Annotated in this window: 47 protein-coding genes and 2 tRNA genes (1 of these 49 running past the window's edge); 33 read left to right on the top strand and 16 right to left on the bottom strand. The window is 65.3% G+C overall.

Annotation, left to right across the window (positions count from 1 at the left end; all coding sequences use genetic code 11):
• Nucleotides 1-36: 36 nt before the first annotated feature.
• Nucleotides 37-231, top strand: a complete 195-nt coding sequence (locus ACVWY3_RS11580) for a hypothetical protein (RefSeq protein ID WP_092216342.1) — start codon at nt 37-39, stop codon at nt 229-231.
• Nucleotides 232-273: 42 nt separating this feature from the next.
• Here the strand turns inward: ACVWY3_RS11580 and ACVWY3_RS11575 are convergent, their stop codons facing one another.
• On the bottom strand, nt 274-1,455 hold the full coding sequence (locus ACVWY3_RS11575; RefSeq protein ID WP_456838554.1) for an OpgC domain-containing protein: 1,182 nt from the start codon (nt 1,453-1,455) through the stop codon (nt 274-276).
• A 257-nt stretch (nt 1,456-1,712) separates the two neighbouring features.
• Here ACVWY3_RS11575 and ACVWY3_RS11570 point away from each other — a divergent pair, with 257 nt between their 5' ends.
• From ACVWY3_RS11570 to ACVWY3_RS11560, 3 genes are all read left to right on the top strand, one after another.
• Nucleotides 1,713-2,018, top strand: coding sequence for an ETC complex I subunit (locus tag ACVWY3_RS11570; protein ID WP_456838553.1), 306 nt, complete (start codon nt 1,713-1,715; stop codon nt 2,016-2,018).
• 260 nt (nt 2,019-2,278) lie between these two features.
• The gene (locus ACVWY3_RS11565) at nt 2,279-2,770 is read left to right on the top strand and encodes an Lrp/AsnC family transcriptional regulator (RefSeq protein WP_456838552.1); all 492 of its coding nucleotides are present in this window, start codon (nt 2,279-2,281) and stop codon (nt 2,768-2,770) included.
• A 238-nt stretch (nt 2,771-3,008) separates the two neighbouring features.
• The gene (locus ACVWY3_RS11560) at nt 3,009-3,308 is read left to right on the top strand and encodes a DUF3551 domain-containing protein (protein ID WP_456838551.1); all 300 of its coding nucleotides are present in this window, start codon (nt 3,009-3,011) and stop codon (nt 3,306-3,308) included.
• 99 nt (nt 3,309-3,407) lie between these two features.
• On the opposite strand, the gene ACVWY3_RS11555 is transcribed toward ACVWY3_RS11560, so the two are convergent.
• The gene (locus ACVWY3_RS11555; protein ID WP_456838550.1) at nt 3,408-4,436 is read right to left on the bottom strand and encodes an AraC family transcriptional regulator; all 1,029 of its coding nucleotides are present in this window, start codon (nt 4,434-4,436) and stop codon (nt 3,408-3,410) included.
• A gap of 158 nt (nt 4,437-4,594) precedes the next feature.
• Between ACVWY3_RS11555 and ACVWY3_RS11550 the strand changes: the two genes are divergently transcribed.
• From ACVWY3_RS11550 to ACVWY3_RS11535, 4 genes are all read left to right on the top strand, one after another.
• Nucleotides 4,595-5,722: an isovaleryl-CoA dehydrogenase gene (locus tag ACVWY3_RS11550; protein ID WP_456843341.1), complete on the top strand. Its 1,128-nt coding sequence runs from the start codon at nt 4,595-4,597 to the stop codon at nt 5,720-5,722.
• A gap of 73 nt (nt 5,723-5,795) precedes the next feature.
• Complete coding sequence (locus ACVWY3_RS11545; protein ID WP_456838549.1) at nt 5,796-7,400, top strand: carboxyl transferase domain-containing protein; 1,605 nt, start codon at nt 5,796-5,798, stop codon at nt 7,398-7,400.
• Nucleotides 7,401-7,404: 4 nt separating this feature from the next.
• Complete coding sequence (locus tag ACVWY3_RS11540; RefSeq protein ID WP_456838548.1) at nt 7,405-9,420, top strand: acetyl/propionyl/methylcrotonyl-CoA carboxylase subunit alpha; 2,016 nt, start codon at nt 7,405-7,407, stop codon at nt 9,418-9,420.
• A 1-nt stretch (nt 9,421) separates the two neighbouring features.
• Complete coding sequence (locus ACVWY3_RS11535; RefSeq protein WP_456838547.1) at nt 9,422-10,333, top strand: hydroxymethylglutaryl-CoA lyase; 912 nt, start codon at nt 9,422-9,424, stop codon at nt 10,331-10,333.
• 122 nt (nt 10,334-10,455) lie between these two features.
• On the opposite strand, the gene ACVWY3_RS11530 is transcribed toward ACVWY3_RS11535, so the two are convergent.
• The 4 genes from ACVWY3_RS11530 to ACVWY3_RS11515 all read right to left on the bottom strand — a co-directional run bounded on the left by ACVWY3_RS11530 (nt 10,456) and on the right by ACVWY3_RS11515 (nt 14,364).
• On the bottom strand, nt 10,456-11,382 hold the full coding sequence (locus tag ACVWY3_RS11530) for a dihydrodipicolinate synthase family protein (protein ID WP_456838546.1): 927 nt from the start codon (nt 11,380-11,382) through the stop codon (nt 10,456-10,458).
• 85 nt (nt 11,383-11,467) lie between these two features.
• Nucleotides 11,468-12,451, bottom strand: coding sequence for a TRAP transporter substrate-binding protein (locus ACVWY3_RS11525; protein ID WP_456838545.1), 984 nt, complete (start codon nt 12,449-12,451; stop codon nt 11,468-11,470).
• Between the two features lie 24 nt (nt 12,452-12,475).
• Nucleotides 12,476-13,741 (bottom strand): TRAP transporter large permease, encoded by a 1,266-nt coding sequence (locus ACVWY3_RS11520; protein ID WP_456838544.1) that lies wholly within the window; start codon nt 13,739-13,741, stop codon nt 12,476-12,478.
• The gene (locus tag ACVWY3_RS11515) at nt 13,741-14,364 is read right to left on the bottom strand and encodes a TRAP transporter small permease (protein WP_456838543.1); all 624 of its coding nucleotides are present in this window, start codon (nt 14,362-14,364) and stop codon (nt 13,741-13,743) included. Before ACVWY3_RS11515 ends, ACVWY3_RS11520 begins: the two co-directional genes overlap by 1 nt.
• Nucleotides 14,365-14,559: 195 nt before the next feature.
• Here ACVWY3_RS11515 and ACVWY3_RS11510 point away from each other — a divergent pair, with 195 nt between their 5' ends.
• Complete coding sequence (locus tag ACVWY3_RS11510; protein WP_456838542.1) at nt 14,560-15,243, top strand: GntR family transcriptional regulator; 684 nt, start codon at nt 14,560-14,562, stop codon at nt 15,241-15,243.
• A gap of 103 nt (nt 15,244-15,346) precedes the next feature.
• On the opposite strand, the gene ACVWY3_RS11505 is transcribed toward ACVWY3_RS11510, so the two are convergent.
• The 3 genes from ACVWY3_RS11505 to ACVWY3_RS11495 are packed head-to-tail and all read right to left on the bottom strand — an operon-like array spanning nt 15,347 to nt 18,275.
• Nucleotides 15,347-16,705, bottom strand: coding sequence for a TRAP transporter large permease (locus ACVWY3_RS11505; protein WP_456838541.1), 1,359 nt, complete (start codon nt 16,703-16,705; stop codon nt 15,347-15,349).
• Nucleotides 16,702-17,256 (bottom strand): TRAP transporter small permease, encoded by a 555-nt coding sequence (locus tag ACVWY3_RS11500; protein WP_456838540.1) that lies wholly within the window; start codon nt 17,254-17,256, stop codon nt 16,702-16,704. Before ACVWY3_RS11500 ends, ACVWY3_RS11505 begins: the two co-directional genes overlap by 4 nt.
• On the bottom strand, nt 17,253-18,275 hold the full coding sequence (locus ACVWY3_RS11495; RefSeq protein WP_456838539.1) for a TRAP transporter substrate-binding protein: 1,023 nt from the start codon (nt 18,273-18,275) through the stop codon (nt 17,253-17,255). Before ACVWY3_RS11495 ends, ACVWY3_RS11500 begins: the two co-directional genes overlap by 4 nt.
• 340 nt (nt 18,276-18,615) lie before the next feature.
• Here ACVWY3_RS11495 and ACVWY3_RS11490 point away from each other — a divergent pair, with 340 nt between their 5' ends.
• Entirely contained in the window at nt 18,616-18,858 is a 243-nt protein-coding gene (locus ACVWY3_RS11490; protein ID WP_456838538.1) for a pentapeptide MXKDX repeat protein, read from the top strand.
• 125 nt (nt 18,859-18,983) lie between these two features.
• Here ACVWY3_RS11490 and ACVWY3_RS11485 read toward each other — a convergent pair whose 3' ends face one another.
• Entirely contained in the window at nt 18,984-19,331 is a 348-nt protein-coding gene (locus ACVWY3_RS11485; RefSeq protein ID WP_456838537.1) for a DUF6481 family protein, read from the bottom strand.
• A gap of 267 nt (nt 19,332-19,598) precedes the next feature.
• Here ACVWY3_RS11485 and ACVWY3_RS11480 point away from each other — a divergent pair, with 267 nt between their 5' ends.
• The 6 genes from ACVWY3_RS11480 to ACVWY3_RS11455 all read left to right on the top strand — a co-directional run bounded on the left by ACVWY3_RS11480 (nt 19,599) and on the right by ACVWY3_RS11455 (nt 22,381).
• Nucleotides 19,599-19,826 carry a hypothetical protein gene (locus ACVWY3_RS11480; protein WP_456838536.1) on the top strand — a complete coding sequence of 76 codons (228 nt, stop codon included), beginning with the start codon at nt 19,599-19,601 and terminating at the stop codon, nt 19,824-19,826.
• A gap of 78 nt (nt 19,827-19,904) precedes the next feature.
• The gene (locus ACVWY3_RS11475; protein ID WP_456838535.1) at nt 19,905-20,117 is read left to right on the top strand and encodes a hypothetical protein; all 213 of its coding nucleotides are present in this window, start codon (nt 19,905-19,907) and stop codon (nt 20,115-20,117) included.
• A gap of 171 nt (nt 20,118-20,288) precedes the next feature.
• Entirely contained in the window at nt 20,289-21,047 is a 759-nt protein-coding gene (locus tag ACVWY3_RS11470; protein WP_456838534.1) for a hypothetical protein, read from the top strand.
• Nucleotides 21,048-21,243: 196 nt separating this feature from the next.
• Nucleotides 21,244-21,420: a hypothetical protein gene (locus tag ACVWY3_RS11465; RefSeq protein ID WP_456838533.1), complete on the top strand. Its 177-nt coding sequence runs from the start codon at nt 21,244-21,246 to the stop codon at nt 21,418-21,420.
• Nucleotides 21,421-21,741: 321 nt separating this feature from the next.
• Nucleotides 21,742-21,891 (top strand): hypothetical protein, encoded by a 150-nt coding sequence (locus tag ACVWY3_RS11460; RefSeq protein ID WP_456838532.1) that lies wholly within the window; start codon nt 21,742-21,744, stop codon nt 21,889-21,891.
• A 271-nt stretch (nt 21,892-22,162) separates the two neighbouring features.
• Nucleotides 22,163-22,381 carry a hypothetical protein gene (locus ACVWY3_RS11455; RefSeq protein WP_456838531.1) on the top strand — a complete coding sequence of 73 codons (219 nt, stop codon included), beginning with the start codon at nt 22,163-22,165 and terminating at the stop codon, nt 22,379-22,381.
• Between the two features lie 122 nt (nt 22,382-22,503).
• Here ACVWY3_RS11455 and ACVWY3_RS11450 read toward each other — a convergent pair whose 3' ends face one another.
• The gene (locus ACVWY3_RS11450; RefSeq protein ID WP_456838530.1) at nt 22,504-22,731 is read right to left on the bottom strand and encodes a DUF2171 domain-containing protein; all 228 of its coding nucleotides are present in this window, start codon (nt 22,729-22,731) and stop codon (nt 22,504-22,506) included.
• A 136-nt stretch (nt 22,732-22,867) separates the two neighbouring features.
• Here ACVWY3_RS11450 and ACVWY3_RS11445 point away from each other — a divergent pair, with 136 nt between their 5' ends.
• The gene (locus ACVWY3_RS11445; RefSeq protein ID WP_456838529.1) at nt 22,868-24,148 is read left to right on the top strand and encodes a hypothetical protein; all 1,281 of its coding nucleotides are present in this window, start codon (nt 22,868-22,870) and stop codon (nt 24,146-24,148) included.
• Between the two features lie 50 nt (nt 24,149-24,198).
• Here the strand turns inward: ACVWY3_RS11445 and ACVWY3_RS11440 are convergent.
• Nucleotides 24,199-24,275, bottom strand: a tRNA-Arg gene (locus ACVWY3_RS11440).
• 405 nt (nt 24,276-24,680) lie between these two features.
• On the opposite strand from ACVWY3_RS11440, the gene ACVWY3_RS11435 reads away from it, so the two are divergent.
• From ACVWY3_RS11435 to ACVWY3_RS11410, 6 genes are all read left to right on the top strand, one after another.
• Nucleotides 24,681-29,885 carry an alpha-2-macroglobulin family protein gene (locus ACVWY3_RS11435; RefSeq protein WP_456838528.1) on the top strand — a complete coding sequence of 1,735 codons (5,205 nt, stop codon included), beginning with the start codon at nt 24,681-24,683 and terminating at the stop codon, nt 29,883-29,885.
• A gap of 8 nt (nt 29,886-29,893) precedes the next feature.
• Complete coding sequence (pbpC, locus tag ACVWY3_RS11430; RefSeq protein WP_456838527.1) at nt 29,894-32,083, top strand: penicillin-binding protein 1C; 2,190 nt, start codon at nt 29,894-29,896, stop codon at nt 32,081-32,083.
• Between the two features lie 50 nt (nt 32,084-32,133).
• A complete protein-coding gene (locus tag ACVWY3_RS11425; protein WP_456838526.1) occupies nt 32,134-33,876 on the top strand; it encodes an ArnT family glycosyltransferase in 1,743 nt (580 codons plus the stop codon).
• A 1-nt stretch (nt 33,877) separates the two neighbouring features.
• Nucleotides 33,878-34,723 carry a phosphatase PAP2 family protein gene (locus tag ACVWY3_RS11420; RefSeq protein WP_456838525.1) on the top strand — a complete coding sequence of 282 codons (846 nt, stop codon included), beginning with the start codon at nt 33,878-33,880 and terminating at the stop codon, nt 34,721-34,723.
• Nucleotides 34,724-34,787: 64 nt separating this feature from the next.
• A complete protein-coding gene (locus ACVWY3_RS11415) occupies nt 34,788-35,522 on the top strand; it encodes a glycosyltransferase family 2 protein (protein WP_456838524.1) in 735 nt (244 codons plus the stop codon).
• Nucleotides 35,519-35,857 carry a lipid-A-disaccharide synthase N-terminal domain-containing protein gene (locus ACVWY3_RS11410; RefSeq protein ID WP_456838523.1) on the top strand — a complete coding sequence of 113 codons (339 nt, stop codon included), beginning with the start codon at nt 35,519-35,521 and terminating at the stop codon, nt 35,855-35,857. Before ACVWY3_RS11415 ends, ACVWY3_RS11410 begins: the two co-directional genes overlap by 4 nt.
• 92 nt (nt 35,858-35,949) lie before the next feature.
• Here the strand turns inward: ACVWY3_RS11410 and ACVWY3_RS11405 are convergent, their stop codons facing one another.
• Together ACVWY3_RS11405 and metC are read right to left on the bottom strand one after the other, a co-directional pair.
• The gene (locus ACVWY3_RS11405) at nt 35,950-37,641 is read right to left on the bottom strand and encodes a Na/Pi cotransporter family protein (RefSeq protein WP_456838522.1); all 1,692 of its coding nucleotides are present in this window, start codon (nt 37,639-37,641) and stop codon (nt 35,950-35,952) included.
• A 133-nt stretch (nt 37,642-37,774) separates the two neighbouring features.
• Nucleotides 37,775-38,959 carry a cystathionine beta-lyase gene (gene metC, locus ACVWY3_RS11400; protein ID WP_456838521.1) on the bottom strand — a complete coding sequence of 395 codons (1,185 nt, stop codon included), beginning with the start codon at nt 38,957-38,959 and terminating at the stop codon, nt 37,775-37,777.
• Between the two features lie 389 nt (nt 38,960-39,348).
• Here metC and ACVWY3_RS11395 point away from each other — a divergent pair, with 389 nt between their 5' ends.
• From ACVWY3_RS11395 to ACVWY3_RS11380, 4 genes are read left to right on the top strand one after another with little or no spacing between them, the layout of a single operon-like run.
• A complete protein-coding gene (locus tag ACVWY3_RS11395; RefSeq protein WP_456838520.1) occupies nt 39,349-40,365 on the top strand; it encodes an amino acid ABC transporter substrate-binding protein in 1,017 nt (338 codons plus the stop codon).
• 19 nt (nt 40,366-40,384) lie between these two features.
• Entirely contained in the window at nt 40,385-41,590 is a 1,206-nt protein-coding gene (locus tag ACVWY3_RS11390; protein WP_456838519.1) for an amino acid ABC transporter permease, read from the top strand.
• Nucleotides 41,587-43,107: an amino acid ABC transporter permease gene (locus ACVWY3_RS11385; RefSeq protein ID WP_456838518.1), complete on the top strand. Its 1,521-nt coding sequence runs from the start codon at nt 41,587-41,589 to the stop codon at nt 43,105-43,107. The genes ACVWY3_RS11390 and ACVWY3_RS11385 overlap by 4 nt, the downstream gene beginning before the upstream one ends.
• Nucleotides 43,108-43,118: 11 nt before the next feature.
• Nucleotides 43,119-43,856: an amino acid ABC transporter ATP-binding protein gene (locus ACVWY3_RS11380; RefSeq protein ID WP_283079308.1), complete on the top strand. Its 738-nt coding sequence runs from the start codon at nt 43,119-43,121 to the stop codon at nt 43,854-43,856.
• A gap of 146 nt (nt 43,857-44,002) precedes the next feature.
• On the opposite strand, the gene ACVWY3_RS11375 is transcribed toward ACVWY3_RS11380, so the two are convergent.
• Complete coding sequence (locus ACVWY3_RS11375) at nt 44,003-45,037, bottom strand: cysteine synthase A (RefSeq protein WP_456838517.1); 1,035 nt, start codon at nt 45,035-45,037, stop codon at nt 44,003-44,005.
• Between the two features lie 634 nt (nt 45,038-45,671).
• On the opposite strand from ACVWY3_RS11375, the gene ACVWY3_RS11370 reads away from it, so the two are divergent.
• The 6 genes from ACVWY3_RS11370 (at nt 45,672) to ACVWY3_RS11345 (ending at nt 55,922) form a co-directional block, all read left to right on the top strand.
• Nucleotides 45,672-47,189, top strand: a complete 1,518-nt coding sequence (locus tag ACVWY3_RS11370) for an efflux transporter outer membrane subunit (RefSeq protein ID WP_456838516.1) — start codon at nt 45,672-45,674, stop codon at nt 47,187-47,189.
• The gene (locus ACVWY3_RS11365) at nt 47,179-48,591 is read left to right on the top strand and encodes an efflux RND transporter periplasmic adaptor subunit (RefSeq protein WP_456838515.1); all 1,413 of its coding nucleotides are present in this window, start codon (nt 47,179-47,181) and stop codon (nt 48,589-48,591) included. Before ACVWY3_RS11370 ends, ACVWY3_RS11365 begins: the two co-directional genes overlap by 11 nt.
• A gap of 37 nt (nt 48,592-48,628) precedes the next feature.
• Entirely contained in the window at nt 48,629-51,778 is a 3,150-nt protein-coding gene (locus tag ACVWY3_RS11360) for an efflux RND transporter permease subunit (RefSeq protein ID WP_456838514.1), read from the top strand.
• Nucleotides 51,778-54,885, top strand: coding sequence for an efflux RND transporter permease subunit (locus tag ACVWY3_RS11355; protein ID WP_456838513.1), 3,108 nt, complete (start codon nt 51,778-51,780; stop codon nt 54,883-54,885). Before ACVWY3_RS11360 ends, ACVWY3_RS11355 begins: the two co-directional genes overlap by 1 nt.
• Nucleotides 54,886-54,922: 37 nt before the next feature.
• On the top strand, nt 54,923-55,657 hold the full coding sequence (locus tag ACVWY3_RS11350) for a tRNA-uridine aminocarboxypropyltransferase (RefSeq protein WP_456838512.1): 735 nt from the start codon (nt 54,923-54,925) through the stop codon (nt 55,655-55,657).
• Between the two features lie 191 nt (nt 55,658-55,848).
• Nucleotides 55,849-55,922, top strand: a tRNA-Cys gene (locus ACVWY3_RS11345).
• A 29-nt stretch (nt 55,923-55,951) separates the two neighbouring features.
• Here ACVWY3_RS11345 and ACVWY3_RS11340 read toward each other — a convergent pair.
• Nucleotides 55,952-56,824, bottom strand: partial view of a tyrosine-type recombinase/integrase gene (locus ACVWY3_RS11340; protein ID WP_456838511.1) — the 3' portion only. It continues 348 nt past the right edge of the window; the window shows 873 of its 1,221 coding nt (coding positions 349-1,221); its start codon lies beyond the right edge, outside the window; it ends in the stop codon at nt 55,952-55,954.

Genomic DNA, 56,824 nt, shown 5'->3' with positions numbered 1-56,824 from the left:
TTCGTCGCATCGCTCGTATCGCGTGAGTTCTACGTCATGTCTTTCGATCGCAATGTCCGAACCGTCGGTTCGCAGTCGAACTGGACGGAGATCTGGCACCTCTGGACCGTCATCGTGCCGCGCCGCTCGATCAACGGGCAGCTCGTGTACGGCAAGGTGTGGCGCCGCCACGACGGCCGCGACTGGATCTACAAGAAGTTCACCGAGTTCGACGGCGAAGAGGCGGCCTGAGGCAGCATCGCCGCCATCAGGCGCAGTATCGCTGCTGCGGGCTCAGGCGGCCTTCGCCGGCGAAGCGGCCGCAGGCTTGGCCGGCGGCGGCGGCTTCAGTGGCTTGTCCTGCTTCTTCGACCAGGAAATGTAGTAGGCCACCGTCGTCATGATCGCGATGCCGGCGATGCTGACGAAGAGCTGTGCGAACAGTGAGCCCGAGCTCATCGACAGCTCGAAATGACCGACGAAAGACAGGAACACGCCGACGCAGAACACGGCGAGCGACTGCTGGCCGCAGACGATGACCGGATCGAAGATCTTCCATTCGAGGCCCGGCCAGTCCTTCGGCACGAACCGGATCACCAGGATCACGATCACGACGAAGTGGATGAAGCGATAGGGCGCGAGGTTGGTCTTGTCGTTCGGGTTGAAGGCCGAGAACAGCCATTCCGGAAACATGCCGCCGAAGCTCGGGAAGCGGCCGGCCATGGTCATGACCAGCGCGAAGGCGAGATAGGCGAGGCAGAGCCACAGCGTGATCTGCGAATTGATCAGCGCGCCCGAGCGCCGTGCGCCGCCCATGGCGCACCAGGCGCCGAACACGAACAGCACCTGCCAGCAATAGGGGTTGAAGTACCACTGGCCGGCCGGATAGGCGGTCAGATTCCAGCCGAAGTGACGCGCGGCCAGCCACAGGACGATGGAGAGCGACATCGTCAGGTCGGGCTTGCGCAGCATGAACCACAGCACCGGCGGAAACAGCCCCATCAGCACGATGTAGAGCGGCAGCACGTCGAGATTGAGCGGCTTGAAGCGCAGGAACAGGCCCTGCCGCAGCGTCTCGGTGGCGTTGTCGACGAGGCCGGCGACGTTGAACTCGTTGATCATCTCGGAATCGCCGAAGCGCAGCGCGAGATAGCTGATCGAGGCGATGTAGATCACGAACAGGATGATGTGGGCGACGTAGAGCTGCCAGACCCGCTTGGTCAGGCGCGTGGCGCCGACGATGAAGCCGCGCTCCAGCATCATCCGCGCATAGACGAAGGAGGCGGTGTAGCCGGAGATGAAGACGAACAGGTCGGCGGCGTCGGAAAAGCCGTAATTGCGGGTCGTGATCCAGTTCACGACATTGTCGGGGATGTGGTCGAGGAAGATCGCCCAGTTCGCGACGCCGCGAAACAGGTCGAGCCTGAGGTCGCGGCCTTTATCGGGGAGCGTTGCGCTGACGTTCAGGAAGGCCATGCGACGGGAGCTTTCGTGGGGGGCGGACACGCTGAGGTCGGCGAGGCGGGGGCACCGGGCGGGATCCCGGGGCGGAGGGCGGGTACGCAATTGTCACGGTGCAGCATAATGACTATACCCCTCGATGAAGGGCACCCAAGGGACTGGAATCACCGAACAGTTCCCAAAAGGTGTCTCTATACTATGCCCGCGGTTTCCACCAACTGCTACCGTGACGCATCGAAATCGAACGAAAAGACCGAGAGGCCCGACCGACCATGACCGCACGCATTTTCAAGCCTGCCAAGAACGCGATGCAATCCGGCCGGTCCAAGACCAAGGAGTGGCAGCTGGACTACGAGCCGGAGCAGCCGCGCTCGGTCGAGCCGCTGATGGGCTGGACCTCGTCCAGCGACATGAAGCAGCAGATCACGCTGCGCTTCCACACCAAGGAAGAGGCGGTGGCCTATTGCGAGCGCAAGGGCATCGCCTACCAGGTGATCGAGCCCCAGGACTCCATCCGCCGCCCGGTCGCCTATGCCGACAATTTCTCGTTCCGCCGCGGCGAGCCCTGGACGCATTAGAGAGCCATGGTCGTCTGAGATGCCGTCATGCCCGGGCTCGTCCCGGGCATCCACGTTTTGGAAGCTCGGCGAGAGAACGTGGATGGCCGGGACATAGGCGAGCGGACGCGACGCCTTCCTTCGGACGGCTTTGCCCGGCCATGACGGCCTGAGAGGCATTCCGCTCGTACGCAATCGCGCCGTGCATGGGGTGCCCCTTGGCACCAATTCCGCCGCGTGCTTCGCTGCCTCGCATGACACGACCATGACGAGGGTAGGGTATGGCCGGGCGTGACCAGCTCGACGGCGTCGATCTGAAAATACTCTCCGAGCTACAGCAGGACGGACGGGTGCGCAACAACGAGCTGGCGCTGCGCGTCGGCGTCTCCGCGCCGAATTGCCTGCGGCGGCTGAAATCGCTGTTCAGCCGGGGTGTGATCCGGGCGGTGCGCGCCGTCATCGACGAGCGGCTCCTCGGCTATGAGGTGGTCTCGTTCGTCTCGATCCAGCTCGGCAGCCAGGCCCAGCCGGTGCTGGAGGCGTTCGAGAGCTCGATCGCCGCGATCCCCCGGATCCAGCAGTGCTGGCGGATTTCGGGCGACACCGACTATCTGCTCAAATGCGTCGCGCCGAGCGTCGAGAGCATGCGCCAGCAGCTCCTTCACTTTGCCGCGATGCCCGACGTGAAGAACGTCCGCAGCTTTCCGGTGCTGGGCGTCGCCAAGGACGTGCCGCTGCCGGTGCAGGAGGTCGTGGCTGCGACGGCAGGGTAGGGCCGCTCCGCCCATCGCAAATCCCGAATTGGGCAGGCCGCCCAGCCGTTATCTGATTCGGAAAATGTCACAAAACATTAGTAACTCACCTAACTGTGACATGTGATTTGGGAAGTCCTGCAATGCGCGGGGCCGCGATTGCGGGACGCCGCAAGGGGCTTAGATGCGCGGGGCGAACCTCGGCGCGCATGGGCGCACCGGGGACTCTTTTGTGGGACCCTGAGCTAGGAAAAGACATATGACCTCTATCTCGAAGACGTTCGTCGCTTCCGCTGCGACGCTGTTTGCGTCCGCATTTCTGGTGATGGCGGCACCCGCCGCGCAGGCCGAAGAGTACTGCATCATCAACGGCGCCCAGGCTGCTCATGGCTGCGGCTATCCGACGATGGAAGCCTGCCGTCAGGCGGCCGGCGGCATTGGCGGCATGTGCTCGCAAAGCGGCGGCTCCAAGACCTCGAACGATGCGCTGGCCTTCCAGCCGAAGCAGACGCAGTCGCGCGGCAAGCTTCGTCCCGGCGCGCAGACCAATTCGAACTAACGCGAAGCGTCAGGATCGGTTCGACTTTGCGGCCTCCGAGATGATCTTGGGGGCCGTAAATTTATGACAGCGATGCGACATCGCGCGCTGGTGCGCGCTTCAGCGATAGCGGCTGCGAAACTCGCGCGGCGAGGTGCCGGTCCAGGTGCGGAAGGCGCGGGAAAAACTCTTTTCGTTGCGGAAGCCCGCGATCTCCGCGATCCGCTTGATCGGGGTGCGGCCGCGCATCAGTTCCTGTTTTGCCAGTTCGAATTTGGCTTCCTCCTTGAGATCGCGCAGCGAGGTTGCTTCCTCACGCAGGCGCCGATGCATGGTGCGCGTTGAAAGCGCGAGCTCGCTGGCAACATCCTCGGCGCCGAGGCTACGGCCACGCGCATGGCGCAGCACGCGGCGGACGCGCTCGACCAGCAGCCGGTCGCGCCGGTAGGGCAGCACGGTCAGCCGCAGCGCGCCCTTGAGCATGCTGTCGAGATCCGCGGCGCTGCGCGTCAGCGGCAGCGACAGATAGTGCTTGTCGAAGACGATGCGGGCCCCATCCGCATCGAAGCTCAAGGTCCGGCAGAATATGGTCGGATAGACCGAGACGTGACCGGGCTCGGCGTAAGGAAACTCGGCAGCGCGTAGCGCAATCGCGGAATCGATCGCCCAGCAGGAGAAGCCGAGCACATAGCGGAGCAGGGTGACGACGCAAAATTCGCGCAAAGGCCCGAGGTCGCGCTGCTCGTGGATGGCGATGGTCGCGGTCTCGTCACTGACCGAGAGCTCGAACAGCACGTCCTCGGTGAGCAGACGGTGATGCCGGCACCAGCGCTTGAGCGCGACCTCGAGATTGGGCGCCGTGATCGAGGCGCGGCACAGCATGCCGTAGGTGCCCCACGGCAGCCGGCGCGAGAACCAGCCGAGCGCCTCGTCGTCGAGCTCGCGCATGGCGTGCCCCGCCAGAGCCTCGAACTGGGCAGCCGTCACCCGCCCCTCGCTGGATCGAACCAGGTCCTCGGTGACCTGTCCCTTGGCCAGCGCGTCCGCGGGATCCCGCCCGTAGCGGCCATAGGCCGCGACCACGCCGCGGACGAAGGCGGCGGGGGTCATGGCGCGGCGGGGCGCGGCGGTCGCGGCTTGAAAAGGCATGAAAAATCCTCGCCAAACTTGGCGGAAAATGCAACCTTTTCGACCGAAGCGGCGCCCGGCCGGGGGTAGGTTCGAGCCGGCAAAGAACTTTGCAAGAAGACGGAGGAATCGCCTTGAACATCCCGAGCATCGACTTCGATCTGGGTGAGGACATCGGCATGCTGCGCGACACCGTGCGCGCCTTCGTGGAAGCGGAGGTCGCCCCGCGCGCTGCCGAGGTCGAGAAGGCCAATCTGTTCCCGGCCGACCTGTGGAAGCGCTTTGGCGACCTCGGCCTGCTCGGCATGACCGCGCCGGAGCAATATGGCGGCTCGAACATGGGCTATCTCGCCCACATCGTCGCTATGGAGGAAATTTCGCGCGGCTCGGCCGCCGTGGGCCTGTCGTATGGCGCGCATTCCAATCTCTGCGTCAACCAGATCCGCCGCAACGGCACCGATGCACAGCGGCAGCGTTATCTGCCGAAGCTCATCTCCGGCGAATATGTCGGCGCGCTCGCAATGTCCGAGCCGGGCGCCGGCTCCGACGTGGTCTCGATGAAGCTGCGCGCCGACAAGCGCGGCGACCGCTACGTGCTCAACGGCTCCAAAATGTGGATCACCAATGGCGGCGATGCCGACGTTCTGGTGGTCTATGCCAAGACCGATCCGGAGGCCGGCCCGCGCGGCATGACCGCCTTCCTGATCGAGAAAGGTTTCAAGGGCTTCACCCACGGCCAACATCTCGACAAGCTCGGCATGCGCGGCTCCAACACCTATCCCTTGTTCTTCGACGAGTGCGAGGTGCCCGAGGAGAACGTGCTCGGCGCGGTCGGCGAGGGCGTCAAGGTGCTGATGTCGGGTCTCGACTACGAGCGTGCGGTGCTCTCGGGCGGCCCGCTCGGCATCATGGCGGCGTGCATGGACGCGGTGGTGCCCTACATGCACGAGCGCAAGCAGTTCGGCCAGCCGATCGGCGATTTCCAGCTGATGCAGGGCAAGCTCGCGGACATGTATTCGACCTGGCAGGCCACGCGCGCCTATGTCTATGCGGTGGGAAAGGCCTGCGACCGCGCCAATCACGCTCGGACGCTGCGCAAGGACGCGGCCGCGGCGATCCTCTATTCCGCGGAGAAGGCGACGTGGATGGCCGGCGAGGCGATCCAGGCGCTCGGCGGCGTCGGCTATACATCCGAGTTTCCGGTCGGCCGGCTCTGGCGCGACGCCAAGCTGTACGAGATCGGCGCAGGGACGTCGGAAGTGCGCCGCATGCTGATCGGCCGCGAATTGATGTCCGAGACCGCCTGAACCTTCCCCATGCAATGGTCGCGACGCGTTGCCCGCGGCCTCTCTCACCACGTCACCAGAACCGCGGGACCCCATGCCGCTCCATTCCAGCATCGATACGTCTTCGTCCGATTTTGCGCGCAACTCCGACGCCATGCGCGCGCTCGTTGCGGATTTGCGCGAAAAACTGAGCCAGGTTGCCGGCGGCGGCGGCGAGGCCTCGCGCAACCGCCACACTGCGCGAGGCAAGATGCTGGCGCGTGACCGCGTCGACCTGCTGGTCGATCCCGGCACCTCGTTCCTGGAGCTGTCGCCGCTCGCGGCCTACGGCCTCTATGGCGGCGACGTGCACTCGGCGAGCGTCGTCACGGGGGTGGGGCGCATCTCGGGGCGGGAATGCGTTATCGTTGCCAATGATGCCACCATCAAGGGCGGCACTTATTATCCGATGACCGTGAAGAAGCATCTGCGCGCGCAGGACATCGCGCGGCAGAACAATCTTCCTTGCGTCTACATGGTGGATTCCGGGGGCGCCTTCCTGCCGCTGCAGGACGAGATCTTCCCGGATGAGCGGCACTTCGGCCGTATCTTCTACAACCAGGCGCAGATGTCGTCGCAAGGAATCCCGCAGATCGCGATCGTGATGGGCTCCTGCACCGCCGGTGGCGCCTATGTGCCGGCGATGTCGGACGAGAGCATCATCGTCCGCAATCAGGGCACCATCTTCCTCGGCGGCCCGCCGCTGGTGAAGGCCGCGACCGGCGAGGTCGTGAGTGCCGAAGAGCTCGGCGGCGCCGACGTGCATTCGCGCCAGTCGGGCGTGACCGATCACTACGCCCAGAACGATGCGCACGCGATCGGCATTGCACGGCGCATCGTCGCCACGCTGAAGCCGTCGGTGCGGCCGAACCTCAACATGCAGAAGCCGCGCGATCCGCTGTTCGCGGCGGAGGAGATCTACGGCGTGGTGCCGGTCGATGGCCGCAAGCCGTTCGACGTCCGCGACATCATCGCCCGCATCGTCGACGGCTCCGAGTTCGACGAGTTCAAGAAGCTCTATGGCACGACGCTGGTGTGCGGCTTCGCCCATATCTGGGGTTTTCCGGTCGGCATCATCGCCAACAACGGCATTCTCTTCAGCGAGAGCTCGCTGAAGGGCGCGCATTTCATCGAGCTGTGCTGCCAGCGCGGCATTCCCCTGGTGTTCCTGCAGAACATCACCGGCTTCATGGTCGGCAAGAAATACGAGGCCGGCGGCATCGCGCGCGACGGCGCCAAGCTGGTGACGGCGGTTGCGACCGCCTCGGTGCCGAAATTCACCGTGGTGATCGGCGGCTCCTACGGCGCCGGCAATTACGGCATGTGCGGCCGTGCCTACTCGCCGCGCTTCCTCTGGATGTGGCCGAATGCGCGCATCTCGGTGATGGGCGGCGAGCAGGCCTCGATGGTGCTGAGCCAGGTCCGCCGCGACAATATCGAGGCGAAGGGCGATAGCTGGTCTAGGGAAGAGGAAGACAAATTCCGCGAGCCCATCCGCGCGCAATACGAGCACCAGGGGCATCCCTATTACGCGACCGCGCGTCTCTGGGACGACGGCGTGATCGACCCGGCCGACACCCGCCTCGTGCTCGGCCTTGGCCTCTCGGCGGCGTCGAATGCGCCGATCGAGCCGACGAAATTCGGCCTGTTCAGGATGTGATGTGATGGACCGTACGAGACTCTACCGGCGTTTTCGCAACGTCCTGATCGCCAACCGCGGCGAGATCGCCTGCCGCGTCATCCGCACCGCGCGCGCGATGGGTCTGCGCACCGTCGCGGTCTATTCCGAGGCCGACCGCGACGCCATGCATGTCGCGCTCGCGGATGAGGCCGTGCTGCTCGGGCCGGCGCGTGCCCGCGACAGCTATCTCAACGTCGAGCGGCTGATCGAGGCCGCCAAGAAGACCGGCGCCGAGGCCGTGCATCCCGGCTACGGCTTCCTGTCGGAAAATGCCGAATTCGCGCAGGCTTGCTACGACGCAGGCCTCGTCTTCGTCGGCCCGACCGCCGAGATGATGACGGCGATGGGCTCGAAATCAGGCTCGAAAGCGCTGATGGAGAGGGCGGGCGTGCCGCTGGTGCCCGGCTATCATGGCGAGGCCCAGGACGATGCGACGCTGGCGAAGGCCGCAGACAAGATCGGCTTCCCGATCCTGGTGAAGGCGTCAGCCGGCGGCGGGGGCCGCGGCATGCGCATCGTGCGCTCGGCGGCCGAGCTTGCGCCGGCGATCGTCAGCGCCAAGCGCGAGGCCCTGGCTGCGTTCGGCGACGACCGCATGCTGATCGAGAAATATGTCGACAATCCCCGGCATATCGAGGTGCAGATCATCGGCGACAGCCACGGCAATCTCTTGTCGCTGTTCGAGCGCGAATGCACCTTGCAGCGCCGGCACCAGAAGGTGATCGAGGAAGCGCCGTCGCCGACGCTCAACGCCGCGCAGCGCGAAACAGTCTGCGCCGCGGCGCGAAAAGCGGCAGGCGCGGTGAACTATGTCGGCGCCGGCACGATCGAGTTCGTTTCCGACGGCAAGGACGTGTTCTTCATCGAGATGAACACGCGCCTGCAGGTCGAGCATCCCGTGACCGAGCTGATCACGGGCGTCGATCTCGTCGAATGGCAGCTGCGTGTCGCCTTCGGCGAGGCGCTGCCGCTCAAGCAGGACGAGATCAAGCTCAACGGCCATGCGGTCGAGGCGCGCGTCTACGCCGAGAACCCGACCAAGAATTTCATGCCCTCGGTCGGAAAGATCTCGACCTGGCGCCTGCCGGCCGAGACCGGCGGCCTGCGCATTGATGCCGGCTATCGTGAAGGTGACAGCGTCTCGCCGTACTATGACGCCATGCTCGCCAAGATGATCGCATGGGCGCCGACGCGGGATGTCGCGATCGAGCGGCTGAACCGTGGGCTGGAAGAGTCCGACGTCCGCGGCATCGTCACCAACATCCCATTCCTGTCGGCGCTGATGACGCACCCGAAGGTGCGGACCAATGCGATCGACACGGGCTTCATCGAGCGCGAGCTGGCGGTGCTGACGACTGCAGCGTCCTCGCACGGCGAGCTCGAGCTCTGCGCTGCGGTCGCCGCGATCGTCAATGACGAGCGGCAGACCGCGCAGGCCGAGGCGAATTCCCCTTGGCAGACCTTTGGCTGGCAGCCGGTCGGCCGCCGCCAGCGCAGCTTTGCGTTCCGCGTCGGGCATGGTGTTGGTCATGGACCCGAACAGAAGATCGTTCTGAACTATGGGAGCGGACCGTCCACCCTGGTGATCGGCGAGCGCGAGCTTTCATTTGCGATCACGCCAAAAGATGGCGGCTTCGATCTGACGCTGGACGGCGTCAAATCCTCCGTCGCCGCCGTGATCGACGGCCATGAGCTTTACTTGCGCACGCGCAATGGCCGCTTCGACCTGCACTGGGTCGACCCGTTCGGCGGCGAGAGCGAAGAGCAGACCGGCGAAGACAAGATCGCAGCGCCCTTGCCGGGCACGGTCGTCGCCGTGCTGGCCGAGGAGGGCGCCAAGCTCGATAAGGGAGCGCCGATCCTGACCCTTGAAGTGATGAAGATGGAGCAGACGCTGCGTTCGCCCTATGCCGGCGTGCTGAAGTCGATCAAGTGCAAGGTCGGCGACATCGTGCAGGAAGGCATCGAGCTCGCCGTGGTCGAACCTTCAGGGGAATGACATGAGCGATCCCGTCCGCATCATCGAAATGGGGCCGCGCGACGGCCTCCAGAACGAGAAGACGCCGGTCAGCGTCGAGGCGCGCATCGCCTTCATCGAGGCGCTGGTTGCGGCCGGCCTCGATACGGTCGAGGTCGGTGCCTTCGTCTCGCCCAAGGCGGTCCCGCAGATGGCAAGCTCCGATGCCGTGCTGCGGGGTGTTGCCCACATCAAAGGCGCCGAGTTCCACGTGTTGGTGCCGAACGAAAAGGGCTATGACGCCGCCCGCGCCGCCGGCGCCAAGGTCGTCTCCGTGTTCGCTGCGGCCTCCGAAGGCTTCTCCCGCGCCAACATCAATTGCACCGTCGCCGAATCCATCGAGCGCTTCAGGCCGGTGCTGGCACGCGCCAAGGCCGATGCTGTGCCCGTGCGCGGCTATATCTCCTGCGTGCTCGGCTGTCCATTCGACGGCGAGATCAAGCCGAAGGCGGTGGCCGATCTCGCCAAGACGCTGTGGGATCTCGGCTGCTACGAGATCTCGCTCGGCGACACCATCGGTGTCGGCACGCCAGCCAAGGCCAAGGAGATGCTGCGCGCGGTCGCCGCCAACATCCCGCGCGCAAAACTCGCGATGCATTTCCACGACACCTATGGCCAGGCGCTGGCCAATCTCTATGCCGGCCTGGAGGAGGGCGTCCGCGTCATCGATGCCGCCGCCGGCGGCCTCGGCGGCTGTCCCTATGCCCCCGGCGCGACCGGCAATGTCGCAACGGAGGATGTGGTCTACATGCTCGAGGGCATGGACGTCAGGACCGGTGTCGACATGGAGAAGCTGCTTGCGGCGACGAATGCGATGAGCGGCGTGCTCGGCAAGCCGCCCGCGAGCCGCGTGGCGTCCGCGCTGAACGCGAAGAAGAAGCAGGCCAGTTCATAGGTGCCGTAGGGTGGGCAAAGGCGCGAATCGCCGTGCCCACCATGTTTCCGCAATCATCGGCAGATGGTGGGCGCGCTTGCGCTTTGCTCATCCTACGAAACTCGCAATGACGACGAGACGCGTCAGGCCGCCTTCAGCCCGACATCCGGAAGGCGCGGCCGGTTCTTGAGCGCCTTGACCATCATGGCCTCCACCTCGGCCCTCTCCTGCGGCAGCAGGGCGAGGCGCGGTGGGCGGGTCAGTGCGGTGCCGCGGCCCATGATGTGCTCGCACAGCTTGATGCACTGGACGAGGTCCGGGCGGGCATCGAGGTGCAGCAGCGGCATGAACCATTCATAGAGCGGCATGGCCTCGGCCAAGCGGCCGGCCCTGGCGAGGCGGAACAGCGTCTCGCCCTCGCGCGGGAAGGCGTTCGACATGCCGGAGACCCAGCCCACGGCGCCCATGGCGACGCTCTCGACGATGACGTCGTCAAGGCCTGCGAACAGCACGAAGCGGTCGCCGACCATGTTCCTGGTGTCGATGAAACGGCGCGTGTCACCCGAGGAATCCTTGAAGCAGACCACGGTCTCGACGTCGGCAAGCGAGGCGAGGATTTCGGGAGTGACGTCGTTCTTGTAGATCGACGGATTGTTGTAGAGCATCACCGGCAGGTCGGTCGCGCTGGCGACGGCGCGAAAATGCGCGGCGGTCTCATGCGGCTTGGACGAGTAGACCAGCGCCGGCATCACCATCACGCCGTCGATGCCGACGCGCGCGGCTTCCTTTGCGGTCTCGACCGCGAACGCCGTGGTGAATTCGGCGATGCCGCACAGCACGGGCACGCGGCCGGCCGCCACCGACTTCGCCGCTTCCATGATCGCGACCTTCTCCTTGCGCTCGAGCGAGGTGTTCTCGCCGACCGAGCCGCAGACGATGAGGCCGGAGACGCCGTCGCGGATCAGTCCGTCCATCACCTTGGCGGTCGCATCGATATCGAGCGAGAGATCGTCGTGGAATTGCGTGGTGACGGCCGGGAAGACGCCTTCCCAGGATACGCGGCGGCTCATGAGTTCACTCCAAGTGAGTTCTGACAAGTGTAATGCCGGCGGGGGCTGGGACCGCCGGCTGTGGCGAAAAGGATGGCGGATGGGATCAGAGCGTGGCGCCGACCTTGCGCAGCTCGGCGAGCACGGGTGCCTTGGGCAGCCAGATCTTGTCGAACTCGGCGATGACGGCCTCGGTGTCGCCGGTGGGGACCTGGCGGATCGGGATCGGCGCGTTCTTGAAATTCTCGATCAGCGCCGGCTCGTTGCCGGCGAGCTCGTCGATCTGAGCGTCCAGCGTCGTCTTGATCGTCTTGGTGATCAGCTCGCGGTCGGCGGCGGAGAGCGACTGCCACACCCGGCCGGAGACGACCGCCGCCATCGGCATGAAGACGGCGTTCATCTGCAGGATCACTTTCGACACCTTGTCGAAGCGCTGGTTCCAGGAGAATTCGAGGTCGGCCTCGAGGCCGTCGACCTGGCCGTTGGCCATGGCGTCGAACACCTGCGGGGTGGGGATCGGCGTCGGCGCTGCGCCGAGCGAGGAATAGAAGTCGCGATAGACCGGCGTCGGGTTGATGCGCAGCTTCATGCCCTTGATGTCGGCGAGCGAATTCAGGTCCTTGGAGGAGAAAACCGCGCGCATGCCGGTGATGCCCCAGCCGAGGCCGATCGTGCCGGTCTCCTGCGGCAGCACCTCGAACAGCTTGACGGCCGCGGGGTGCCGCACGAATTTCGCCACCGCCGGCGTCGAGCGGACGATGTAGGGCGCGTTGATCGCGGCGATGTGCGGCACGCGCGAGCCGAGCTCGGCGGCCTGGATGAAGCCCATGTCGAGCGCGCCGGACTGCAATTGCTGCATCATCGCGGGCTCATTGCCGAGCTGGCCGGAGTGGAACACGGTCACGGTCAGGCGTCCGCTGGTCGCGGCCTTCAGCTCATCGCCGAACTTGAGCGCGGCCTTGTTCCAAGAATGGCCGTTGGGCGTGATCAGGCCGAGGCGGAATTCCTTGGCCTGGGCGAGCGCCAGCGAGGGCGCGAACACCGATGCGGCGGCGCTGGCGGCGAGAAAGCGGCGGCGTGAAAGCGGCATGGTCGGGCTTCCTTTTGAACGGGCCTATTTGACGAGGATCAGCGAGAGCGAGGGATAGAGCGAGAGCAGCACGAGGAGGACGCAGGAGATGACGAAGAACGGCAGCGTCACCATGAACATCTTGCCGGGCTTGGCGCCCGTGACGGCGGCCGCGACGAAGAAGCAGAGCCCGACGGGCGGCGACAAAAGGCCGAGAACGAGGTTGATCACCACGACGACGCCGAACTGCCGGGGATCGATGTGATAGACGTCGGTTGCGACCGGCAGCAGGATCGGCACCGTCATGATCAGGCCGGGAATGCCGTCGATCACGGTGCCGATGATCAGCAGGATGACGTTGCAGATCAGCATGAAGCTGATCGGATCCTTGGCGGCCGACTGGATCCAGCCGGCGGTTTCCTGCGGCACCTTGCCGAAGATCAGGACCCAGGAGAACACGGCAGCGGCAGCGACCAGAAACAGCACGATCGCCGAATAGATGCCACTGCGCAGCATCATCTGCGGCAGCTGCGAGAACTCGAACTCCTTCGTCCAGTATTTGCCGACGAGCGCCGCGGCGACGGCGCCGACGGCTGCGGATTCCGTGGCGTTGGCGAGACCGCTCAGGATCGTGCCGACGATGACGATCGGGATCAGCAGCGTCGGCGAGGTCCGCAGGATCGTCATCAGGCGCTGGCGCGGCGTCTGATAGTCGGCGCGGGGATAGTTGTACATGTATCCCATCAGCGCGATGACGATGCAGAACATCACGGTGAGGATGACGCCCGGCACGATGCCGGCGATCAGCATGTCGCTGACGGAGACCTGCGCCAGCACGCTGTAGACGACGAACATCACCGAGGGCGGAATGATCGGGCCGAGCATGCCGCCATAGGCGGTGAGACCCGCCGCAAAGGTCTTGTCGTAGCCCTTCTTCTCCATCTCCGGCACCATGATCTGGGCCATGATCGCCACCTGCGCGGTCGCCGATCCCAGGATGGAGGAGATGAACATGTTGGCGAGGATGTTGACGTAGGCGAGCCCGCCCTTGAGCGAGCCGACGAACGCCATCGCCATGTCGACGATGCGCCGCGTGATGCCGCCGCCGTTCATGATCTCGCCGATCAGGATGAAGAGCGGGATCGCGATCAGGCCGTAGCTGTCGACACCGCCGAACAGCTGGAGCGGATAGGACTGAAACAGCACGGGATTGCCTGACGCCGCGATATAGACGAGGCCGGCCAGGCACAGGCAGAGCCCGATCGGCACGCCGACAAGCATGAAGGCGACGAAGGCGGCGGACGTGACCATCAGTTGACCCCGTCGAGCTCGGAGAGCTGGAAGCCTTTCGGCGGCGTGCGCGGCACCAGTTCCAGGTCTTCCAGAAGGTTGGCGAGGCCGTGCACGGTCATCGAGACCGCGAAGACCGGCAGCGTCAGATAGAGCACCCAGGTCGGCCAGTTCAGCGTCTGGGTGTGCTCGGTGTAGAGGAAGTTGAAGGTTTCGGCAGCGAGCTTGCGCCCGTCGAATCCGGCGCGCGCGAGCCCGACCGGGTCCATCCAGAGCACGCAGGTGATGGTCAAGGCGATGCCGAACACGACGACGAGGCCGGTCGAGATCACCTTGGCGATCTTCTGGTGCTGCGGCGAAAGCCGCTCCGTCAGCATCGTCACGGCGAAGTCTAGCCGCAGCCGCGTCATCGCGGAGGCGCCGATGAAGGTCAGCCAGACCACGCAATAGACCGCGGATTCGTCGATCCAGTAGATCGGGAAACGCGCGTAGCGGGTGACGACGTTGACCAGGATCAGACCGGTCAGCAGGTACATCAGGCCCATCAGCGCGAGACGCTCGAAGGCGAGCAGGGCGCTCGACATCCGGACGATCGTACGTTGGACGCTGAGCGCGCGCGTGGCCGGCATCGTCTGCTCGATCATGGAGGCCCCAACCCCTAAAAAGATTTGTCGTGCGATTGCCAGATGTATAATTTATACAATTCTGGTGTCAAACGGAGATTGCGGTCAATTCGGCGGCAGGGCGCGCTTTTGCTGGGCACCGGCTTTTGCTGAGTGCCTCAACATGCAAGAGAGGGACCGCGTCGCGCCGATGAGTCGGGAAAGACGGAAGGTCAGATGAAACAGCCTCTGAAGCATCGCACCCTGTCGGCTGCGATCGTCGACCAGCTCAGGCAGGCAATCCTCGACGGCACCTATCCGGCCGGATCGCAGCTGCGGCAGGATGCGCTTGGCGAGGCCTATGGCGTCAGCCGCATACCCGTGCGGGAGGCACTGTTTCAGCTCGAGGCGGAAGGGCTGGTGCGCATCGTGCCGCAGAAGGGCGCGATCGTCTCGGAGCTGTCACTGGACGAGATCAACGACGTGTTCGATCTGCGCTGCATCCTGGAGCCGCGGTTGCTGGCGCAGTCGGCGCCGCGCTTCAGCGCGGAGGATTTCGAGGGCCTCGACGACATCCACAAGCAATTCGAGAAGGCGATCAAGGCGCGCAATGTCAGCGAATGGGGGCAGCTCAACGCCGACTTCCACATGGCGCTCTACGTTCGAGCTCCGCAGCCGCGCACCCGCGCAATCGTGCTGTCGCTGCTCCAGACCAGCGACCGCTACACGCGGCTGCAGCTCTCCAACACCAAGGCGATGGGCACAGCAGAAAAGGAGCACGCCCATCTGATCGCGCTGTGCCGCGCCGAAAAGGTCGAGGAGGCGTGCCGCTTCCTCGAGCGGCACATCGAGGCCGTGCGCAAGGATTTGTTGCAGGTCGTGGCGAACGCGCCGAAGGGGCGGCGGAAGGAAAGATCGTAGGGTGGGCAAGGGCGTGTTAGCGCCGTGCCCACCATCTCTCCGAGACCGCCGACAGGTGGTGGGCACGCTCCGCTTTGCCCACCCCACGGCAGCTTCTATGCCGCTACCTGCTCCCGTCCGGGCCCATCACCAAGTCCGGCAGCCAGGTTGAGATCTCCGGCACGAAGCACAGCAGCAGCACCGCGAGCATCATCAACAGCACGAACGGCAGGGTGCCCCAGATCACCTCGCTCAAGGGGATATCGGGCGCGACGTTGCGGATGACGAAGATGTTGAGCCCGACCGGCGGATGGATCAGTCCCATCTCCATCACGATGGTCATGACGACGCCGAACCAGATGATGTCGAAGTTCGCAGCGCGGAGCGGCGGCAGGATGATCGGCGCGGTCATCAGGATGATCGAGACTGGCGGCAGGAAGAAGCCGAGCACGACGACCATGACGAGGATCGCGAACAACAGCTCCCAGCGCGGCAGGTGCATCGCGACGATCGATTCGGCGGCCGACTGCGAGATGTGAAGATAGCTCATCACGTAGGAATAGAGCAGCGACATGCCGATGATCATCATCAGCATGGTCGATTCCCGGATCGTCGATCTCATGATCGGGGCAAGGTCGCCCGGCCGCCACACGCTGTAGATCGCGGCGATCAGCGCCAGCGCCAGCAGGCCGCCGAGGCCTGCCGTTTCCGAAGGCGTCGCGAAGCCGCCATAGAGCGCGATCATGACGCCGGTCAGCAGCAGCACGAACGGGATCACGCGCGGCAGCACGCTGAAGCGTTCGGCGAGCGTGTACTCGTCGCGCTGCAGGATCGGAGCTTCCGGTCCGCCTTTCTCGTAGATCGCCGCGGCCGCGGCATATTCCTGGCGGAAGCGGATCACGGCATAGGCGCCGAACAGCGAGACCAGCAGCAGACCTGGGCCGATGCCGGCGAGGAACAGCCGCCCGAGCGACTTCTCGGCTGCGACCGCGAACAGGATCATGGTGATCGAGGGCGGCAGCAGGATGCCGAGCGTGCCGCCGGCTGCGATGATGCCGGCGGCAAAGCCGCCGGAATAGCCGCGCTTGCGCATCTCGGGGATGCCGGCCGAGCCGATCGCCGAACAGGTGGCCGGCGAGGAGCCCGCCATCGCCGCGAACAGCGCGCAGGCGAACACGTTGGCGACACCCAAGCCGCCGGGCACGCGATGCAGCCAGGCGTGCAGGGCCGAATAGAGATCCTGGCCGGCGCGCGACTTGCCGATCGCCGCGCCCTTCAGGATGAACAGCGGGATCGACAAGAGCGTGATCGAGGCCATTTCCTCGTAGACGTTCTGCGTCACCGTATCGAGAGAGGCGGCGGGCATGTAGATGCCCATGAACACGACCGCGACGGCGCCGAGGGCGAACGCGATGGGCATGCCTGAAAACATCACGAGCAGCGTTGCTATCCCGTACGCAACGCCGATGCCGAATACGCTCATGAACGCCTCGCTCCCGCGAAAGGCAGCGCAAGCTGCACGAGGATCTGGACGCAGAGCAGGCTCATGCCGAGCGCCATCAGCGAATAGGGAATAGCGAGCGGCGGCGACCACATCGAGTTCGAGACTTGGCCGTCGACATAGGCTTCATGGGCCAGCGTCCAGGATTTCCAGGTGAAGAAACTGCAGAACAGGAACGTCGCGACATCGACGAGCCAGAGTCGAATTCTGTTCGCCAGCGGCGACAGCAGGCCGACGAAGGCCTCGATGCCGATATGGCCGCGATGCTGCTGCACATAGGCGGCCGTCATGAAGGTCGCGCCGACCAGGAGGAACACCGCGGCTTCGTCCTGCCAGTAATTGGCGGCCTTGAACAAGGCGCGGCTGAGCACGCTGTAGCTCAGGATGGCACAGGCCGCGACCAGCGCGATCGCTGCGAACACGACGATGATGCGGTTGAGGACGGCGAGACCGCGATCGACCGCCGCCGCAAGGCCAGTCCCTGCGGCAGCGCTCGCCTGGTCGTCACGATCCGGAAGCGGACCGTGGCTCATGCCGAGACATCGGTGGCGAGCTTGAGCAGCTTCGCCGAGGTTGCGGTCTTGGCGCCATAGTCCTTCCAGGCGGTGTCGCGGGCGATGTCGCGCCACTTGCCGACGGTCGCGGCATCGAGCGCGCTGACCTTGGCGCCGGCTTTCTCGTAGACCTTGGCGACCTCGACGTCGTCGTCCTGCGCGCCCTTGCGGCCGAAGGCCTCGAGTTCGGCGCCGACCGCGAGCAGGACGTCCTGCTGATTCTTCGGCAGCTTGTCGAAGATCGTCTTCGACATCATCAGCGGCTCGAGCATGAACCAATAGGAGGCACCGGCGCCCGAGGTCAGCGACTTCGCGACCTCTTCGAGTCGGAACGAGATCAGGCTGGTGGAGGAGGTGAGAGCGGCGTCGCACGCGCCGGTCTGCATCGCCGCGTAGATTTCGTTCGAAGGCACCGACAGCACCGAGGCGCCGGCGGTCTGGAGCACCATGTCCATCTCGCGGGAGCCGCCGCGCACCTTCATGCCCTTGGCGTCTTCAGGCGCGACGATCGGCTTGGAGCGGCTGGCGAGGCCGCCCGCCTGCCATACCCAGGTGAGCAGGATGATGCCCTTGTCGGCGAGGAAGTCGGTCAGCGCCTTGCCGACCGGCTCCTTCTTCCAGCGCATGCCCTGGTCATAGGTGGTCACGAGGCCGGGCATCAGGCCGATATTGGTCTCCGGCAGCTCGCCGCCGGCATAGGGCATCGGATAGAGGCTGATGTCGAGCGCGCCCTTGCGCATCGCGGAGAACTGCGCGTTGGTCTTGATCAGCGAGGAGTTCGGATAGATCTCGGCAGCGATGTCGCCGTTGCTGCGTTTGCTGACCTCGGCGGCGAACATGCGGCAGAGCCGGTCGCGGAAATCGCCCTTATCGACGGTGCCGCCCGGGAATTGGTGCGAGATCTTCAGCGTGGTCGCGGCATGCGCGGTACCAGTGCCGAAGCGGAGAATGGCGGGTGCTGCGGCGGCAGTCGCAAGCAGGTGACGACGCGTGTACATGGATCTATCCCTTGGACGGTTCTTGCTTGACGTGATCGGGTCTTAAGAGGCCGGCTTAAGGCCCATCCTAGCCGGTCTTCCACCCGATATTCTCTAGTCTGATAGTTCGAGACCGAATGCGGCGGCAGGTCGCGGGCATTGCTGCGCCGCACACTCATCCTTCGGTCGCCGGCGCGCACTAGCGGGGGTCACGGGCAAAATTGTGTCGAACCGGTGGTCCCGCCGTCAGGTTTGGTAGTGGCGAAAAAAATGCCGCCGCACGTAACAGGTGCGGCCCCTGATCCGTCGAGCATGAGGTAGCGGCATCCGTCGCCAACATCAACTCGAAGGAAGATGACCCATGACCATTCGCACCCGCATCGCGCTCGGCATCTCGGCAGCCGCTCTCTCGCTCGGCCTTGCGCTGTCGCCGGCCGCCTTTGCCCAAGACAAGATGGGCAACGAAGACGGCATGATGAAGAAGGACACGATGTCCAAGGACGGCATGAAGAAGGACACCATGTCCAAGGACGAAGGCATGAAGAAGGACCACATGTCCAAGGACGGGATGAAGAAAGACGACGGGATGATGAAGAAGAACTGATCGCCCGCCGCCGCCGCGGGCGCATGCAAGAGGCGGTCGCGCGCTTCGGAAATCCGGGGGCGGTCATTTGGACCGCCCCGAAATCACGTCTCAGCCCGACTTCAATTGGACGTGACTTGTGAACGTCACTTGCGCTTGGCCTTGCGGGCGGCGTAGCGCGCGTCGCGCTTGGCCTTCTGCTCGGCCTCGAGCGCAGCTTGCCGCGCGATCGCCTCTTCGGCTTCGCGGGCGAGCCGTGCGGCTTCAGCGGCCTTGGCTTCTTCCTCGAGGCGCTTCTGCTCGGCCTTTTCCGCCTCGCGCGCAGCCTTGGCCTCGGCGCGCTTGGCCGCGAGCGCTTCGCGCTCGGCGCGACGCGCGGCTACCGCCGGATCGTCGGGGCCCGGCTGCGACTTGAATTTGTTCAAAAGATTTTTGCGGGCTTCCTGTGCCGCCTTTTGCCGGTCCGCGAAGCCGGGTTCCCTGAATCCACTCATCGACGAGCCTTGTCTTCCTCGCTTTCAATCCTACATCACTGCGGTTGGTACGTCGGCTGGGCATAGCAGGCGCCACGCGACGCAGAAGCGTGTACATCGGCGCGCGTCGCGAAGCCACCCATAATCGCAGCCGATCAGGTCAACGAAAAATCGCCAGCCCCGACGATCTCTCGTAGCCCGGAAAAACTGCCGAATTGTGATGTCCCTCATAGGGGCACGCGCGGAGCGGCGCCTAGCGTCCGCCCCAATACGAGACGGAGCACGGGCATGACGATCTTCCGGTTGAGCCTGCGGGCGCTCGTAACTGTCCTCGCATTGGCCGCCGCGACCGGCGCCGTGGTCCTACTCGCCCGCCCGCAACCGATCAACAACGCCGTTCTGGGCGGCGGCTGGGAGTGCAGCCAGACTGCCTTCGTGCTGACGACCTGCGCACCACGGACACCCCCGGCGGTCGAAACCTCACGCAAGGATGCGATCCGGCCGACCCGAGGCTGAATAGGTTTGAAACGCTCCGGATGTGACGCCACGCCGCAGAGGTGATAAAGCCGGCCCGCCCCGTCCGATCAGTCAGCCATGTCCAAGCCCGAACCGGGTGACAAGCCCGAATCCCAGCCAAAACCTCAATCCGGCGATAACCGCCGCGGCGCGATCGCCGGGCTGATCATCGCGCTCTTGATCCTCGGTGTCGGCTGGTGGCTGGCACGCGATCTCACCGCCGCCAGCAAGATGCAGGACTGCCTGATGTCGGGGCGGACCAATTGCAATGTGATCGAGCCGGCCCGCTAGATGCGGTCCGCTACGATCCTCAAGGCCAAAAATTGCCGTGATCTTAAACGTTTGTAACGGGACTTAGCCGATCAAAGCAGATCAGTTATGTCAGCCGGCATCACCCGGGCGGGAGGCGAATCGTCTATCGCCAGGGACCACGGCGATCGAGAGAGTAGGGGGCCAGCAGGCATGAGTGCGTCCAGCCGCATGAAGATCATCATTCCCGTGGTTTCGGCCATCTCCCTTGTCGCGCTTTCAGCGCAGGCCCAGGACGCATCACCGCCGAGACCGCAGGCCCAGCCGGCGCCCGGCGCGGGTGCGCCGCCCCAGAACATGCGCAAGGGGCCGCCGCCGCAGCAGGCCGCCCGGCCCCCCGGACAGCCTGGCGGCCCGCCTCACGCGGGCAGCCCAGGCGCGGGCCCGCACAATGCCGGCGGCCCGCCGCCTAGCCGCAATTACGCCCGCGGGCCTGCACCGGCGCGCGACTGGGGCGGACACGCCTATCGCGGCAATCTCGCCTGGGAGGGCGGGCGCTGGCGCCACGAGGTCCACAACGGCCGCTCCGGCTGGTGGTGGGATGTCGGCGGCGTCTGGTATTATTATCCGCAGCGGATGGCTGGCCCGCCCGCCTACATCTCCGAGGAATATTACGACGACGTGCCGGTGGCCTATGCCCCGCCGCCGGTCGCCTATGAACCTCCGCCTCCGGCGCCGGCTGATCCCGGCGCAAGCGCGCTCGGCGGCGCCATCGTCGGCGGCCTACTCGGCGGCCTGATCTCGGGCAATGCCTCCGGTGCGGCGGCGGGAGCTGTGATCGGCGGCGCCACCGGCGCAATCGCCGGTGCCACGGCGGCCTCGCGCCCGGGCTACTATCTGGCCCAGGGCAATTGCTACTACCGCTATCCGAACGGCCAGTACGTGCAGGCTGATCCTCGCGCCTGCTACTGACGGTCCGGGCGGGCTTTGAACCGAAGAGGCGGGCCTAAGACCCGCCTCTTTTGTTTGGGGAATGATCGCGCTGCGCCTGCCGCCGCCTGCGCGGCGGTGCACAACAACTACCTCTAATTATCACTGGCGCGCGTCGCCGCTTCGCTCATTCCCAAAAGAAAAAATGTCGGGACATGATTCGCTGGGGAATTTGGACATGCTGGATGCAATCCAGATCAGCCTGGCGCTGTGGGCCATGATCGTGTGCGGCTTCATGCTCTGGAGCGCGTCATCCGCGCTCGATCAAGACACCAGCCAGCTGAAGAACGCCATAGCGGCCCAGACCAGGCCGCAGATCCAGGCCAGCATGACGATGCCGATGGCCGCGAGATAGGCGACGCCGAGTAGGTCGGAGCGTTGTCCCGGCGCGGGGACGTTAGGTTCGGATGCGGTTTCTTGTGTCATGACGGGAAACACACCCGTGCCCTCATTAAGCTTTTGAAAGCGTCGATGCGGTGTTTAGCGGAGATGCCGGATGCGGGCTGTGACGCAATTCACAGATGGGTGCCAATGATGCCGGGACTCACGGTTTCGTCATCGCCCTAAGGGTCGGAGCGACCGTGGAGCAAGTCCGAGCGACGCCAGCGTCAACCCGCAATGATACGGACGAAATTGCCATCCGCTTGTCCAGATCGGTCCGCTAGGGTGGGGACGCATGTGCACCAAGTACGATCCACAGCACGAAGCCGAGGCCGCGATAAAGCGGGCCGCCGCCTCCGAAGGCGACGACCGGCAACGCCTGATCCAGCTCGCCTTGGCCTGGCACCAGCTCGCCCGCGAGCGGCGCGAAGAAGAGGCGAAATGATCGCATTTGGCCGCACGACTGCGGTCGACGCGGCAGACCACAGCGGCCGTTCATGAGAAAAACCTCGTGCTCGGGGGGCAAGCACGAGGTCCTTCAAAGCCGACCGGGGTTGGCGGGTCGGCACCACTCGATTTCGTTGCATTCAACGCTGTGGTCGCGATCTCGTTCCGTGATCCCCTGACCAATAGGCGCGTCGCTGGTGCGTCGGCTGCAAGCGGCCCCCGCTTGGCTGGCCTAGGAACCATTCGTTCCGCGCCGACGTTGAGCGGCCATGACCGATCTTCAATTGCGTGCACAGTGCTTCGAGATCGCCTGGAGATATCTCGACCAGTCGGGCCAGCTCACCGGCGAGCACAAGGACTCTGCCCGCTTCATCCTGAACAAGATCGACCGCATGATGCTGCGGGGCGAGCGGCGCAGACTGCGGCTGTCCAACGCCGCGATCGATGCTTACCGGTTGCGGCCCGTGCTGGTGAGCGGGTCCGCATGAGGATCGCGGCAAGGCGGTGTTAAGACCTGCGACGAGCTGATTTTCGCAATCGCGATTCGTGCTTTGCGAACGAAGCGGAGTCGGACCGTGAACAGACTGGGCGCCCCCGAAGGGGCTTGCCGTCATGCGGCTTCCGTCTTCGGGACCGCGTCGGCATTGACCGACAGCTTGACGACGTCACCCTCGACGGCGCCGACATATTTCATGTCGATGTAGTGATGGTGGTCCTTGTGACCCGCAGGGCTGTCTTTCTTCGTCAGTTTGATCCGGTTGTTCTCGACACGGTCGACAGTGCCGACATGCGCGCCGTCCTTGCCGATAATCTTCATGTGTTCTCTGATCTGGCTCATGATGTCCTCCTTGCACATCTCAACGACGCAGATGCGGCTTCGTTGCAAGGGCGACGCGTTGGACCTCAGGTCCGCGCCGGACGTTGGATATGATCCAAGTTCGAAGTCTCGTATCAGGGATCGTATCAAGCGTCGCATGGAGTCCATCGAGGCCTATCTGGAGCGGAAGCACGAGGAGATCAGGCTCCTGAACGGCTGCCTGAGAAGCCCGCGGAACGTGCGCTGTCCGCGCTCGGTGGACGAGGTCATCGCGGCGAAATTCCAGCTGACCGCCGCACTACGCGCCGAGCACGAGCTGGCGGACTGGAAGGCGACCGAGACATCCTGGTCGGCGACCGCGCGTCCGACCAGCGGCCCGTTCGCATTCAGCTACGACTACCAGCGCGCGGATCTGAAGGTGAGCGGACCCTCGTTCTATGAAGACGCTCACGGCTGCACCAGCGAGGCCGTCTACACCGCGTCCGGCATGGCTGCGATCTCGGCGCTGCTGCTCGCATCGGCAAGGCTCGTCAGCAGAGGCGACATCGTGGTGCTGCCGGGCTCTTACGGTGAGACGCTGGAGCTGATCGAGCGCTTTGTCCCGCATTTGCGGCTCGTCACCATGAAGACGCCGGTGGCGGCCGTGCCTGTACCGGCCGGCTCGCCGGGAATTCTCCTGCTCGATTCCTGCATCGCCGCCGGCGCGTTCGAAGCGGTGCTGGGCTGCGACGGTTCGGCGCTCGATCTCCTGATCTTTGACACGACGTGTTTTGCCGGCCGGTCCGGCCGGATCCGGCGTGTCCTGCGTTGGGCGCGGCGATATCAAATCCCGGTCGTGATGGTGCGAAGCCATACCAAGCTGGATTCGCTCGGCGTGGAATACGGACGGCTCGGCTCCGCGGTGTTCGTTCGCTGGTGCGAGGAGGGCGCTGAACGTTCGTTGGCCGAACGCCTTGCGGCGGAGATGCGCGATGCCGTGCGGCTTCTCGGCGGGGCGGCGCTGCCGGCGCATTTTCCCCCGTTTGTGGGCAGCTCGGCCTATTGGGGCCTGACGAACCGACGCATTGCAGCCATCCTGCGCAACGGTCGTCATGCGGCCCGGCATTTCGCGCGCGAGCTCGCCTCGCTCTCGGCCGAGCTCCACTTCAGCCACGGGCTCTATGTCACCCTCCGCCCCAGGCGTACCCTCGACGAGGCCGGCGCGCGGCAAGCCGCCGAGGCTATGAGCCGTGATCTCAGCCGGGCCGGTTTTCCCATCCGTCACGCCGGCAGCTTCGGTTTTGATTTCGCCGCGACCGAGTGGTTTCACGACGCGACCACAGATGAGTACAGCGTGCGGGTGGCGGTACCTGATTTGCCGACCGAGCCGTGGAATGAGCTGCCGGCGGCGATTGCGGCGTGGTGGAGGGCACATCAGGCGGAGCTTGGCGAGGTGTGACCGATCCTCGCTTCCCTTTCACAATGATTTCAGGGAGCGATTCGCTGGAGTGGCGATCCCGGCAGGACTCGAACCTGCAACCCGCGGAGTAGAAATCCGCTACTCTATCCAGTTGAGCTACGGGACCGTCTTGAGCCGCCCCGGTTCAGCGGGCGGCCATCCACCTAACATGCCAATATGAAAAATCTGGTGTTTCGCCAAGTCTGAACCGAACCGATTTCCTCGATGCCGCGACAAAGCGGAACGGCGGGGTGTCAGGGTGCCGGGTTGAGCGGCAGCGCAACGGACGATGGTTCACATCGCCGGGAAGCGCTGAGGAGCTTCCGGGACACGGCTGCCGGTCGACTGGCTAGGTGTTGCTGCGCCATCAGGACGGCGTGCGTAGCGACATTGCGGCCGCTCTCCTCTAGGCTTGCCTTGTCATGGCGAATGCGACGATTTGCACCTTCGGTTCCATCGCCTTGAGTCCGTCACCTTTCCGCGCATTTCGTTTGCCGCCGCGGCGTTCGTCCGCGTTTTCCGGGAGTCCATCATGATCGGTCTTGTTCGCGCCGTCACAATCTGCGCCACGCTGGCGCTCGGCCTTTCGGCTGCGCTAGCCGCCGACAAAGCGTTCAAACGCGACGATCTCGCCGATTCCGCCATCAAGCTGGAGGCCCAGATCAAGAGCGAGGCGGGGCCGGTCGCCAAGACGAATGCGACGCTCAAGACGGACGCCGACGCCGCCTTCCGCCGTAATGACTACCGCACCGGACTGTCGGTGCTCGGCCAGATCGCGGCGACCACGCCCGACGATGCCGGCAACTGGCTGCGGCTCGCCAAGGTGATCTTCCAGATTTGGCCCAAGAACTCGAGCGAGCAGACCTTCCTTTTGGAGCGCGCCTCGACCGCCGCCTACATCGCCTACCAGCGCGCCGGCAATCCGGGTGAGGAGGCCGATGCGCTCGCCGTGCTCGGCAAGTCGCTGGCCGAACGCAAGCTGTGGCGGCCGGCGCTGGATGCGCTGCGGCTGTCGCTCGAGGCGCGCGAGGTCGCCGACGTCCGCGGCCAGTACGAGAAAATGCGCGACGAGCACGGCTTCCGGCTGCTCGACTATACAGTGGACTCGGATTCGGCGAGCCCGCGCGCCTGCTTCCAGTTCTCCGTGGAGCTCGCCAAGCGCACCGACTTCGCGCCGTTCCTGGCTCTCGCGGGCCAGGACAAGCCGGCGCTGTCGGCCGAGGGCAAGCAGCTCTGCGTCGACGGCCTCAAGCACGGCGAGCGCTACAACATCAATCTGCGCGCTGGCCTGCCGTCCACCGTCAAGGAAGGCCTGCCGAAGTCGGCCGAGTTCAACATCTATGTGCGCGACCGCAAGCCCTTCGTGCGCTTCACCAGCCGCGCGTATGTGCTGCCCAGGACCGGGCAGCGCGGCATTCCCGTGGTCAGCGTCAACACGCCCGCGGTCAACATCAACGTCTTCCGGATCGGCGACCGCAACCTGATCAACACGGTGGTGGACAGCGATTTCCAGAAGATGCTGACCAAATATCAGCTCGGCGATCTCGGCGACGAGCGCGGCGTCAAGGTCTGGTCCGGCGAGCTTGCGACCGCGATGAATCTGAACCAGGACGTCACCACGGCATTCCCGGTCGATCAAGCGCTGGGCGAGCTCCAGCCGGGCGTCTATGTGATGACCGCTGCCGCCAAGGGCCCGGGCTCGGATGATGATTACCAGCTCGCCACGCAATGGTTCATCGTCTCCGATCTCGGGGTGACAGCCTATTCCGGCAATGACGGCATCCATGTCTTCGTCAACTCGCTGGCCTCGACCGATCCGGTCGGCATGGCCGAGGTGCGGCTGGTTGCCCGTAACAACGAGATCTTGGCGAGCCGCAAGACCGACGACAGCGGCCACGTGCTGTTCGAGGCAGGCCTTGCGCGCGGCGAGGGTGGTCTGTCACCGGCGCTGCTGACCGTCACCGGCGAGAAGGCCGACTACGCTTTCCTCAGCCTGAAGACGTCGGCCTTCGACCTCTCGGATCGCGGCGTTTCGGGGCGCGCGGTGCCCGCGGGCGCCGACGCTTTCGTCTATGCCGAGCGCGGCGTCTACCGCTCCAGCGAGACGGTATTCCTGACGGCGCTGCTTCGCGACGGGCAAGGCAATGCCGTGACAGGCGGGCCGCTGACCCTGGTGATCGAGCGCCCCGACGGCGTCGAATTCCGCCGCGCCGTGCTGGCCGACCAGGGCGCCGGCGGCCGCACGCTCGCCGTGCCGCTCAACTCGGCCGTCCCGACCGGGACCTGGCGGGTGCGTGCCTTCACTGATCCGAAGGGCAACTCGGTCGGCGAGACCACCTTCATGGTCGAGGATTACGTCCCCGATCGGATCGAATTCGACTTGTCCGCCAAGGACAAGCTGATCAAAGCTAACGCTCCTGTGGAGCTTAAGGCGAACGGCCATTTCCTCTATGGCGCGCCGGCCGCCGGCCTCGCGCTCGAGGGCGATATGCTGATCGCGCCCGCAAGCGAGCGTCCGGGCTTTGCCAGCTACCAGTTCGGCGTTGCCGACGAGGAGACCACCTCAAACGAGCGCACGCCGCTTGAGAATTTGCCGGAGGCCGACGCCAACGGCGTCGCGACATTCCCGGTGACGTTGGACAAGCAGCCGGCATCGACGCGTCCACAGGAGGCGCAGATCTTCGTCCGCATGGTCGAGACCGGCGGCCGCGCCGTCGAGCGCAAGATCGTGCTGCCGGTCGCGCCCGCCGCAGCGCAGATCGGGATCAAGCCGCTGTTCGGCGACAAGAACGTCGCCGAGGGCGACAAGGCCGAGTTCGACGTCGTGTTCGTCTCGCCCGAGGGCGAGCGGCTGCGCCGCGACGGATTGCGCTACGAGCTCCTGAAGATGGAGTCGCGCTACCAATGGTATCGCCAGAACAATTACTGGGAGTACGAGCCGGTCAAGTCGACCTCGCGCGTCGCCGACGGTGACGTCACTGTTACGGCCGACAAGCCGGCGCGGATCTCGCTCAGCCCGCAGCCCGGCCGCTACCGGCTGGATGTGAAGTCGAACGATGCCGACGGCCCGGTAACCTCGGTGCAGTTCGACGTGGGCTGGTATTCCGACGGCAGCGCCGACACGCCGGACCTCCTGGAGACCTCGATCGACAAGCCGCAATACGCCTCCGGCGACACCATGACCGTGTCGGTCAATGTCCGCTCCGCCGGCAAGCTCACCGTCAACGTGCTCGGCGACCGCCTGCTCACGACGCAGACCATTGACGTCAAGGAGGGTACCGCCCAGGTCAAGCTGCCGGTCGGCAAGGATTGGGGCACCGGCGCCTATGTGGTGGCGACCTTGCGCCGTCCGCTCGACGCGGCCGCGCAGCGCATGCCGGGCCGCGCGATCGGCCTGAAATGGTTCGGCATCGACAAGCAGACCCGTACGCTTGCCGTGAAGCTGACGCCGCCGGCGCTGATCCGTCCTAATGCGACGCTGAAGATCCCGGTCAAGCTCGACGGGCTCAATCCCGGCGAGGACGCCAAGGTCGTGATCGCCGCGGTCGATGTCGGCATCCTCAACCTCACCAATTACAAGCCCCCGGCGCCGGACGATTACTATCTCGGCCAGCGCCGCCTGACCGCGGAGATCCGCGATCTCTATGGGCAGCTGATCGACGGGATGTCGGGCACGCGCGGCCAGATCAAGTCCGGCGGTGACGCCGGAGCCGCCGAGCTCCAGGGCTCGCCGCCTGCGCAGAAGCCACTGGCGCTCTATTCGGGCATTGTGACCGTTGGTGCCGACGGCACCGCCGAGGTGAGCTTCGACATTCCGGAGTTCGCCGGCACGGCGCGCGTCATGGCGGTGGCGTGGACCGCGACAAAACTCGGCCGCGCCAACACCGACGTGGTGATCCGCGATCCCGTGGTCCTGACCACGACCCTGCCGCGCTTCCTGCTCAATGGCGACCACGGCACGGTCAATCTCGAGATCGACAATGTCGAGGGCCAGGCCGGCGACTACGTCGTCAACGTCAAGAGCGGCGGCCCGGTGAAGATGACCGGCAATCCCGCAACCACGGTCAAGCTGGCCGCCAAGCAGCGCAACGCGTTCTCGCTCGCGCTCGATGCGACCGCGGCGGGGCAGGCGACGCTCGATGTCGACATCAGGGGACCGAATGGCCTTGCGCTGGCGCGCCACTATGCGTTCGACGTCAAGGCGGCAACACAGGTGCTGGCACGGCGCTCGATCCGCACCCTCGCCAAGGGCGAGAGCCTGACGCTGACCTCGGACATGTTCTCCGATCTCGTGCCGGGCACCGGCAGCGTCTCGGTTTCGGCGAGCCTGTCGACCGCACTCGACGCCGCGACGATCCTCAAAGCGCTCGACCGCTACCCCTATGGCTGCTCGGAGCAGATCACGAGCCGCGCCATGCCGCTGCTCTATGTCAACGAGCTCGCGGCCGGCGCGCATCTCGCCATGGACACCGAGGTCGACCAACGCATCCGCGACGCGATCGAACGGCTTTTGGCGCGTCAGGGCGCCAACGGCTCGTTCGGCCTGTGGTCGGCGGGCGGCGACGATGCCTGGCTCGATGCCTACGTCACGGACTTCCTGACCCGCGCCCGCGAAAAGGGTTTTGTGGTGCCGGATGTCCTGTTCAAGAACGCGCTGGACCGCATCCGCAACTCCGTCGTCAACGGCAACGAGCCGGAGAAGGACGGCGGCCGCGATCTCGCCTACGGTCTCTACGTGCTCGCCCGCAACGGCGCGGCGCCGATCGGCGACCTCCGCTATCTCGCCGACACCAAGCTGAACAATCTGGCGACGCCGATCGCCAAATCTCAGCTTGCGGCGGCGCTCGCTTTGGTCGGCGACCGCAACCGCGCGGAGCGGGTCTACGGCGCCGCCCTCGACAGCCTTGCGCCGAAGCCCGTGCTTGAGTTCGGTCGCACCGACTACGGCTCGCAGCTCCGCGATGCCGCAGCGCTGGTCTCGCTTGCCAGCGAAGGCAACGCGCCGAAGGCGACGCTGACGCAGGCGGTCTCGCGGGTGGAAGTCGCGCGGGGGCTGACGCCCTACACCTCCACGCAGGAGAATGCGTGGCTGGTGCTGGCGGCGCGGGCGCTGGCCAAGGAGAACCTCTCGATCGAGGTCGACGGCCAGCCGGTCAAGACTGCGCTTTATCGCAGCTACAAGGCGGACACGCTGAGCGGCAAGCCGCTGAAGATCACCAACACTGGCGACGCACCGGTGCAGGCGGTGGTCTCGGTGTCGGGCTCGCCGGTGACACCGGAGCCGGCCGCCTCCGCCGGGTTCAAGATCGAGCGCAACTACTTCACGCTCGACGGCAAGCCCGCCGATATCAGCAAGGTCAAGCAGAACGATCGCTTCGCCGTCGTGTTGAAGATCACGGAAGCGAAACCGGAGTACGGCCACATCATGGTGTCCGACTATCTGCCGGCGGGTCTGGAGATCGACAATCCGAAGCTGGTCTCGTCGGGCGACAGCGGCACGCTGGACTGGATCGAGGACGGCGAGGAGCCCGAGGATACTGAGTTCCGCGACGACCGCTTCACCGCGGCCGTGGACCGGACCTCGGATTCCAAGGCGGTGTTCACCGTCGCCTATGTCGTGCGGGCGGTCTCGCCCGGCAAATACGTGCTGCCGCAGGCCCATGTCGAGGACATGTACAACCCCTCACGCTACGGCCGGACGGGCACGGGCAGTGTCGAAGTGCGGGCGGCGAAGTGAGTGGTGGGATGAGCGAGGCTGACAACGTATCTCGTCATTCCGGGGCGGTGCAAAGCACCGAACCCGGAATCTCGAGATTCCGGGTCTGGTCCTTCGGACCAGCCCGGAATGACAGCAGCGGAGCGAAAGGCAGGGGTCCTCGCGCTCTCTCCGCCCTCGCGCTCACCTTCATCCTCGCCATCATCGGCTTCGTCGCATGGGTCTATTCCCTCGGACCTCTCCCGCTCGACGAGGCGCGGCAGGTCTCGACCACGGTCGTCGATCGCAACGGAAAGCTTCTCCGCGCCTACGCGATGGCGGATGGGCGGTGGCGGTTGCCGGTCGATGCCAAAACGAACGTCGATCCGACCTACCTGAAACTGCTGTTCGCCTATGAGGACCAGCGCTTTTACGCCCATAACGGCCTCGATCCGCTCGCGCTCGGACGCGCCGCGTTGCAGCTGGGAACGCGCGGCCAGATCGTGTCCGGCGGCTCGACCATCTCGATGCAGCTCGCCCGGCTGATGGAGCCGCGGCGGCAGCGCTCACTTTATGCCAAGCTGCACCAGATCGTCCGCGCGATTGAGCTGGAGCGCAGCATGAGCAAAGCTGAGATCCTCAACCTCTACCTCGCGCTCGCGCCTTACGGCGGCAATCTCGAAGGCATCCGCGCCGCCTCGATCGCCTATCTCGGCAAGGAGCCGAAACGCCTCTCGCTCTCCGAAGCTGCCTTGCTGGTCGCCCTGCCGCAATCGCCGGAGACGCGCCGGCTCGACCGCTATCCCGAGACGGCGCGCAAGGCGCGCGATCGGGTGCTCGATCGCATGGTCGCGGAGCATGTCGTCAGCCCTGAGGATGCGGCGCAGGCCAAGGTCGCGCCCGTGCCAAAACTGCGCAAGCCGATGCCGATCCTGGCGCCGCATGCCTCGGACTCCGCGCTTGCGACCGTCAAGGAGACGCCGGTCATCAAGTTGACGCTGGATGCGACCTTGCAGAAGGTGCTGGAGCCGCTGGCCCACGACCGCGCGATTGCGCTGGGGCCGAACATCTCGGTCGGCATCATCGTGGTCGATAATGAGAGCGGCGACGTGCTCGCGCGCGTCGGATCGGCCGATTATTTCGACGAGAGCCGGGCAGGGAAGGTGGACATGACCCGTGCCGTCCGCTCGCCGGGCTCGACGCTGAAACCGTTCATCTATGGCCTCGCCTTCGAGGACGGGTTCGTCCATCCCGACAGCCTGATCGACGACCGTCCGGTCCGCTTCGGCTCCTACGCGCCGGAAAATTTCGACATGACGTTCCAGGGCACGGTGCCGGTGAAAAAGGCGCTGCAATTGTCGCTGAACGTGCCGGCGATCGTGCTGCTCGACCGCGTCGGCGCGAGCCGGCTGGTCTCGCGGCTGCGCCAGGCCGGCGGCAGTCTCGTGCTGCCCAAGGACGAGGCGCCGGGCCTTGCCATGGGTCTTGGCGGCGTTGGCGTGACGCTCCAGGACCTTGCCCAGCTCTACACGGGTTTCGCCCGGCTCGGCACCACCAAGCCGCTGCGCGAGGTCATCGCGGCCAAGGACGACCGCGAGCCGATGCGGCTGTTGGACCAGGCCGCGGCCTGGCAGGTCGGCAACGTGCTGCTCGGCACGCCGCCGCCGGAGAATGCCGCTCACAACCGCATCGCGTTCAAGACCGGCACGTCTTACGGCTATCGCGATGCCTGGTCGGTCGGCTTCGATGGCCGCATGACCATCGGTGTCTGGGTCGGCCGGCCCGACGGCGGCCCGGTTCCCGGGCTGATCGGGCGCGTCGCCGCAGCTCCAATCCTGTTCGACGCTTTCGCCCGCACCGGCAAGACGCTGGCCCCGCTGCCGAAGCCGCCGAAGGGAACCCTGATGGCTAGCAACGCCAAGCTGCCGCTGCCGCTGAAACGGTTCCGGCCGATCGGGGAACTGGTGCGGACCGGGGGCGAGCAGGCGCTGCACATCCAGTTTCCGCTGAACGGCTCGCGCATCGATGTCGATCGCTCCGGCGGCCCGGAAGCGGCCGCCATGCCCGTCAAGGTCGCCGGTGGCGTCCTGCCCATGACGGTGATGGTCAATGGAACCTCGCGCGGCGAGATCGACGGCCGGCGCCAGCGCCTGATCGATCCGCCCGGCCCCGGCTTTGCGCGGCTCACCGTGATCGATGCCACGGGCGCCGCGGACACAGTTGTCATTCGAATTCAATAACCCTGGCTTAAGCGGTTGTGGCGATGGCGGTTTCAGCGTAAGCGGAACCAATGGCCGAGACCTACCCACCTCCCCGTTTTGGAGCGCCCCGCGAGCCCAAAGCGCCCGTAGATCCGGGCAGCCGGCTGGTGTCGCTGCTCGACGCCGTCACGTCCAGCCATGCCCGCGCGGCCGGCTTCCTGGTGCTGTGCGCGTTGCTGCTGTTCCTGCCGGGCTTCTTCACCATCCCGCCGGTCGACCGCGACGAGGCGCGCTTTGCGCAGGCGACCAAGCAGATGGTCGAGAGCGGCGACTATGTCGACATCCGCTTCCAGGAGGACGTCCGCTACAAGAAGCCGGTTGGCATCTACTGGTTGCAGTCGGCCGCGGTTGAAGCTGCCACGGCGCTCAAACTGCCGAAGGCCGAATTGCGGATCTGGGTCTACCGCATTCCTTCGCTGTTAGGGGCGATCGGCGCGGTGCTCATGACCTATTGGGCCGCCCTCGGCTTCGTCACGCGGCGCGCCGCGGTGCTCGCTGCGCTGTTGATGTGCGCCTCCGTGCTGCTCGGTGTCGAGGCTCGGCTGGCAAAGACCGACGCGATGCTGCTGTTCTGCGTGACCGCCGCGATGGGCGCGATGTCGCGCGCCTATCTGTCCTGGCAACGCGCCGAGGACGAGACGCATCCACCGTGGAGCTGGCCCGCGATCTTCTGGACCGCGCTCGCGGTCGGCATTCTGATCAAGGGTCCGCTGATCCTGATGTTCGCCGGCCTGACCATCATCGCGCTGGCAATCCTGGATCGCGATGCCTCCTGGCTGTGGAAGCTGCGCCCGCTCTGGGGCCTGATGTGGACGCTGGTGCTGGTGCTGCCCTGGTTCGTCGCGATCTTCTGGCGCGCGGGCGACGCCTTCTTTGCGGACTCCGTCGGCGGCGACATGCTGAGCAAGATCGGCGCCCAGGAATCCCATGGCGCGCCGCCCGGGCTTTACCTTGCGCTGTTCTGGATCACGTTCTGGCCGGGCGCGCCGCTCGCGGCGATGGCGGCGCCTGCGGTGTGGCGGGCGCGTCGCGAGCCCGGCGCGCAGTTCCTGCTGGCCTGGCTGATCCCGTCCTGGATCGTGTTCGAGGCGGTGTTGACCAAGCTGCCGCATTACGTGCTGCCGCTCTATCCGGCGATTGCGATCCTCACAGTTGGCGCGCTGGAGCGGAACGTGCTGTCGCGCTCCTGGCTCGCGCGCGGCTCGGCCTGGTGGTTCGCGATCCCCGCGGCGGCTTCGATCATCGCGGTGGTCGGCGCGGTCATGCTGACGCGGCAGCCGGCCTTCGTCGCCTGGCCGTTCATCGCGGCCTCGCTGATCTTCGGCCTGTTCGCCTGGTGGCTGTTCGACACCAACCGCGCCGAGCGGTCGGTGCTGAATGCACTGGTCGCCGCCCTGATGCTGGCGGTCGTGGTCTGGGGCATCGTGCTGCCCTCGCTGACCCCGCTGTTTCCGAGTATCGAGGTGGCGCGCGCGCTGCGCAACGTCAGCTGCGTCGGACCGAAGGCGGCGGCTGCCGGCTATCACGAGCCGAGCCTGGTGTTCCTCACGGGCACGCAGACATTGCTCACCGATGGCTCCGGTGCGGCAGACTTCCTGCGGCAGGGAAGCTGCCGCTTCGCGCTGATCGAGCAGCGCTCGGAGCGCAGCTTCGTGCAGCGCGCCGAGGCGATCGGGCTGCGCTACAAGGTCGGCGCGCGCATCGACGGCTACAATTTCTCGCAAGGGCGGCCGATCTCGATCTCGATCTTCCGTTCGGAAGGCACCGAGTAGGATGTCGGCAGCGAGCGACATCGCGGCGCGTGCGAGCTATCCTGCACAATTGTTCGCCGTGTCCGGACGCGCGCTGGCGCAGCTCGTGCGTGCACCGTCGCATTCGCGCCGCGCGGCTGCCGCGCGCAAGCTGGCACGGCATTCGCTCTGGCTGAGCGCGGCGGGCGCGGCCTTGATCATCGTGCTGATGGTCGCTTTCGACCTGACCGAGATCCAGCTGATGCCGGCGCGCGGCACGCCAAGCCTGTGGCCGGTCCGCATCCTCACCGATTTCGGCAAGGACGAGTATGTGCTCTCGGTGCTCGGCGCCGCGCTGGTGGTCGTGGCGCTCGTTGCGGCCGGCCTTCACGGCACGCGCCGCGCGCTGCTGCTCGGCTTTGGCACGCGGCTCCAGTACCTGTTCCTGTCCGTTGCCCTGTCGGTATTCGTTGCCGAGATCCTGAAATATCTCATCGGGCGCGGACGTCCGTTCGTCGGCGGCGTGGCCAATCCGTTCAACTTCATCCCGTTCGAGGGGACCGGGGCTTACGCCAGCCTGCCGTCTGGCCATGCGGTGACGGCGTTCGCCTTGGCGTTCGCGGTGTCGGCGCTGTGGCCGCGGCTGCGCGTGTTCATGTTCACTTACGCAATCGTGATCCTGCTGACGCGCCTCGTGCTGCTCGCGCATCACCCGAGCGACGTCACCGCCGGCGCCCTCTTGGGCATGGTCGGGGCGATGGCGGTCCGTTACTGGTTCGCGGCCCGCAGGCTGGCCTTTGCGATCCGGGCCGACGGCACCATTGTGCCTCTTCCGGGGGCGGATTCGGGCCGCCTCAAAAGGGTTGCCCGCGGGGCATCTGCCCCATAAAAGCGGCTGCTCCTGGGACCGCCGGTTCCTTGAGGGCAGGCCCATTCCAAACCACGAGCCTCCTTTGTCGACGTCCCAGCCTTCGGTTTCCATCGTCGTTCCCGTGCGCAACGAAGCCGACAACATCGCGCCGCTGATCGCCGAGATCTGCGCGGCGCTCGATGGCCGCTGGGCCTACGAGATCATCTACGTCAACGACGGCTCGACGGACGCGACCGGCGAGCGCCTGGTGGCGATGATGAAGCAGCGGGACAATCTGCGGCAGCTCCGCCACGCTAAGTCGGGCGGCCAGTCGGCGGCGGTGCGCAGCGGCGTGCGCGCGGCCCGCGGGCAGATCGTGGCGACGCTCGACGGCGACGGCCAGAACAACCCGGCGTTCCTGCCGGAACTGATCGCCGCGGTCGAGAAGGGCAGCAATGTCGGGCTCGCCGCGGGACAACGCGTCGGCCGCAAGGACACCGGTTTCAAGAAGCTTCAGTCGCGCGTCGCCAATGGCGTCCGCAACGCGATCCTCAAGGACGGCACGCGCGATACCGGATGCGGGCTGAAGGCGTTCCGGCGCGATATCTTCCTGATGATGCCCTATTTCGACGGTCTGCACCGCTTCCTGCCGGCGTTGGTCCGCCGCGAAGGCTTCGATATTGCCTATATCGACGTGATCGACCGGCCACGCCATTCCGGCGTGTCGAACTATGGTTTCTTCGACCGGCTGTGGATCGGCATCATGGACCTCGCTGGCGTGTGGTGGCTGATCCGTCGCAAGAAGCCGACACCAGAGGTGACCGAGGTGAACGCATGATCATTCAATACGGTCAGGCGCTGAGCAATTATCTTTACGACGTTTTCGTCGCCAAGTTCGATTTCTGGCTGGCGTTCGGGCTCGTCGCGCAGCTGTTCTTCACCGCGCGCTTCCTGGTGCAGTGGATCGCGAGCGAACGCGCCGGCAACAGCGTGGTGCCGATGGCGTTCTGGTTCTGCTCCATGGGGGGCGGGCTGATGACGCTGGTCTACGGCGTCGTGAAGCGCGAACCGGTCATCATTCTCGGACAGGCGCTGGCCACGATTATCTATGTCCGCAACATCATGCTGATCTGGAAGAACCGCGGCCGCGCCTCGAAGACGCTGGAGCGGTGACCAAAGGCGGCGCGTTTCGCCGGTGCCGTCGCGCGCAGCGGCGGCAATCATGCCTAAAGCGCGATGACGATTCAGCCCAATCTCATCGCGCTTTAGCGCGGCAGCGCCGAAGCCGCGCCTGAGGCGGGCAGAGTGGCCGTCTCGGTCTCGGTCCGGCGATAGGGCTCGCCGGCTGCCTCCAGCACAGGATAGGCGACCGAGCAGATATGCGAATGGATGCGGCGCAGATCGCGCAGCACGTCCAGATGCAGCGAGGTGGTCTCGATGGTCTCCGGGCGGCCTTCGCGCAAGCGGTCGAGATGGCGCTCGACGGCGGCGAGCTCGGTGTTCCTGAGCGTGGTCTTCTCCACCAGCAGCTTGCGCGCCTCGTTGGCGTCGCCCGACATGAACACGCCGAAGGCGATGCGCAGCGAGTCCATCGTGCGTTTGTGGAAGGCGGCGAGCTCCTCGGCACCCTCGGCCGAGAATTGCAGGCGCCGCTTGATCTTCTTGGTGGCAAGCTCGCTCAAATTCTTGTCGATGATGTCGCCGATATGCTCGAGGTTGATGGCGAAGGAGATGATCTCCATCGCGCGCCGGCCCTCGCTCTCGTCGAGGCTGCCCCGCGTCAGTTTCGTCACGTAGAGCTTGATCGCCTCGTCGAGGCCGTCGACGGCATTGTCGGTCTTCGTGACCTGGTCGACCAGCGCCCGGTCGCCCGTCATCATCGCGGCCATCACCTTGCGCAGCATGACCTCGACGAGGTCGCCCATGCGCAGGGTTTCGCGGGCGGCGTCGGCGAGCGCCAGTGACGGCGTCTCCAGCGCACTCTCGTCCAGATAGCGCGGCCGGGCCGGGTCCGCCTCCTGGACGCGATCGGGCAATAGCCGGGTCAGGAGGCCCGACATGGTGTCGAGCAGCCCGATGAAGATGACGGCCGTACCGGCATTGAAGGCGACGTGGAACGCCGCCGTCATTTTGGCGAGATCGGGCTGCCAGGCATGCATGTGCCCGGCGATCACGTTCAGGAACGGGAGGACGATCGCGATTCCGGCGATGCGGTTGATGAGATTGCCGACCGGCAGGCGATAGCTCGCGGGATCGTCGCGCCTCGCACCTTCGAACACGGGATTGATGGCACTGCCGAGATTGGCCCCGAGCACCAGTGCGAGCGCCGCGTCGGGTGTGATGAACTGCGAATAGGCCAGCGACATGATCAGCAGCACGCTGGCGACGCTCGAATGCACCGCCCAAGTGACGAGTGCGGCGATGACGATGCACAGGACGGGATCGCCCGTGATGGCCGAGATCATGACGCGCATGCCGGGCGCGTTCTCCGCCGGCGCCAGCGTGTCGAGCAGGATGTGCAGCGACAGCAGCATCAAGCCGAGGCCGATACAGACGCGGCCAATGTCCTTGATCCGCGAACGCGGTCCCGAGCGGAAGGCGACGAGGCCCAGCACGAACAACACCGGCGCGACTGCCGCGATATTGAACGAGAGCACCTGCACGATCAGCGTCGTGCCGACATTGGCCCCTAACATGATCGCGAGCGCGGCGGCGAGGCTGACGAGGCCTTCGGCGGCGAAGGAGCTGGTGATCAGCGCGGTCGCCGTGCTGCTCTGGAGCAGCGCGGTGAGGCCGAGGCCCGCCGCAAACGCCTTGAAACGATTGCCAAGCGCCTTGCCGAGCAGCCGCCGCAGGTCCGGGCCGAAGGCGCGCAAAATGCCGCTGTGGACCATGTGCAGGCCCCACAACAACAGCGCAACGCCGCCCATTAGATCGAGCAGAACCAACGTTCCCATTCTCCGTGTCCGGATTGAGAGTCGATTGGTGAGGCTAGCGCCAAACGCTTGACGTTCAAACCATTTGTTGGCGCATCGGCGTTAACGCCTGCGTGGGTTGCTCGTTCCTGCAGCGCGATGCCTTGTAACAGACTCACATTGCCGCTTTGAGGGCGGCGAAGCCGCGATCGAGATCAGTCTTGAGGTCGTCGGTGCTCTCAAGCCCGATGTGGAGACGAAGAGTCGGTCCGCCCGGCGCCCACTTGGTCGCGGTGCGATAGGCATCGCAGTCAAAGGGGATCGCAAGGCTCTCGAAGCCGCCCCAGGAAAAACCCATGCCGAACAGCTTGAGCGTGTTGAGCATGGTGTCGACCGCCTTCTGCGGCGCCGGCTTCAAGACGATGCTGAACAGGCCCGACGCGCCGGTGAAGTCGCGTTTCCAGATCGCGTGGCCCGGATCGGTCTCCAGCCCAGGATGCAGCACGCGTGCGATCTCGGGTCTTGCTGCCAGCCAGCGCGCCATCTCGAGGCCTGAACGATGATGCTGCGCCAATCGTACCGACAGCGTGCGCAGACCACGCAGCGCGAGGAAGACGTCATCGGGACCAGCGCAGACGCCGAGCAGGCGGATGCCTTCCGCAACTATCGGCCAGGTCCTGGCATTGGCCGAGATGGTGCCGAACATGATGTCGGAATGGCCGCCGATATATTTGGTGGCCGCCTGCATGCTGATGTCGACGCCTTGCTCGAGCGAGCGGTGATAGAGCGGTGTCGCCCAGGTGTTGTCGTCGATCACGAGCGCGCCCTTCGCATGCGCGACCTCGGCGATGGCGCGAATGTCCGGCATCTCGAAGGATTGCGAACCCGGGGCCTCGACCAGCACCGCGCGCGTGTTCGGCTTGAACAGCTTTTCGATGCCGGCGCCGATCAGCGGATCGAAATAGGTGGTCTCAACGCCGTAGCGGGTCAGCATGCCGTTGCAGAAATTGCGCGAGGGCCGATAGACGTTGTCGCAGACGAGGATGTGGTCGCCGGCCTTCAGCACCGAGAGCAGGGTGGTGGAGATCGCCGACAGCCCCGACGGAACGATGCCGACGCCGGCACATTGCGGCCCCTCCAGCGCCATCAGCGTCTCCTGGAACGCCTTGGTGGTGGGCGTGCCGTGGCGGCCATAGGTGAACTCGCCGCGATGGGCGTGCAGGTCCTCGGCGGTCGGATAGAGCACGGTCGAGCCGTGGAACACCGGCGGATTGACGAAGCCCTTCTGCGCCTTGGTGTCGCGGCCGGAGGTGACCAGCCGGGTCTCGGCCTGCTGCTGAAGGGGATGCGGGGAATCCATGCGCCTGCTTTCAAAAAAGCGTTTCCGCTGGCGCGCATCGCGTCCGCGGGCTGGCCGAACGGCCGCTGCCGTTAATAACAGAACACAGAAGAGTCCCGTCAACCCCTTGACCCGGCTCGCCAGTCGTTCTGTGATGCGCAGGTGCTATTCAGTCGCCGCATGTTGAGGGGCCTGCCGCGACCTTCGATCCATCGTCTGACCGGACCTTGCGCCACAGCCACAAAGGCGGGCGCCTGCGGCGGGGATTAGGTTATGGCCTCTCGGGATGGGCGGGTGTTCGGCAAAGTTTCCAGCATGACTCTTGCAGGGCTCGTCCTGCGACGCCTAGTCCTGGCAGAGACGATCCTGAGACAACGTTCCTTGAGACGACCTTGAAAGGCCTTCAGCCCATGAAACGCGTAACCCTGGCTCTCACTCTCGCTCTCGCCGCCGGCCTGACTGCCCAGACCGCCGGAGCGCAAACGCTCAAGACCGTCAAGGATCGGGGCACACTGTCCTGCGGCGTCAGCCAGGGCCTGCCGGGCTTCTCCTCGCCGGACGACAAGGGCAACTGGACCGGCCTCGACGTCGACGTCTGCCGCGCGATTGCGGCCGCCATCTTCAATGACCCGACCAAGGTCAAGTACGTGCCGACCTCGGCCAAGGACCGCTTTACCGCGCTGCAATCCGGCGAGATCGACGTGCTCTCGCGCAACACCACCTGGACCATCTCGCGCGACACCTCGCTCGGCGCCAACTTCACCGGCGTGACCTATTACGACGGGCAGGGCTTCATGGTGAAGAAGTCGCTCAAGGTGAATTCCGCGCTGGAGCTGAACAGCGCCTCGGTCTGCGTGCAGACCGGCACCACCACCGAGCAAAATCTCGCCGACTACTTCAAGGCCAACAACATGAAGTACGAGGTGATCGCGTTCGGCACCAACGACGAAACGGTCAAGGCCTATGAGGCCGGCCGCTGCGACGTCTTCACCACCGACCAGTCGGGCCTCTACTCCAACCGCCTCAAGCTCGCCAATCCCAACGACCACATGGTGCTCCCCGAGATCATCTCGAAGGAGCCGCTGGGACCGATGGTGCGCCACGGCGACGACCAGTGGTTCGACATCGTGAAATGGACGCTTTTCGCGATGGTCACTGCCGAAGAGCTCGGCATCACCTCGAAGAACGTCGACGAGAAGCTCAAGATGGAAAATCCGGAGCTGAAGCGCGTGCTCGGCACCGACGGCAATTTCGGCGAACAGCTCGGTCTCACCAAGGACTGGGTGATCCGGATCGTGAAGGCCGTCGGCAATTACGGCGAGGTGTTCGACCGCAACGTCGGCTCGGGCTCGCCGCTCGCGATCAATCGCGGTCTCAACAACCTCTGGAACAAGGGTGGTCTCCAATACGCGCCGCCGATCCGCTGATTCCGCCTGATCCGCGGCGATGAGCACCGAGGCTCGAAAACCGCCGGCCCAGATCGCGCTGAAGGTCAGGCGCATTCTGGGCGGCAAGGCAGGCTGGAACGGCGTTGCCGTCCAATTTGCCTTCGCGGCGATCCTTGGTTGGATCGGCTATGAGATCATCTCCAACGCCCGCGCCAATCTCGAGAACCAGCACATCGCTGCCGGCTTCGGCTTCCTCCGGAATAATGCCGGCTTCGACGTCAATCAGACCCTGATCTCCTACAACGGCTCGGACACGTTCCTGCGGGTGTTCGTCGTGGGGCTCCTCAATACACTCGTGGTCTCGGTGGTCGGCATTTTCTTCGCCACCGTGATCGGCTTTATCGTCGCGCTGTGCCGGCTGTCGCCCAACTGGCTGTTGTCGCGCGTCGGCGAAATCTATGTCGAGATCATCCGCAACCTGCCGCTGCTGTTCCAGATCCTGTTCTGGTACCTCGCGGTTCTTGCGGCCTTGCCTAATCCCAGGCAAAGCATTTCGCTGCTCGGCATCGCCTTCATCAGCAATCGCGGCCTCGTCATTCCCCGTCCGATCGGCGAGAGCGGGCTCGAGCCGTTCCTGGCGGCGCTGGCGTTCGGCATCATCGCTGCGGTGGGCTTGCGTCTCCATGCGAGGCGGGCGCTGTTCCAGCGCGGGCAGATGATCCGCATCTGGCCCTATGTGCTGGGCCTGCTGTTTGGGCTGCCGCTCGCCACTATCATGGTGTTCGGCTTGCCATTCACCGTCGAGCTGCCGCAGCTGAAGGGGTTTAACTTCGCCGGCGGCTCGCGCATCATTCCGGAGTTCGTGGCGCTGACGCTGGCGCTGTCGACCTATACCGCCGCCTTCATCGCCGAGATCGTGCGCGCCGGCATCCTGTCCGTGCACAAGGGGCAGATGGAGGCGGGGTCTTCGCTCGGCCTCAGCCGCGGCGCCACGCTGCGGTTGATCGTCGTGCCGCAGGCGATGCGCGTCATCGTGCCGCCGCTGACCAACCAATATCTCAATCTCACGAAAAATTCTTCGCTCGCGGTCGCGATCGGCTATCCTGACCTCGTCTCGGTCTGGGCCGGCACGTCGCTGAGCCAGACCGGGCAGGCGATCGAGATCATCGCCATGACGATGGGCGTCTATCTTCTGATCTCGCTGCTCACCAGCGCGATCATGAGCGTGTACGGTTGGCGCGTCAGCCGGAGCCTCGGCGCATGACCGATATCACCTCATCCGCCTATGTCCGGCAGGATCTGCTCACCGAGCGTCCTGCGCCGGTGCGGACGACGGGCTTCATTGGCCTCGTGCGCACGCGCCTTTTGAACTCGCCGACCAACGTCCTGATCACCATCGTCAGTGCCTTGCTGCTCTGGTTCACGATCGTTCCGTCAGTCAGGTTCCTGTTCGTCGACGCGGTCTGGACCGGCAATGACCGTGCGGCGTGCCTGACCGAAAACGCAGGTTTTGCGGTCGGCGCCTGCTGGCCCTACATCCAGGCCAAGCTGCCGCAATTGATCTATGGCTTCTATCCCGAGGCCGAGCGCTGGCGCGTCAATCTCACATTCGCCCTGGCGGCGGTCCTGCTCGCGCCAATGCTCGTTCCGCGCCTGCCCGCGAAGGCTGTGAACGCCGGCCTGTTCTTCCTCGCCTTTCCCGTCGTCGCGTTCTTCCTGCTGCATGGCGGCGGGATCTCGGGCTTCGGCGTGAGCTGGACGGCGGGGCTGCTGCAATTGTTCGACGACAGCGTCATCGGCGCCGGGCAGGTCCTGCTCGGTCTCAGCAAGACCTCGGCCATCGCTCCGCTGTTGTGGGCCGTTGGCAACCTGATCGTGCTGGTCGGCAAGGCCATCTTCTGGCTGATCTTTCCCCTGACCTGGCTGCGTGACCAGCTCGAGGGCTCAGGCCAATCGGTCTGGACCGATTTTGCGATCACCACGACCGTCGTCTCGCTGATCGCCTTTGTGCTCGGCGGCGGCGTGCGCACGGGATGGCGCCTGCTGGCATGGAGCATCGTGACTTTCATCGCCATCGCCATCGTGATCAAGCTGATGGGGCTCGATCACGGCGGACTGGCGGTCGTGCAGACGCGGCTCTGGGGTGGTCTTCTGGTGACGCTGGTGGTTTCCGTCGCCGGCATCGTCACGTCATTGCCGATCGGCATTGCGCTGGCGCTCGGCCGCCGTTCCACCATTCCGCTGATCCGGATCTTCTCGATCGCCTTCATCGAATTCTGGCGCGGCGTGCCGCTGATCACGGTGCTGTTCTTCGCAACCTACATGCTGCCGCTTTTCCTGCCGGGCAATTTCACGGTCGACGGCCTCGTCCGCGCGCTGATCGGGATCGCGCTGTTCACGGGCGCCTATCAGGCCGAGAATGTCCGCGGCGGCCTGGCTGCGATCCCGCGAGGTCAGGGCGAAGCGGCGGCGGCGCTCGGGTTGTCCTGGTGGAAGACGACCTCGCTGATCGTGCTGCCGCAGGCGCTGCGCCACGTCATCCCGAACCTCGTCAACAGCTTCATCTCGCTGTTCAAGGATACCTCGCTGGTGTCGATCGTCGCGCTGTTCGATCTGCTGGGCTCGCTGCGCGCCTCGTTCGCGGATCCGAAATGGTCGGCGCCGTCGACATTGTTCACCGGCTTTGCCTTTGCCGGTATCATCTATTTCCTGTTCTGCTTTGGAATGTCACGCTACTCGCTCTTCGTCGAGCACCGCCTCAACGCCCACCGCCGCAACTGATCGAGGTCACCATGTCCGAGCCCATCGTCAAGATTTCCGGCCTGAACAAATGGTACGGCGACTTCCACGTTCTGCGTGACATCGATCTCGAGGTCCAGAAGGGTGAGCGCATCGTGATCTGCGGACCTTCGGGCTCGGGCAAATCGACGCTGATCCGCTGCATCAACGCACTTGAGGAGTTCCAGGAGGGCGAAATCGTCGTCGACGGCATCGAACTCGGGCCGAACCTCAAGCACATCGACGCGGTGCGCCGCGAGGTCGGCATGGTGTTCCAGAGTTTTAACCTATTCCCGCATCTCACGGTGCTCGACAATTGCACGCTGGCGCCGATCTGGGTGCGCAACATTCCGAAGAGGGACGCCGAGGCGACCGCGATGAAATTTCTGGAGCGGGTCAAGATCCCGCATCAGGCCAACAAGTTTCCGGGCCAGATGTCCGGCGGCCAGCAGCAGCGCGTCGCGATCGCGCGTGCGCTGACCATGAATCCGAAGGTGATGCTGTTCGACGAGCCGACCTCGGCGCTCGATCCCGAGATGGTCAAGGAGGTGCTCGACACCATGGTCGACCTCGCCGAGGAGGGCATGACGATGCTGGTCGTCACCCACGAGATGGGCTTTGCCCGCGAGGTCGCCAACCGCGTCGTGTTCATGGACGCTGGCCAGATCATCGAGGCCAACACGCCCAATGAGTTTTTTGCGGCTCCGCAGCATGCGCGGACGAAGCTGTTTTTGAGCCAGATCTTGCGGTGATCCAAGCCGTGCTGCCGTAGGGCGGGCAAAGGCTCTTGCGCCGTGCCCACCATCGTCCGTGACCGCAACAACCGGTGGGCACGCTTCGCTTTGCCCACCCTACGGCAGCTGGGCCGCGACCGCTAAAACAAGCGCCAGCACCTCGCCTAGACGAACGGCGGCTTGATGTTGCTGCGCTTCTCGAGCCACTCCGGCACGGGCAGGTTCTTGGCGCGCATGAAATCCGCGTTGAACAGTTTTGATTGATAGCGGCTGCCGGAATCGCACAGCACGGTCACGATGGTCTTGCCGGGTCCGAGCTGCTTGGCGAGCCGCATTGCGCCTGCGATGTTGATGCCGGTCGAGCCCCCAAGGCAGAGGCCCTCGTGCTGGAGCAGCTCATAGATGACGGTGACAGCCTCGGTGTCGGGAATGAGATAGGCCTCGTCGACCTTGGCGGTCTCGACAATCGCGGTCGCGCGGTTGAGGCCGATGCCCTCGGTGATCGAGCCACCGGGCGTCGCCTTGGCATCGCCAGTCCTGAAGTATTCGTACATGCCGGCGCCGTGCGGATCGGCGCAGGCGATGCGGATGTCCTTGTTCTTCTCTTTCAGATAGCGGCTGACGCCGGCGAGCGTGCCGCCGCTGCCGACCGAGCAGACGAAGCCGTCGACCTTGCCGCCGGTCTGCTCCCAGATCTCCGGGCCAGTGGACTCGTGATGCGCCTTGGCATTGTCGAGATTGTTCCACTGGTCGGCGAACAGCACGCCATTGGGCTCGGTCTTGCGCAGCTCGTCGGCCAGCCTGCGGCCGACATGCTGGTAGTTGTTGGGATTGGCGTAGGGCAGGGCGGGCACCTCGATCAGCTCGGCGCCGCAGAGCTTCAGGAAATCCTTCTTCTCCTGGCTCTGCGTCTCCGGGATCACGATCAGCGTGCGGTAGCCGCGCGCGCTCGCCACGACCGCAAGGCCGATGCCGGTGTTGCCGGCGGTCGCTTCCACCACGAGACCGCCCGGCTTGAGCTCGCCGCGCTTCTCGGCCTCCAGGATCATCCATTTGCCGGCGCGGTCCTTTACCGACTGCCCGGGATTCATGAACTCGGCCTTGCCGAGGATGGTGCATCCGGTCAATTCCGACGCGCGCTTGAGCTTGATCAGCGGGGTGTTGCCGATGGCTTCGACAACGTCGTTTCGAATGGTCATATCGGGGGAAATCACTGGCAAGGGTTGATCCGGTTGGCCAGAACCTAGTGCTTGGGAGGCCAAAGGGGAAGGCTTTTGCGCTGCGGCGAAAGTGGCGGAAAGCAACACTGGAAATTGGTGAAATGATATTTTCGATCACCGTCCGGCCATGGAAGATATGGCCGTCGCGAGCAGCCTAACAAAGTGAATGGCGCGGAGGACGGAGGACATAGATGTGCGTCAGCCGCGATCATCGATGGCCTTGCGAGACCCGCCCACGCGCGCTTCAGACGGAGCCAAAGCAGCATGTTGCAGGTTGCTGCTAGTGCGGCCGGATCAAACGGCTTCTGCGCCGGTGTGGCGCCAATATCACATGAAATCTTAGTAAGCTTGAGCGTCCTTTGCTGCGGCTCCAAAATGCAAAAAAACTCTGCTACACAGGCATTTCTTGCATTTTTGCAGCTCCGGTACAGAGCGGCTCGGCCCACCATCTCGCACCTGCGGGACTGTCCCGCTGTTCCGCACCCGGCTAGTATGAATCTCAGAGTTCCGAGAAAGCATCGCCTGTGAGCGGGTTATCCAACGCCTCCCGACTGTTCCGCCGCGAATCGGTTAATCCGGCTCGGCGGTGGCGGCTCGATCTGCCCGGCGGGGGGTGGATGTGACACAGGATGTTTCTGTGATCGCCGTGCGGCGGTCCCCGGAGTCTGCATCCCGGATGCGGCGCGCCGCGCGCTGGCTTGCGGTGCTGTGCCTCGCCGCGAGTTCGGGCGCGTGCGTGCTGACGCAGGATCTCCCGAATCCCGCGCTCGACGTTCCCACGCAGTACAAATATGCGGGCAAGGGTAATGCGCCGCCGTCACTGGATTGGTGGCGCGGCTTTCGCTCGGCCGAGCTCACGCAACTGATGGAGGAGGCGCAGACTGTCAACCTCGACATCGCTGCCGCCGTCGCGCGTATCGTCGAGGCGGATGCGCAGGCGCGACAGGCGGGTGCGGCGCTGCTGCCGAGCCTGTCCGGCACCGGGCAGGAGACCTATTCGCGCACCTCGGGCTCGAGCGCCTCGGGCCTCTCCATCGGCGGCCGCGAGGTCGTCAACTACCAGGCCTCGCTCAGCGCCAGCTATCAGCTCGATTTCTGGGGGCAAAACCGCGACGCACTGCAGACGGCGGAGGAGACGGCGATCGCCAACCGGTTCGATCGTGACGTCGTCGCGCTGACGACGCTGGCCAGCGTCGCCAATGCCTATTTCCAGGTGCTGGCGTCGCAGGACCGCTTGCGGACCGCGCAGAACAACATAGCAAGCGCACAGCGCATCCTCGATGCCATCAAGGAGCGCCGCAAGGCCGGCACCAGCACCGATCTGGACGTCGCGCAGCAGGAGAGCGTACTCGGCAACCAGAAGGCGTCGGTGCCGCCGCTGCGCCAGACGCTCGACCAGAATGTCAACGCGCTCGCCGTGCTGGTGTCGCGCCCGCCGGAGAGCGTGCGGGTGCACGGCGGCTCGCTGAACAACATCGCCATCCCCAAGGTCACGCCTGGCCTGCCGTCGGAGATTTTGACGCAGCGGCCGGACATCCGCCGGCAGGAGGCGCAGCTTGCCTCGGCCACCGCGAACATCGGCAATGCCCGCGCGCAGTTCTTTCCGACCATTCAGCTGACCGGCAATGGCGGCTATCAGAGCTCGGCGCTGGCCTCACTGTTCCAGCCGCATGCGGCGTTCTTCCAACTCGTCGGCAGCGCGACGCAGCCGATCTTCGACGGTGGCAAGATCCTCGGCAATTTCGAATTCGCCAAGGCGCGGCAGGATGAATTGCTCCAGACCTACCGCAAGACCATCGTCCAGTCCTTTGCCGACGTGGACAATGCGCTGTACTCGATCAAGCAGACCACGATCAAGCTGCAATTGCAGCGCGATATCGTCACCTCGTCCCGGCGCGCCTTTGATCTCGCCGAGCAGCAATTGCGCGCCGGCACCGCCGACATCGTGACGGTGCTGAACGTCCAGCAGACACTATTTCAGGCGGAAGACGCGCTGTGGCAGGCCCAACTCGCACGGCTTCTTGCCATCGTCAGCCTGTATCAGGCGCTTGGCGGCGGCTGGGAGCCGCGCATGGAGAAACCGGTCAATGCTCTGGAGCCGCGCATGGAGAAACCGGTCAATGCTCTTTAAACCGGACACGAAGCAAGGCGCGAAAGAGGGAGCGGCGAAAAAGTCGCGCGGCCGCGGCTTCGTCATGACCCTGATCACGCTCGCGATCCTCGGCGGCCTCGGTTACGTCGGTTGGATCGTTACGCATCAGCAGCAGGCCAACAACCGCAACCAGCGCCCCGATTTGCCGGTGCCGGTGCTGGCGGCGACCCCTCGCATCCAGGACGTGCCCGTCTATCTCGACGGCGTCGGCGCGATCCGCGCCCTCAACACCGTGACCGTGCGCTCGCAGGTCGACGGCAAGCTGATCGCGGTCAACTTCACCGAAGGCCAGGACGTCAAGAAGGGCGACGTGCTCGCCGAGATCGACCCGGCCATCTACCAGGCGCAATACGACCAGGCCGTCGCCAAGAAAGCGCAGGACCAGGCCCAGCTCGCCAACCAGCGCATCGACCTGGCGCGCTACGAGCAGCTTGCCGCCACCAATGCCGGCTCCAAGCAGCAGGCCGACACACAGCGGGCGCTGGTCGCGCAGACGGAGGCGCTGGTCAAGGCCGACCAGGCCGCGATCGACAACGCGGCGGCGACGCTGAGCTACACCAAGATCGTGGCGCCGCTCTCGGGCCGCGCCGGCCTGCGCCAGGTCGACCAGGGCAACATCATCCACGCATCAGACACCACGGGCCTCGTGGTGATCACGCAGTTGCAGCCGATCGCGGTATGGTTCAGCCTGCCGCAGCAGCAGATCATGCGCGTCAATGCGGCCGCCGCAAAGGGCACGCTCGCGGTCGACGTGTTCGGCAATGACGGCGTCACCGTGATCGACACCGGCAAGCTGACCGGCATCGACAACCAGGTCGACCAGACCACCGGCACGCTGAGGCTCAAGGCCGAATTCCCGAACGCCAATTACCAGCTCTGGCCGGGCCAGTTCGTCAATGTCCGCCTCCAGGTCGAGACCTTGATGCGGGCGCTTGTCGTGCCGACCTCTGCGGTGCAGCGCGGCCCGATCGGCACCTTCAGCTACGTCATCGGCGAGGACAATGTGGTCTCGGCCAAGCCGGTGACGGTGACGCAGCAGAACGAGCATGATGCTGTGATTGCCAGCGGCCTGTCGCCGACCGACAAGGTCGTCACCACGGGCTTTGCCAATCTGTCCGACGGCTCCAAGGTCGTCGTCGGCCGCGACGACCAGACCCCGTCGGCCGATCTCGCCCCGCGCAAGCGGTCGCGCGGGCCGCAGGGCGAGGCGCAGAAGAAGGATGGCGCCAAGGACGGTCAGAAAGACTCGCAAAAGGACGGACAGGCGAAGGACGGCGAGTTCCGCGCCAAACGCAAGAGCAGCGAAGGCGACCAGAAGGGCCAGACCGGACCTGCGCCGGGGCCGGGGGCCTCATCGGGAGCTGGAGCCAAGCAGCCATGATCCCGACAACAGCCGTGTGACGCGGCAGGGCTAACCCATGGGTGTTTCCGAACCCTTCATTCGCCGCCCGATCGCGACCTCGCTGCTCGGCATCGCGCTCCTGATCGGCGGCGCCCTCGGCTATTTCGCGCTGCCGGTCTCGGCGCTGCCGCAGGTCGACTTCCCGACCGTGCAGGTGACGACGCAGCTGCCAGGCGCGAGCCCCGACGTGATCGCCTCGTTGATCACGGCGCCCCTGGAGCGGCAACTCGGCCAGATCCCGTCGCTGTCGGCGATGAACTCGACGAGCTCGTTCGGCATCAGCCAGATCTCGCTCCAGTTCGATCTCAACCGCGACATCGACGGCGCCACCCAGGACGTGCAGGCCGCGATCAACGCGGCCGCCGGCGTGCTGCCGAAAACGCTGCCTTATCCGCCGACCTATGCCAAGGTGAACCCGGCGGATGCGCCGGTGATGACCCTGGCGCTGCGCTCGGACACCATCTCGCTGCGGGCGATGAGTGACATCGCCGACACGCTCCTGGCGCAGCGGCTGAGCCAGATCTCCGGCGTCGGGCGCGTCTCCGTGCTCGGCGGGCTGAAGCCGGCCGTGCGCATCCAGGCGGACCTCGCGCGCCTCGCCGCCTATGGCATTGCCATGGAGGACCTGCGCACTGCGATCGCCAACGCCAACGTCTCCGGGCCGAAGGGCTCGCTCGACGGTGCGCAGCAATCCTACATCATCGCCGCCAACGACCAGATCGCCGCGGCCGACGCCTACAAGCCTGTCATCATCGCCTATCGCAACGGCTCGCCGGTCACGATCGCCGACGTCGCGCAGATCGTCGACGGGCTCGAGAACGACCGCACCGGCGGCTGGTATCAGGGGTCGCCGGCCGTCATCATCGACATCCAGCGCCAGCCCGGCGCCAATGTCATCGACGTCGTCAGCCAGATCCGCGCCGAAATCCCCAAGGTCCAGCGCGCCATTCCTGCCGGCGTGAACCTCACCATCGTCTCCGACCGCACCGTCACCATCCGCGCCTCGGTGCGCGACGTGCAATTCACGCTGATCCTCAGCGTCGTGCTGGTGACGCTGGTGGTGCTGCTGTTCCTGCGTTCGCTGCGGGCCACGCTGATCGCCGGTGTCGCGCTGCCGCTGTCGCTGATCACCAGCTTCGGCATCATGTATTTCGCCGGCTTCAGCCTGGACAATCTGTCGCTGATGGCGCTGACGATCGGTACCGGCTTCGTCGTCGACGACGCCATCGTCATGATCGAGAACATCGTTCGCCACATGGAGAACGGCGAGAGCGCGATGGAGGCCTCGCTGAAAGGCGCCAGCGAGATCGGCTTCACCGTGATCTCGCTGACCGTGTCGCTGATTGCGGTGTTCATCCCGCTGCTGTTCATGTCAGGCCTCGTGGGGCGTATGTTCCGCGAGTTCGCGCTGACGCTGACCATCGCGGTCGTGACCTCGGCCGTGGTGTCGCTGACGCTGACGCCGATGATGTGCTCGCGGCTGCTGCGGCATGCGCATGAGGAGCTCGCGGTGCCGGGGCTCGCCGCGATCAGCCGCTTCATCGATCGCACCGTTGAGTTCTATCACCGCACGCTGCTCTGGGTGCTGGAGCGCCAGCGCGCCACGCTGGTCGTGACCTTTGCGACCCTCATTGCGACCCTCGTGCTCTACGTCGTCGCGCCAAAGGGATTCCTGCCGCTGCAGGACACCGCCTCGATCACGGCCGTGACGGAGGCGGGGCCGGACGTGTCGTTCGCGGAGATGCAGAAGCGGCAGGCTGAAGCCGCCGACGCCATCAAGGCCGACCCCGATGTGGTCGGCGTCGTCTCCGTGATCGGCGCAGGCTCGGTCAACCCGACCACCAATGTCGGGCGGCTCGTCATGACCTTGAAGCCGCGCGGCGAGCGGCACCACGATGTCGGCGTGGTCGTGAACCGGCTGAAGGAGAAGGTCGCCGGCATCCCCGGCATGACGGTCTATTTCCAGCCGGTGCAGGACGTGCAGATCTCGACCCAGTCGAGCCGCTCGCAATACCAGTACACGCTGACAGGCACCGACGCGGCACTGGTGTCAGAATGGGCGCGCAAGCTGATTGCGGAGATGCGGCGCGATCCCTTGTTCCGCGACGTCTCCTCCGAGGCGCAGGAGGGCGGCCTGCGGGCGCAGCTCGACGTCGACCGCACCCGCGCCGGCCAACTGGGCGTGAGCCTGCAAGCCATCACCGACACGCTCAACGACGCCTTTGCTCAGAGACAGATTTCGACCATCTACGGCCAAGCCAACCAGTACCGCGTGGTGCTGGAGGCGCTGCCAATGTACCAGCGCGATCCCTCGATCTTGTCGAAGCTGTATCTGCCAGGCGCGGCGAGCGCCGCCGCCGGCGCGCCCAACGCCCAGGTGCCGCTGTCGGCCGTGGCGACACTGAAGCGCACCACGGCGCCGCTGGCGATCTCGCATCAGGCGCAGTTCCCGGCGGTGTCGCTCAGCTTCAACCTCGCTCCGGGCGCTGCGCTCGGCGACGCGATCGAGGCGGTAAAGACGATCGAGACCCGGATCGGCATGCCCAACAGCATCGTCGGCGTTTATGCCGGCGATGCCGCCGAATTTGCCAAGGCACTCGCCGGCCAGCCCTGGCTGCTGCTCGCCGCCGTGATCACGATCTACATCGTGTTAGGGGTGCTCTATGAGAGCTACATCCACCCGATCACGATCCTCTCGACGCTGCCCTCGGCCGGCGTCGGCGCCATCCTGGCGCTGGTCTTGTGCGGGCAGGACCTCTCGGTGATCGGCCTGATCGGCATCATCCTCCTGATGGGCATCGTCAAGAAGAATGCGATCATGATGATCGACTTCGCGCTCGAGGCCGAGCGCGGACAGGGGATGTCTGCCCACGAGGCCATCGTGCAGGCGTGCCTGTTGCGCTTTCGTCCGATCATGATGACGACGCTGGCGGCCCTGTTCGGCGCGCTGCCGCTGGCGATCGAGAGCGGCACCGGCGCCGAGCTGCGCTTTCCGCTCGGCATCTCCATCATCGGCGGCCTTCTGCTTAGCCAGCTGCTGACGCTCTACACCACGCCCGTGATCTACCTCGCGCTCGACCGCATCAATCGCCGCCTCGAACAGGCGCTGCCGCCGGCCGAATCCGGCGGCCCGCCGGTCGCGGGCGCGACCGAGGGGATGCAGTGATGGCGTCGATCTCGGAGCCCTTCATCCGCCGGCCGGTCGCGACCACGCTGCTGTCGATCGGGCTGTTCCTGCTGGGTGTGGTCGCCTACGAGTTCCTGCCGGTCGCCTCGGTCCCGAACGTCGATTTCCCGGCCATCTTCGTCTCGGCGAGCCGGCCGGGCGCCGATCCGTCGGTGATGGCAGCGACCGTGGCCTCGCCGCTGGAGCGGCGGCTGGGCGAGATCGCCGGGATCAACCAGATCACCTCGACGTCGTCGCTTGGCGTCACCAATATCCAGCTCCAGTTCGACATCGGCCGCAACATCGACAAGGCCGCGCGCGACGTGCAGGCCGCGATCAATGCCGCGCTGGTTGACCTGCCGAGCGACCTGCCGACGCTGCCGCGCTTCCGCAAAGCCAACACGGCCGGCGCGCCCGTGTTCGTGCTGGCGCTGACCTCGAAGACGCTGTCAGCCAGCGCCATCTACGATGTCGCCGATACCGTGCTGGCGCAGCGCATCTCGCAGGTGCCCGGCGTCGGCGATGTCACCGTGTCGGGCGCCGACCAGCCGGCGGTGCGGGTGCAGCTCAACCCCGTCGCGCTGTCGAATGCCGGCATCGCCACTGACGACGTCCGGACCGCGATCATCAACGCCAACCCGCTTGGCCCTGTCGGCATCTTCAATGGCGAGCGCCAGAGCGAGACGCTGGCGCTGAACAGGCAGATGCGCACAGCGAAGGAGTTCCGCGACATCGTCATCAAGAGCTCGAAGGGCAATTTTGTCCGGCTCTCCGATGTCGCCGACATCGAGGATTCCGTCCGCAACGCCCGCTCCATCGCCTGGTTCAACAAGCAGCCGGCGGTGCTGATCCAGATCACCAAGCAGGGCGATGCCAACGTCATCGATACCGTCGACCGGGTGAAGGCGCTGATCCCCGAATTGAAGCAATGGATCCCTGCCGGCGTCGACATCTCCACCCTGGTCGACCGGACCAGCACGATCCGGGCCAGCGTACTCGACATGCAATGGACGCTGCTCGCGACCGCCATGCTCGTGATGGTCGTGGTGTTCGTGTTCCTGCGCCGGCTGACGCCGACGATCGCGGCCGGCATCTCGGTGCCGCTGGCGCTCGCCGGCACCTGCGCCGGCATGTGGGTCGCGGGCTTCTCGATCGACAATCTGTCGCTGATGGCACTCGCGATCTCGGTCGGCTTCGTCGTCGACGACGCCATCGTCATGATCGAGAACATGTTCCGCAATCTCGAGCATGGCATGCGGCCGATGCAGGCGGCGCTGGACGGCGCGAAGCAGATCGGATTCACGGTCGTTTCGATCAGCCTGTCGCTGATCGCCGCGTTCACCCCGCTGATCTTCATGGACGGCATCGTCGGCCGCCTGTTGCGCGAATTCTCGCTGACGCTGACCTTCGCGATCCTGGTCTCGACGCTGGTGTCGCTGACGGTGACGCCGATGATCTGCGCCCACTACATCCGGCAGACCACCTCCGGCACGGCGACGTTGTTCGACCGCCTGATCGAGGGCTCGCTGTCGCGCATCGTCGCCTTCTACGCCCGTACCTTGCGCACGGTGCTGGAATTCCCGCTGCTGACGCTGCTGGTGTTCTTCGCCACCATCGCGCTGACGGTGACGCTCTACGTCAAGGTCCCCAAGGGTTATTTCCCGACCGATGATAGCGGCTTCGTCATCGGCGCGACGCGGGCCTCGGCCGACATCTCGTTCCAGTCCATGCTCGGCCTGCAGCAGCGGCTGGCCGATATCGTGATGCAGGATCCGGCCGTCGCCGGCATCGGCTCGACCGTCGGCAGCGGAGGCGGGGGCCCGGGCGCTGCAACCTCGAACCGCGGCACCATGTTCATCAGCCTGAAGCCGCCGGAGGAGCGCGATCACGTCTCGACCGAGGTCGTGATCGACCGCCTCAGGCGCGCGCTGTTCGCGGTGCCCGGCATCCGCCTCTTCATGTTCGCCGCCCAGGACGTGCGCGCTGGCGGACGGCAGAGCGATTCCGACTATCAGTATACGCTGAGCAGCACCGATCTCAGCCTGTTGCAGAAATGGGCGCCGATCGTGGCCAAGCGCATGGAGAGCGTCGAAGGCATCACCGACATCTCCAGCGACCGCGATCCCGGCGGGCTTCAGCTGACCTTGTCGATCGACCGCCAAAAAGCCTCGGCGCTCGGCGTCCGCGTCCAGGACATCGACAATGCCCTGAACAACGCGTTCTCGCAGCGGCAGATCTCGATCATCTACACCCAGCGCAACCAGTACATGGTGGTGCTGGAGATTGATCCGAAATTCCAGGTCGACCCGTCCAACCTCGACCACATCTACGTCGCCGGCGCCAATGATGCGCAGGTGCCGCTCTCGGCCGTGGTGCATGCGACGCGCGGGCTCGCCGCGCTCGCGGTCTACCACTCGCAGTCGTTCCCCTCGACCACGGTGTCGTTCAATCTGTTGCCAAATGTGCCGCTCCAGGCCGCGACGCAGAACATCCAGCGCGCCGTCGAGGAGTTGCACATGCCGGAAGGAATCCGCGGCAGCTTTGACGGCAATGCCGGCGAGTTCGCCAGGACCAGCGGTCGCCAGCCGCTTCTCATCCTCGGCGCGCTGGTCGCGATGTACATCGTTTTGGGCGTGCTCTACGAGAGCCTCGCCCACCCGCTGACGATCATCTCGACGCTGCCTTCGGCCGGCCTTGGCGCGCTACTGGCGCTTCAGCTCACCAACACGCCGCTGACGGTGATCGCCTTCGTCGGCATCATCCTCTTGATCGGCATCGTCAAGAAGAACGGCATCATGATGGTGGACTTCGCGCTCGATGCCGAGCGGCAGCGCGGCCTGTCTTCGGCGGAGGCGATCTTCGAAGCCTGCCAGGCGCGCTTCCGCCCGATCCTGATGACGACGATGGCGGCGCTGTTCGCCGGCATTCCGCTTGTTGTCGCGACCGGCCCGGGCACCGAGTTGCGCCGTCCGCTCGGCATCACCATCATCGGCGGCCTGTTCGTCTCGCAAATCCTGACGCTCTACACCACGCCCGTGATCTACCTCCTGATCGACCGCCTGCGGCGCCGCTCCGAGCCGCGACCGCTGCCTGCGCCGGCGGAATAGGTTGTTGAAGCGCCGCGCGGAGCGTATAGCGGCCACCATGTCGAACCCCACAGCCGCGGTCCCGGCCGATCCGATCCCCGAATGCCCGCATTGCCAGAAGCCGATGCCGCTGTGCATCTGCGACAGCATCACGCCGATCGAGAATCGCCTTTCGCTCCTGATCCTCCAGCACCCCCAGGAGCAGGACAGGGCGCTCGGCACCGCGCGCCTGCTGGCGAAGCATTTCGAGGATGCCACCGTACGTGTCGGCCTATCCTGGCCGAGCCTATCCAAGGCACTGGGCCGGCCGATCGAGAACGCCGCGCGCTGGGCCGTGCTCTATCTCGGCTCGGCCCGCGCCGCCGATCTCGATGCCGAGGGTGAGATCGTCGCGCTCAACCGCAAGGGCGAGGTCGCGGAGAACCAGCGTGCCATCCTCGGCAAGCTCGAAGGCGTGGTGCTGCTCGACGGCACCTGGAGCCAGGCCAAGGCGCTGTGGTGGCGCAATCCCTGGATGCTCAAGTGCCAGCGCGTGATCCTCAATCCGGCCCACTCTTCGCGCTACGGGCGCCTGCGCCGCGAGCCGCGCAGCGATGGGCTCTCGACCATCGAAGCAGCCGCCACGATCCTCGCCGGCCTCGAGCGGCGCCCCGATATCGCCGAGACCCTGCACGCGAGTTTTGAACGGCTGTTAGCGCGCTACCGCGAGGTCCAAGCCGAGATGCCGGAACTGGCGCCCAAGCCTGCACCAAAGGGCCGCCGGCGCGACTTCAGGCGTCGCAAACGAGCCTGATTGCAGCCCACGTCCTCCGTAGGCTTGATTGCACCCGCGACAGGCGGGCGCGATGCTGCTGGAGGAGGGGCGGATCGTGGCTTCCGGACGACCGAGGATATCCTCGGGCGCAGTCCCGTCGGAGCCGGGACATAGGCACCCGGTCGGGGTTGCCTAAGCTATTGATCCCCTATATTGGTCCGCTCTTACGGGGCCACGTGGCGGAGTGGTTACGCAACGGTCTGCAAAACCGTGTACACCAGTTCAATTCTGGTCGTGGCCTCCATCACAACCTATTGCAAATCCTCGCAAAATTCATTCGCCGTCTGTTCCGCTGATGCGGCCTGCTACCGGATTGCTACTTTTCTGTTCCCGCTTCTGAGCGGCGGCCTTAAGAGCAGCGTCGACCATGGCCGCCGCGTCCTCCTGCATGCCCGGGATGACGTGGCTGTACAGATCCAGTGTTATCCCCACCTTGCTGTGCCCGAGGCGCTCGCTGGCGATCTTGGGGTGAACGCCGTTAGCCAGCAGGTGCGTGGCATGGGCGTGGCGCAGATCGTGAAAGCGGAGGCGCGCCAGCTTCGTCCTTGCGATGACCCGCGCCCATAGTTGGGAAATATAGATTGGGGCCATAACCGACCCGTCGGGCTGGACCATCACGAGATCATCGTCGGATAGCCTCACGCCGAGCCGCAGAAGCTCCTCCGCGCGCTTTGCGCGGTGCGCCCGCAATTCGTCCACGACGGTTTGAGACAGCGCCACCGTCCGGCCCTTGCCGCTCTTTGGGGACTTGAAGCGAAGCCCTTTGGACTTGCCGCCTTTGGTCTGCTCCAGGCTCTCGACGACCGACATTTGGCCGGCCGCAAGATCGACATTTCGCCAGCGCAGGGCGCAAATCTCTCCGCGGCGGAGCCCGCACAGGACGGCCAGCAACACGGGAACGAAAATAGGGCTGCCCCGCACGTGATCCAGCACGTCCGCGGTCTGCGACAGGTCATAGGTCTTCATGGGGCGCCACTCGACCTTGGGCGGATCAACAGAAGTCGCCGGGTTGCGGGCGAGCTTTTCCCATTTCACGGCTTGGCCGAGCGCCTGATGCAGGACCCGGTGCATGTGTCCCACCGTGCGCGGCGACAGTCCTCCGGATCCTTTGCGGCGCCCGCTTTCGAGCGCAGCGGAGTACGCCAC

The organism is Bradyrhizobium sp. USDA 4486, assembly GCF_054057995.1.
This window is presented reverse-complemented; position numbering and strand designations above follow the sequence as displayed.

Coding starts and splice junctions, on each gene's coding strand:
- ACVWY3_RS11580 (WP_092216342.1), top strand. CDS start 37: ATGTCTTTCGATCGCAATGTCCGAACCGTCGGTTCGCAGTCGAACTGG.
- ACVWY3_RS11575 (WP_456838554.1), bottom strand. CDS start 1,455: ATGGCCTTCCTGAACGTCAGCGCAACGCTCCCCGATAAAGGCCGCGAC.
- ACVWY3_RS11570 (WP_456838553.1), top strand. CDS start 1,713: ATGACCGCACGCATTTTCAAGCCTGCCAAGAACGCGATGCAATCCGGC.
- ACVWY3_RS11565 (WP_456838552.1), top strand. CDS start 2,279: ATGGCCGGGCGTGACCAGCTCGACGGCGTCGATCTGAAAATACTCTCC.
- ACVWY3_RS11560 (WP_456838551.1), top strand. CDS start 3,009: ATGACCTCTATCTCGAAGACGTTCGTCGCTTCCGCTGCGACGCTGTTT.
- ACVWY3_RS11555 (WP_456838550.1), bottom strand. CDS start 4,436: ATGCCTTTTCAAGCCGCGACCGCCGCGCCCCGCCGCGCCATGACCCCC.
- ACVWY3_RS11550 (WP_456843341.1), top strand. CDS start 4,595: ATGCTGCGCGACACCGTGCGCGCCTTCGTGGAAGCGGAGGTCGCCCCG.
- ACVWY3_RS11545 (WP_456838549.1), top strand. CDS start 5,796: ATGCCGCTCCATTCCAGCATCGATACGTCTTCGTCCGATTTTGCGCGC.
- ACVWY3_RS11540 (WP_456838548.1), top strand. CDS start 7,405: ATGGACCGTACGAGACTCTACCGGCGTTTTCGCAACGTCCTGATCGCC.
- ACVWY3_RS11535 (WP_456838547.1), top strand. CDS start 9,422: ATGAGCGATCCCGTCCGCATCATCGAAATGGGGCCGCGCGACGGCCTC.
- ACVWY3_RS11530 (WP_456838546.1), bottom strand. CDS start 11,382: ATGAGCCGCCGCGTATCCTGGGAAGGCGTCTTCCCGGCCGTCACCACG.
- ACVWY3_RS11525 (WP_456838545.1), bottom strand. CDS start 12,451: ATGCCGCTTTCACGCCGCCGCTTTCTCGCCGCCAGCGCCGCCGCATCG.
- ACVWY3_RS11520 (WP_456838544.1), bottom strand. CDS start 13,741: ATGGTCACGTCCGCCGCCTTCGTCGCCTTCATGCTTGTCGGCGTGCCG.
- ACVWY3_RS11515 (WP_456838543.1), bottom strand. CDS start 14,364: ATGATCGAGCAGACGATGCCGGCCACGCGCGCGCTCAGCGTCCAACGT.
- ACVWY3_RS11510 (WP_456838542.1), top strand. CDS start 14,560: ATGAAACAGCCTCTGAAGCATCGCACCCTGTCGGCTGCGATCGTCGAC.
- ACVWY3_RS11505 (WP_456838541.1), bottom strand. CDS start 16,705: ATGAGCGTATTCGGCATCGGCGTTGCGTACGGGATAGCAACGCTGCTC.
- ACVWY3_RS11500 (WP_456838540.1), bottom strand. CDS start 17,256: ATGAGCCACGGTCCGCTTCCGGATCGTGACGACCAGGCGAGCGCTGCC.
- ACVWY3_RS11495 (WP_456838539.1), bottom strand. CDS start 18,275: ATGTACACGCGTCGTCACCTGCTTGCGACTGCCGCCGCAGCACCCGCC.
- ACVWY3_RS11490 (WP_456838538.1), top strand. CDS start 18,616: ATGACCATTCGCACCCGCATCGCGCTCGGCATCTCGGCAGCCGCTCTC.
- ACVWY3_RS11485 (WP_456838537.1), bottom strand. CDS start 19,331: ATGAGTGGATTCAGGGAACCCGGCTTCGCGGACCGGCAAAAGGCGGCA.
- ACVWY3_RS11480 (WP_456838536.1), top strand. CDS start 19,599: ATGACGATCTTCCGGTTGAGCCTGCGGGCGCTCGTAACTGTCCTCGCA.
- ACVWY3_RS11475 (WP_456838535.1), top strand. CDS start 19,905: ATGTCCAAGCCCGAACCGGGTGACAAGCCCGAATCCCAGCCAAAACCT.
- ACVWY3_RS11470 (WP_456838534.1), top strand. CDS start 20,289: ATGAGTGCGTCCAGCCGCATGAAGATCATCATTCCCGTGGTTTCGGCC.
- ACVWY3_RS11465 (WP_456838533.1), top strand. CDS start 21,244: ATGCTGGATGCAATCCAGATCAGCCTGGCGCTGTGGGCCATGATCGTG.
- ACVWY3_RS11460 (WP_456838532.1), top strand. CDS start 21,742: ATGTGCACCAAGTACGATCCACAGCACGAAGCCGAGGCCGCGATAAAG.
- ACVWY3_RS11455 (WP_456838531.1), top strand. CDS start 22,163: ATGACCGATCTTCAATTGCGTGCACAGTGCTTCGAGATCGCCTGGAGA.
- ACVWY3_RS11450 (WP_456838530.1), bottom strand. CDS start 22,731: ATGAGCCAGATCAGAGAACACATGAAGATTATCGGCAAGGACGGCGCG.
- ACVWY3_RS11445 (WP_456838529.1), top strand. CDS start 22,868: ATGGAGTCCATCGAGGCCTATCTGGAGCGGAAGCACGAGGAGATCAGG.
- ACVWY3_RS11435 (WP_456838528.1), top strand. CDS start 24,681: ATGATCGGTCTTGTTCGCGCCGTCACAATCTGCGCCACGCTGGCGCTC.
- pbpC (WP_456838527.1), top strand. CDS start 29,894: ATGAGCGAGGCTGACAACGTATCTCGTCATTCCGGGGCGGTGCAAAGC.
- ACVWY3_RS11425 (WP_456838526.1), top strand. CDS start 32,134: ATGGCCGAGACCTACCCACCTCCCCGTTTTGGAGCGCCCCGCGAGCCC.
- ACVWY3_RS11420 (WP_456838525.1), top strand. CDS start 33,878: ATGTCGGCAGCGAGCGACATCGCGGCGCGTGCGAGCTATCCTGCACAA.
- ACVWY3_RS11410 (WP_456838523.1), top strand. CDS start 35,519: ATGATCATTCAATACGGTCAGGCGCTGAGCAATTATCTTTACGACGTT.
- ACVWY3_RS11405 (WP_456838522.1), bottom strand. CDS start 37,641: ATGGGAACGTTGGTTCTGCTCGATCTAATGGGCGGCGTTGCGCTGTTG.
- metC (WP_456838521.1), bottom strand. CDS start 38,959: ATGGATTCCCCGCATCCCCTTCAGCAGCAGGCCGAGACCCGGCTGGTC.
- ACVWY3_RS11395 (WP_456838520.1), top strand. CDS start 39,349: ATGAAACGCGTAACCCTGGCTCTCACTCTCGCTCTCGCCGCCGGCCTG.
- ACVWY3_RS11390 (WP_456838519.1), top strand. CDS start 40,385: ATGAGCACCGAGGCTCGAAAACCGCCGGCCCAGATCGCGCTGAAGGTC.
- ACVWY3_RS11385 (WP_456838518.1), top strand. CDS start 41,587: ATGACCGATATCACCTCATCCGCCTATGTCCGGCAGGATCTGCTCACC.
- ACVWY3_RS11380 (WP_283079308.1), top strand. CDS start 43,119: ATGTCCGAGCCCATCGTCAAGATTTCCGGCCTGAACAAATGGTACGGC.
- ACVWY3_RS11375 (WP_456838517.1), bottom strand. CDS start 45,037: ATGACCATTCGAAACGACGTTGTCGAAGCCATCGGCAACACCCCGCTG.
- ACVWY3_RS11365 (WP_456838515.1), top strand. CDS start 47,179: ATGCTCTTTAAACCGGACACGAAGCAAGGCGCGAAAGAGGGAGCGGCG.
- ACVWY3_RS11360 (WP_456838514.1), top strand. CDS start 48,629: ATGGGTGTTTCCGAACCCTTCATTCGCCGCCCGATCGCGACCTCGCTG.
- ACVWY3_RS11355 (WP_456838513.1), top strand. CDS start 51,778: ATGGCGTCGATCTCGGAGCCCTTCATCCGCCGGCCGGTCGCGACCACG.
- ACVWY3_RS11350 (WP_456838512.1), top strand. CDS start 54,923: ATGTCGAACCCCACAGCCGCGGTCCCGGCCGATCCGATCCCCGAATGC.